The sequence below is a fragment of the Herbaspirillum rubrisubalbicans genome, from assembly GCF_003719195.1.
In the GTDB taxonomy this organism is placed as follows: domain Bacteria; phylum Pseudomonadota; class Gammaproteobacteria; order Burkholderiales; family Burkholderiaceae_D; genus Herbaspirillum; species Herbaspirillum rubrisubalbicans.
The window spans coordinates 3,447,779-3,505,449 of sequence record NZ_CP024996.1 but is presented as its reverse complement, the minus strand read 5'-3'; the positions used below and the strand labels follow the sequence as shown (position 1 = coordinate 3,505,449).

The window sequence follows — 57,671 nt, the reverse complement described above, 5'->3', positions numbered from 1 at the left end:
GCTGCAACGGCGCAGCTACGGCGTGGAAACCTCGACGGCGCAGATGCAGGTGGTCGGCAAACGTCACTATGGCAAGAAGGCCACGCCGGCCGGCGGCGGCGGTGGCCGTGCGCCGACGCGCGAACTGTTCGATACCTTGCTGCTCTGGAAGCCCAGCGTAACGCTGGACGCCGAGGGCAGGGCGCAACTGGAGGTGCCGCTCAACGATGCGCTGACTTCCTTCCGCATCGTCGCCATCGCCGAGAATGGCATCGACGACTTCGGTACCGGCAGCATCAGCATCCGTTCCACCCAGGACGTTCAGCTCATCTCCGGCCTGCCGCCCCTGGTGCGCGAGGGCGACCATTTCAACGGTACGGTCACGGTACGCAACACTACCACCCATGATATGAACATCAAGGTAACGGCACGCGCGCAAGGCAGTACCACGGCCAGCACGCTGACGCTGCCGGAACGCGAGGTGAAGATTGCTTCCGGGCAGGCGGCCGAAGTCATGTGGCCGGTGCAGACCCCCGAAGGCATCAGCCAACTGGCCTGGGACATCAGCGCCCAGGAGCAGGGCGGCCAGAAGGCCAGAGATGCGATGAAGTTCACCCAGCGCGTGGTCCCTGCGGTGCCGGTCACGGTGCAGCAGGCCACGCTGTTCCAGCTCGACAAGAGCGCCGCCATCAACGTCGCCCGTCCGGCCGACAGCCTGCCTGGGCGCGGTGGCCTGGCCGTAGCCTTGAAGCCCAGCCTGGCCGGCGGCAGCGATGCGCTCACGCGTTACTTCGTCAATTACCCCTTCGCCTGCCTGGAACAGAAGACCTCCAAGGCCATCGGCCTGCGTGACGAAGCCGCCTGGCAAAAGATCGCCGCCGACCTGCCGACCTATCTGGACGGCGACGGCCTGGCCTACTACTTCCCGCCCAGCGACAGCGGCGCGCGTCGTGGCAGCGATACGCTGACCGCCTACCTGCTGGCCGCCACCAACGAAGCCGGCTACGCCATCCCGCAGGCCAGCCGCGACAAGATGCTTGATGGCCTGGCCGCCTTCGTCGAGGGTAAGGTCATGCGCGAGTTCTGGTCGCCACAGAAAGACCTGGACGTGCGCAAGCTGGCCGCGCTGGAAGCGCTGTCGCGCTACAACCGCGTGCAGCCGGCCATGCTGGGATCGCTCCAGATCAATCCCAATAGCTGGCCCACTTCCGGCCTGCTGGACTGGATCGCCATCCTGCAACGCGTCAACACCCTCCCCGAGCGCCAGAAGAAGCTCGATGAAGCCGACCAGATCCTGCGCGCCCGCCTGAACTTCCAGGGCACGCGCATGGGCTTCTCCAACGAAGAGGGCGATTACTGGTGGTGGTTGATGAGCAGCGCCGACGCCAACGCCAACCGCCTGATCCTGCTGGAGCTGAACAACCCGGCCTGGCGCGACGACTTGCCGCGCCTGGTGGCCGGCGCCATCGGCCGCCAGCAGCGCGGCCACTGGAGCACCACCACGGCCAACGTCTGGGGCAGCCTGGCGCTGGAGAAATTCGCCCGCAAGTTCGAATCCGAACCGGTCACCGGCACCACCCGCGTTACGCTGGAACAAGGCGGCGCCACCAGCACCACCCAAAGCCTGGCCTGGAGCGGAGCGGCCAATGGCGGCAAGCTGCAATTGCCCTGGCCGCAAGACCATGCCCAGGCCGGCAGCGTGCGCTTTGCGCAAGAAGGCAACGGCAAGCCCTGGGTCACCTTGCAAAGCCTGGCCGCGGTTCCCTTGACGCAGCCTTTCGCCGCGGGCTATCGCATCACCCGCAAGGTCGAGGCCATTGAGCAGAAGCAGGCCGGTGTATATACACGCGGCGACGTGTTGCGGGTGACGCTGGACATCGATGCGCAAGCCGAGATGACCTGGGTCGTGGTGAGCGACCCGGTGCCGGGTGGCGCCACGTTGTTGGGTTCTGGTCTCGGGCGCGACTCCACCATCGCCCAAGGCAAGCAGGATGCCCCCCGCGATCGCGGCATGGGCTGGCTGGCCTATGAAGAGCGCAGCTTCGAAGCCTATCGCGCGTATTACGAAGCCATGCCCAAGGGCCGCACCAGCATCAGCTACACCGTGCGCCTGAACAATGCGGGTGAATTCAACCTGCCGCCCACGCGGGTAGAAGCCATGTATGCGCCCGAGATGTTCGGTGAAATCCCCAACGGCAAGCTCGTCGTGAAGGCGGCGCAGTGATGCGCATGACCACATGCAGTGTGCGGCCCGGTGCGCTTGTTTCGATGAGCGCGCTGGTGCTGGTCTTGCTGATACCGACTGCGGCCAGTGCCGTCCCCTCCTTCAGCGAAGTGCAGCGCGACTTCCTGCCCTCGGAGGCCAGCCTGCTGGACCGCAATGGCGAGCTGTTGCAGCGCATCCGCATCAACATGGATGAGCGCAGATTGTCCTGGGTCAAACTGGAAGATGTCTCTCCTGCCTTGCGCCACGCACTGATCGCCTCCGAGGACCGACGCTTCTACCAGCACAGCGGCATCGACTGGAGCGCCGTAGCGGCCTCGGCCTGGGGCAATCTATGGAATACCAAGACCCGCGGCGCCTCCACCATCACCATGCAGCTGGCGGGTTTGATCTATGACAATCTGCGCCGCAAGTCCGGTGCGCGCTCGCTCACGCAGAAGGTCTCGCAGGCGTGGATTGCGCAATCGCTGGAACGCTCCTGGCGCAAGGACCAGATCCTGGAAGCCTATCTGAACCTGGTGGCGTTTCGTGGTGAGTTGGTCGGCGTCCATGCGCTCTCGCGCGTGATGTTCGGCAAGCACCCCAGCGGACTCGATCAGGGCGAAGCGGCCATCGCCGTGGCATTGATCCGTGCCCCCAACGCCACGCCGCGCCGCGTGGCCGAACGCGCCTGTGCGATCCTGAAGGAAGAGGGCGCTGCCGAGCAATGCAATGGCATGGATGGTCGCACCGAACTGGCCCTGGCCCGCGTCTCCGCCAAGCGCGATCTGCCGGGTACCAGTGATGCCCCGCAACTGGCACCTCACCTGGCGCGCAAGCTGCTGAGCGCGCCGGGACAGCAAGTGCGCTCCACGCTGGACGCCCCCTTGCAGCGCTTCGCCGCGCAAGCCCTGCGCCATCAACTGGCCGCACTGGCCGACCGCAATATCGAGGATGGCTCCATCATTGTCATCGACAATACCAGCGGTGAAGTCCTGGCCTGGATCGGCTCCAGCGGCAGCCTGTCGGCCGCAGCCAATGTCGATGGCGTGGTCGCGCAACGACAGGCCGGCTCGACCCTGAAACCCTTCCTCTACGAACTGGCCATCGAAAAGAAATGGCTGACGGCAGCCTCCCTGCTGGACGATTCCCCCGTCAACCTGGCCACCTCGGCCGGGCTCTACATCCCGCAGAACTACGACAAGCAATACAAGGGCCTGGTCAGCTTGCGCACTTCATTGGGATCGTCCTTGAACATCCCCGCCGTGCGCACGCTGGTGATGGTGACGCCCGAGCGTTTCTTCCGTCGCTTGCAGGCGCTGGGTTTCAACCTGCGCGAAAGCGGCGATTATTACGGCTACAGCCTGGCGCTGGGCAGCGCCGATGTGACGCTGGCCAATCTCACCAATGCCTATCGGGTGCTGGCCAACCAGGGCCGTTATTCCCCCCTGCGTACGCGCCTGGACCAAGCGCGCACGCCAGCGCGCACCACGCCAGTGATGGATGCCGACGCCGCCTTCATCATCGGCGACATCCTCTCCGACCGCAGCGCCCGCGCCCGCACCTTCGGCCTGGAAAACGCCTTGTCCACGCGCATCTGGACAGCGGTCAAGACCGGCACCTCCAAGGACATGCGCGACAACTGGTGTGTCGGCTATTCCTCGCGTTATACCGTAGGGGTATGGGTCGGAAACGCCTCCGGCGCGCCGATGTGGGACGTCTCCGGTGTGACCGGTGCGGCACCGGTGTGGCAGGAGCTCATGCAATATCTGCATGAGCGTGGCCGCGAGGGCGGTCGTGATGCGCGCAATGCGTCTCCCGCAAAGCCTGCCGGCGTGCAGGCGCAGGCCATCCGTTACGAGCAGGATGTGGAAGCGGCGCGCACCGAATATTTCCTGCCGGGCACGGTGCAGTCGGACATCCGCATCGCCCATGCGCGCCAGATACGGCCCGCCATCACCTATCCCACCGCCGGCATGTTGGCGGCCCTGGACCCGGACATCCCACCGGCGCGCCAGCGCATCCGTTTTCGGGCGCAGGGCGCACCGGTGGGCAGCCGCTGGATGCTGAATGGCAAGCTGATACCGCAGGAAGTCATGCAGGCGGGCAGGGTGAAGGCGCAGAAGGTCAGCGCCAACACATCGGCCACGGGGGAGGAAGAACTGGGCTTTGACTGGATGCCTTGGCCGGGCAAGCATGTGCTGGTGTTGCAGGACCAGGGCGGCAAGGAACTGGATAGTGTGCGATTCGAGGTGCGGGGGGCTTTGGAATTACCTAAGTCCAAAGGAAAATCACGACATTAGATTAGCTATGTTGAAAGGAATTGAAACCGAACTTTCATCAGGGTGTGCTCTGATGAAAGTTCGCCTTCAATCTGAGGTCCAGGCCTTAATTAGCGACCACCAAATTTAGCCCAACGCGTGAGCTAGAAGACTCTCTGCAAATAATGAGCCTTTCGCGACCTGGTCTGTCCCGCCAGCCTTTTCGAATTTCCCCATAACATCATCGATAACAGTATCAAGCACTAATGAATTGACAGTTACTTGAGTTATGGAATTTAGCTTACTGGCGATGTCTGTGATGCTTCTTGTGATTCCAATTACATACATCATTGCTACGTAGTATTTAATATTTGTACTAGTCTTTCTCTCCACGGCCTTTTCTTTCAGTCTCCTCTCTACCGCCCTCATTATCTGAATGGCCTTGAGATAGACATCGATCGGCATTTCAAGGCTGAAGATCTTCTTGTATTCAGAATCTAAATTCAAAAGTGTGGACGGTCTTGCGCGTGCTTGATCGGGTTTCATTAATACTATTGCCATCATGGCTTGCGCCATATACGGAATACTGATGATCTGGGAAATTGGCATTCCCTTATTCTTATAATAATTCTTCTTTCTGTCGTAATAAAAATTATTTGCTTTGAGGAAATCCTCAATGTTGCGATGGATTTCATCCGAGCTACGCAGCGAGGCCGGAGGAATTGCTGTCTGGCTATTCGTAGCTCTAATGATGCGGTCGCGCGCCGGCTCGTCCTTTTCGCAAATTATTCGAACCAATAAAGTTCGTTTGTCTGGTGATGGGCCTTGATTAGATTCGGTAAAGTGCTGATAAATTTCGTGTGAAGTCTGTAATCCATTTACGATTTGCGGATCTTCAATGGTGAGCTGTTTTCCAGCTAATACCGCTTTGGGGGTAATGATGGTTACCCCATTATTGAGATACCAAAAATCTTCAGAATCTTGATTCTGTAACGTCTGGCGAATACCAGTGTTTACTATCACGCTACCTTGGTAATCGCGTACGTTGGATTCGAAGAGGTGGAATAGCCCCTTGAATCTCAGGACACGAAGACTCTCTTAAAATAGAGGACAGTCTTATGACCAGTTTTACGACTAGGCAAACCGTGGACCATATCGAGATTCTGACCGAGCCGGAGCGTCGCAGAAGACGCACGCCCCAAGAGAAAATAGCCATCGTCCAGGAGACCTTGGCTCCTGGAGCTTCCGTATCAGCCGTTGCCAGGCGACACGGGGTGAACGCGAACCAGGTGTTTGGTTGGCGCAAGCAGTACCAGGAAGGCAGTCTGACTGCCGTCAAGGCTGGCGAGACGGTAGTGCCGGCCTCGGAGCTGGCCGCGGCCATCAAGGAAATCAAAGAACTGCAGCGGCTGTTGGGCAAGAAGAGCATGGAGAACGAGATTCTGCGCGAGGCCGTCGAATGGGGCCGGTCAAAAAACCTGATTGCGCGCTCGCCCTTGCTGCCGGAGGACGACCAATGAAAGTGGTTTGTGACGTTCTCGGTGTGGCGCGCTCTGCAGTGGCAGTAAAACGAGCCCGGAGCCCGGAATGGCGAGATGGCCGCAGTGTTCGCAAAGTCGACGACAGCGGCTTGCTCGAAGAGATTGAACTGCATGTTGCGAGCTTGCCGAGCTATGGCTATCGCCGCATCTGGGCTTTGCTGCGACGTAGCCGGGAATCCCTGGGCCAGGCGTGCGTGAACCATAAGCGGGTCTATCGCGTCATGCGAGAGCACGAGTTGCTGCTGCGCCGCCCTGGTGTGAGACGTGACAATCGACGCCACGATGGTCGCGTAGCGGTCAAGCAAAGTAATGCGCGCTGGTGTTCGGACGGCTTCGAATTCCGTTGCGATGACGGGTCTGCATTGCGAGTGACGTTTGCGCTGGATTGTTGTGACCGTGAGGCCATCAGCTGGGCGGCCACTACCGGTGGGCATAGCGGGGATGTCGTGCGCGACGTGATGCTGGCTGCCGTAGAGCAGCGGTTTGGGAGCACGCAGACTCCAGAGGTGATTGAATGGCTCAGCGACAACGGCTCTGCCTACATCGACCATCGCACACGCAGCTTCGCGCGCGAGCTGGGACTGGAGCCCTTGACCACGCCCGTGCGCTCGCCACAGAGTAACGGCATGGCGGAGCGGTTCGTAAAAACGATGAAACATGATTACATCGCCTTCATGGACAAGCCCGATGTGCCCACGGCGCTCACACATCTGGCCTCTGCCTTCGAGCAATACAATGAGCACCATCCGCACAAGGCCCTGAAATACCGCTCGCCTCGCGAGTTCAGACGGGCTGCAGCATCACTAACTTAACGATGTCTGAGTGTCCTGAATTGCGGGGGCAACTACAAGAGGCTTCTCGCAAGAGCGCCAGAGTCCGAGATAAAGCGATAATAGCTACTCAACTCCACCAAGCAAATATAGCTGCCACCAGCTGTGCTGATAGGAGATTCTGACACTTCAAGGACACGTGAACTCGTAGGAATGTTCCTTGTTAGCTCCAAGAGCCGATTTGCGCCAATGAATTCAAAGGAGAATTCTGAACTACTGAACATAGAAGAAATGGAGTCTCGTAACTTCTCAACTTTGCCTTCCACGTTCGGATGTACTTCAACTCCCTGCGTAACGTAATAATACTTTATGTGAAGTTTAGGGAAGGTTTTGGCTAGTTGTCCGTATGCCTTACGGAATAGCTCAGCTTTTTCTCTAATATCTTTGTTGTAGCGAGCCGCGAAGTCACTTGTTGTATTGGATAAATTAAAAAGGTCTTCAGCTGACTCGCGGAATTTGGTGATCGCGTCTTCTTTGAAACTTGTAGAGGTTTTCGACTGGATGAGCACAAGCTCAATGGTGTTTTTCTTTTGAGTAGCGTTAATCGGCGTATCTTCTTTTAGTAATTCGCCATTAACAAATGTATATATCGAATCGATGCCCCCGTCGCCGCCGTTACCAACAATTCCATACTCAATATCATCGTAAGATAGATCTTGGTTTTTTAAAACTTCAGTAGCTGCGTAGATTTCAAAGTATTCAGAAATTGTCAGCCCATCCTGGCTTTCCTCACATCGATCTTTAATAATTTGCTCAAGGATGATTTGGTCGTTAGTCTTTTTTTCCATCATAAAATGCCCCCTAATTGATGTTTACCTGGATTTTGGCGGTATCGACATTATCATCTAAATTACCTTTTTATGTTAATAGTGGTTAATTTTTTGGGCTATCCGAAAAGTGCTCAGGTATCCTACTCGTGCGCCCGAAAACGCAAAAGGCCGGTTGATTTTATCAACCGGCCTTATGTCTTGGTGCTCACCGAGGAACTAGGTCGGCGACCCCGTTCGGCCTTGCAAGGCCGGACTTTCTCGCCCCTCCCGCAAAGCGCGCAGGTGCTTTGCTCGCGGACTCCAAAACACAAAAGGCCGACTGACTTGCGTCAATCGACCTTTTTTGTTTTGGTGCCCACGGAGGGACTCGAACCCCCACACCTCGCGGCACATGGACCTGAACCATGCGCGTCTACCAATTCCGCCACGTGGGCCTTCTGCAAATGCGTTCAAACTGCATTGCTTGAAAGAGGCTGCATTCTAAGGGCAAACTTTTAAGTTGTCACCTATTTTTTTTAAGTTTTTTCCTGAAAAACTAAGTAAAAAAACTGCTACTTAAGAATGAAACGAGCTACTGAAAACTAACAATTTGAAGAAGTAGTTTTCAAAGAAAACCATCAACAAGTAAAACTATTTTCCAACCCGGGAAACGCAAAAGGCCGGTTGATTTTCATCAACCGGCCAGATTGATGACAAAGCCTTGGCGAAAGCCAAGGCTTTGTTGTTTAATCGGTCATGCTCAAAAAACCGACAGCCGCCCAGCACGAGTTAGAGATGGTGACCATCGAGATGCTCGTGCCCAAGGACCACCTGCTGCGCAAGATCGACGCGGCGGTGGATTTCGAGTTCATCCGAGAGAAGGTGGCGCATCTGTATTGCGCCGACAATGGCCGCCCGGCACTGGACCCGGTGGTACTCTTCAAGCTCTTGTTCATCGGTTACCTCTTCGGTATCCGCAGCGAGCGCCAGCTCATCCGCGAGGTCCAGGTCAATGTGGCCTATCGCTGGTTTGCCGGATTCCGTCTGACCGACAAGGTACCGGACTCCTCCACCTTCTCCCAGAACCGGCGCCGCCGCTTCATTGATACCACCGTCTATCAAGAGATCTTCGACGAGATCGTGCGCCAGGCCATTGGACGCGGCATGGTCGATGGCCGTGTGCTCTACAGCGACAGCACCCACCTCAAGGCCAACGCCAACAAGAACAAGTTCGACTACGTTCAAGTTACCCAGACCCCCTCGGCCTATCTGGCCGAACTGGATGCCGCTGTGGATATCGACCGTGCCGAGCATGGCAAGAAACCGCTCAAGCGTGACGACGATGATGAGCCGCCCACCAAAGAGATCAAGGTCAGTCGCACCGATCCCGAGAGCGGCTACATGGTGCGCGACGACAAGCCCAAGGGCTTCTTCTACCTGGATCACCGCACCGTCGATGCTAAGCATTCCATCATTACCGATACCCATGTCACGCCCGCCTCAGTCCATGACAGTCAGCCTTATCTGGCGCGCCTGGATCGTCAGCGCCAGACGTTCGGATTTGATGTACAGGCCGTTGGCCTGGATGCGGGCTACTTCACACCGGCCGTCTGCCAGGGACTGGAGAATCGCGAGATCAGCGGCGTGATGGGCTACCGCACACCCAACCACAAGCCGGGGACATTCTTTAAACGGGCGTATGAGTACGATGCCTACCGTGACGAATACATCTGCCCGCAGGGTCAACCCTTGCGCTACAGCACGACCAATCGACTGGGGTATCGGGAATACAAATCCAACCCTGAGCAATGCCGAGGCTGCAAGGTACGCGAGCAATGCACCAATAGCGCCAATGCGGTCAAGGTGGTGACGCGCCATGTGTGGGAGCGTTCCAAGGAGAAGGTGGATGATCGGCGTCGTACCGAATGGGGCAAGCGCATCTATGCCCGACGCAAGGAAACGGTAGAACGCAGCTTCGCCGACGCCAAGCAATTGCACGGACATCGTTATGCCCGTATGCGGGGATTGCGCAAGGTCGCCGAGCAGTGCTTGTTGGCGGCGGCGGCCCAGAACATGAAGAAGATTGCCCTGTTGGTGGCGCGCTTGCGCGCGCTTTTACACGGCTTGAGCGCCTCTGCCAGCGTACAAAAGTGGCTACAGAGAAAAATGCGCGCCTTGCTTGGCTTCTGCGCCATCGACCATCTGCAAATTACCTGCGCCTGAAAAACAAAACCCCGTGTTCGAAAACACGGGGTTCGTCATCAACCTGGCCGGTTGATTTTCATCAACCGGCCTTTTATGTCTGGTGCCCACGGAGGGACTCGGTCACGTCCCGCGACCCCGTCCGGCCTTGCAAGGCCGGACTTTCTCGTCCCTCCCGCAAGGCGCGCAGGCGCCTTGCTCGTGGACCCCAAAATACAAAAGGCCGACTGACTTGCGTCAATCGACCTTTTCTATTTTGGTGCCCACGGAGGGACTCGAACCCCCACACCTCGCGGCACATGGACCTGAACCATGCGCGTCTACCAATTCCGCCACGTGGGCCTTCTGCAATCAGCGGTGACTTGCTGTGCTTGAAAGAGGCTGAATATTAAGGCCTATCAAGCTGATGGTCAACACCTAATTGAGAAATTTTTTATTATTTTTTCTCCAGCCTCGCCACATGCAACAGATCAAGCGGATCAGCCCCCCAGATAAGCCTCCACCACCTTCGGATTGCCCAGCAGATTCGCACCGCTATCCTCCAGCACGATCTTGCCCGTCTCCAGCACATAGCCGCGTTGCGCAATGCGCAGTGCCTGGCGCACGTTCTGTTCCACCAGCAGTACCGTCATGCCGGTCTTGTTGATCTCCTGCACGATGCGGAAGATTTCCTGGATGATCAGCGGGGCCAGCCCCATCGAGGGCTCATCCAGCAACAACACCTTGGGCTTGGCCATCAGCGCGCGGCCAATCGCCAGCATCTGCTGCTCGCCGCCCGAGAGGTTGCCGGCCAGGCCGGTGGCGCGGTTCTTCAATACCGGGAAGAGCGAATACACCCACTCCAGGTCACTTGCCACACCGTCCTTGTCACGGCGGGTGTAGGCGCCCAGGGCCAGGTTTTCTTCGACGGTCAACGTGGTCAACGTGGCGCGGCCCTCGGCCACCTGCACCACGCCGGATTCAACGATGCGGTGCGGCGACATCTGCAAGAGGTCTTGCCCGTTGAGCAGCACGCGCCCGCGCTGCGCCTTCACCAGGCCGGAGATGGCCAAGAGCGACGTGCTCTTGCCGGCGCCATTGGCGCCCACCAGCGCGGTGATCTCGCCTTCGTTCAACGACAGGCTGATGCCCTTGACCGCTTCGATGTGGCCATAGGCCACGGCCAGGTCTTCTACCTGCAGGATGGGTTGCTTGTTACCGCTGGCGCTCATGCTTCTTCCTTGCCGAGATAGGCCTCGATCACTTCCTGGTTGTTCTTGATCTGGTCCGGGCTGCCCTCGGCGATGATCTTGCCGAAGTTGAGCACGGCGATGCGCTCGCACAGGCCCATGACGAAGCGCATGTCATGCTCGATCATGAAGATGGTGAAACCGCGCTGCTTGATGTTGACGATCTCGCTCATCAGCTCGGTCTTCTCGGCCGGGTTCATGCCGGCCACCGGTTCGTCCAGTAACAGCAGCTTGGGCTTGGTCGCCAGAGCCCGGGCGAACTCCAGCTTGCGCTGCTCGCCATAGGAAAGGCTGTCGGCCAGCATGTGCGCCTTGTGGTCCAGGCGCACCCAGGACAGCAGTTCCAACGCGCGTTCGCGGGCTTGCTGTTCGGCACGGCGGAAAGCGCCGAGGTTGAACAACATGCTGGCCACGCCATAGTTCAGGTGCTCGTGCATCCCGACCACGACGTTTTCCAGCAGCGTCATTTCCTTGAACACGCGGATGTTCTGGAAGGTGCGGGCAATGCCGCGCTCGGTGATCTTGTGCGGGGCGACGGCGCCGATGTCGTCGTCATTGAAGCGGATGCTGCCGGAGGATGCGCGCAACAGGCCCGTGATGAGGTTGAAGACCGTGGTCTTGCCGGCGCCATTGGGGCCGATCAGGCCGAAGATCTCGCCTTGCTTGACGTTGAAGTTCACCCCTTGCAATACCTGCAGGCCGCCGAAGTTCTTGCTGATGTCGTTCAGTTGTAAAAGCATTACTTCACCTTCTTCTCAGCGTTGCGGCCCAGCAAGGCGCGGATGCGGCGCGGGTCCCAGATGCCCTTGGGCAGGTACAGCACCACCAGGATCAGGATCAGGCCATTGATGGCCAGGCGGAAGTCCTTGAAATGACGCAGCACTTCCGGCAGCAGCGAGAGGATGGTCGAGCCGATCATGGGGCCGATCAGGTTGCTGGTGCCGCCGAAGACGGCCATGGTCAGGATGTCGACTGCGTTCTCGAAGCCATAGTTGTTGGGGCCGATGGTGAAGGTGTAGTGGGCGTTCAGGCCGCCTGCGACGCCAGCAATGGCCGCGCCGATGACGAAGGCCAGCAGCTTGTAGCCGGCCACGTTGACGCCCATCAGGCGCGCTGCCACTTCATCTTCCTTGATGGCTTCGAAGGCACGGCCGATCTTGGAGCGACGCAGGCGCGCCAGCGCATAGATGGTCACGCCCAGCAGCAAGACGATGTGCCACCACTCGGTGATCGGCGGCACGCCGTTCAAGCCCATGGGGCCGCCGGTGATGTCCAGGTTCAGCACGATCACCCGGACCACTTCGCCAAAGCCCAGCGTGGCCATGGCCAGGTACACGCCCGACAGGCGCAGCGTGGGGATGCCGATCACCAGCGCCACCAGCGCGGGCAGCACGCCGCCCGCGGCCAGTGCGATGGGGAAGGGCAGGTCGAACTGCATCGTCAACAGCGATGCGGTATAGGCGCCGATGCCCATGAAGGCCGCATTGGCCAGCGACAGCAAGCCGCAGGACAGCGTGACGTAGATCGAGAGAGCCAGCATGGCATTGACGCCGATGCTGAAAATGACGGTGTTGTAGGTGGCCCAGAAGCTATCCCACCAATCCATGAAGCCCATCTTATGCCTTCCTTTCCAGCACTTTGCCAAACATGCCGGAGGGTTTTACCAGCAGGATCAGGAACAGGAGGCCGAACGCCACCGCATCGCGGAAGTCGCTGGAGATATAGGCCACCGTCAACACCTCGGCAAAGCCGAGGAACAGGCCACCGATCATGGCGCCACGGATATCGCCCATGCCGCCCAGGATGATGACGGCAATGCCCTTGTGCAGCATCGGCTGGCCCATGAAGGGCGAGATCGCGTTGAAGGACACGCCCACCAGCACGCCGGCCGCGCCGCCCAGGGCCGCCGCGGCAAACGAGGTCAGCAGGAACAGGCCTTCGACGTTGATGCCCAGCAGGTAAGCCGCCTTGGGCGACTCGGCAATGGCGCGCAGCGCGCGACCGAGCTGGGTTTTGCGCATCACGCCCAGCAGCACCACCATCAGCACGAAGGCGATCACGATGATGGCCACTTGTACCGCCGTGATGTGCAGGTTGCCCAGGCTTACGCTCTCTTCAGGGATGGTGCCCTGAGGGAAGCGTTTGTTCTCGGCGCCGAAGATGCCCTGCGAGATATTGGTGATCATGATGGCCACGCCAATGGTGGCGATCATCGGAATCAGGTGCGGTGCATTGCGTTTGCGCAAGGGCTTCAAGACCAGCACGTCGATGATGAGGCCCAACAGGCCCGTGGCCACCATGGCCAGCAGCAGCGCCACCCACAGGGGCAGGGCCATCTGCTCCACCAGCAGCAGGGCGGCATAGCTGCCCAGCATGAAGATGGCGCCGTGCGAAAGATTGATCACGCCCAACACGCCAAAGACCAGCGTGAATCCGAGCGCAAAGAGCGCGTACACGCTGCCCAGCGAAAGGGCATTGATGAGCTGTTGTTCTAACATGGGAACCTGCAATAGGTAATGAGATGGCCAGCGCCGCGCGCTGCGCGATCACTGGCTGGCGGTCGCTGCCGATTGTCCGGCAGTGACCGCCTTGCTGGCCTCGGGCTGCTTACTTCAGCAGGACGAACTTGCCGCCCTTGGCGATGTTGACGATGGCTTCCTGGTCGGCATCGAAGCCGACCTGCTTGCCAGCCACTGCCGGTGCGTGACGGAAGGCGAACTTGCCGGTGGCGCCGTCGATCTTCACGGCCGGCAGGGCAGCGCGCAGGGCGTCACGGTCCTTGGCCAGGTTGCCCGACAGCTTCACGGTCTTGAGCGCATCGGCCACGATGTACATGGCGTCATAGGCTTGGGCGGCGAACTGGTCGGGGTCGGAACCGAACTTGGCCTTGTAGGCGGCAATGAACGCCTTGTTGGCCGGGGTCTGGTTCTCGGCCGACCAGGGGCTGCCCATCAAGGTGTTGTCGCCGGCATCCTTGGCGATCTCGAACAGCTTGGGCGAGTTCAGGCCGTTGCCGCCGATGAAGGGCTGCTTCATGCCCAGCGCGCGGGTCTGCAGGATGATGTTGGCGGCTTCTTCAGCCAGGCAGGAGCAGACGATGGCGTCCGGGTTGCCGGCCTTGATCTTGGTCAGTTGGGCCTTGAAATCGACGTCGCCCTTGGCATAGGCCTCGGTGGTGGTGACGGGGATCTTCTGCTGTTCCAGGGTGGCCTTGAAGACGTCGTAGCCGGACTTGGTGAAGGCGTCGTCGTTACCATAGATCACGGCGACCTTCTTGATGCCGAAGTGCTTCACGGCGGCCTTCACGGTGACCGGCAGCACGTCGGCTTCCATCACGGAATTGCGGAAGGTGAAGGGGCCCATGGCAGTGATGCCGTCAGCGGTATTGCTGGTGCCGAACACCACCACCTTGGAGGCATTGGCGATCGGGTCGGCGGCGAAGGCCGAGTTGGACAGGGTGGGGCCGAACACCGCCAGTACCTTGTCCTGGAAGATCAGTTTCTTGAAGACGTTGATGGCTTCTTCCTTCTTGCCTTGTTCGTCTTCGATCACCAGGGCCAGCTTGTCGCCGTTGACGCCGCCCTTGGCATTGATTTCTTCGGAAGCCAGCGTGAAGCCGTTCTTGATGGCCACGCCATACTTGGCGGCCGGGCCGGTCAGCGCTTCGGCCACACCCAGCTTGATGTCGGCGGCAAGGGCCGCCTGCGACAGGGCGGCACCGATCAGCAGGGCCGGAATGGTCTTGAGCATGGTATTGAATTGCATCGAGTTCTCTCCTCAGTTAGATATTGTAGAAATCGTCCGCGCAAGCTCACACGGCGATTCCTTCATCGAGGATGATGCAAAAGGCGCCCGGGATGGCCGGGACTTGTGCTCCATCCTCTGAAGACCGTTTTGCGGTCTCTTTCGATACAGCCGGCACAGCCTACCTGAAATGTCAGGCCGCACCAGCAATGGCAACCCGCTGCAACACGCCCGGGTAGGGCGCGCCGCAGCGACATGCGAAGTTCGTCCGGCCAGCGGACGGGGTGGTGCAAATGCTTAGTTCAGTTCCTTGCGGATGTGCGCAATGGCTGCACGCACCTGGTTCGGTGCGGTGCCGCCGATATGGTCACGTGCGGCCACCGAGCCTTCCAGCGTCAACACTGCGAACACGTCTTCGCCGATCAGGCTGGAGAAGGCGCGCAGCTCGTCCAGCGACAGGTCAGCCAGGTCGCAACCCTTGTCCACGCAGGTACGCACGGCGTGTGCCACGGCTTCGTGGGCGTCGCGGAAGGGCAGGCCCTTCTTGACCAGGTAGTCGGCCAGGTCGGTGGCGGTGGCGTAGCCTTGCAGGGCCGCCGCGCGCATGGCGTCGGGCTTGACGCTGATGCCGCGCGCCATGTCGGCGAAGATGCGCAGGGTATCGGTGAGCGTGTCGACGGTGTCGAACAGCGGTTCCTTGTCTTCCTGGTTGTCCTTGTTGTAGGCCAGGGGCTGGCCCTTCATCAGGGTCAACAGCGAAATGAGGTGACCATTGACGCGGCCGGTCTTGCCGCGCGCCAGTTCGGGCACGTCCGGGTTCTTCTTCTGCGGCATGATGGACGAGCCGGTGCAGAAGCGGTCGGCGATGTCGATGAAGCCCACGCGCGGGCTCATCCAGATCACCAGTTCTTCGGACATGCGCGAGATGTGCGTCATCACCAGTGCGGCGGCGGCGCAGAATTCGATGGCGAAGTCACGGTCCGAGACGGCGTCCAGCGAGTTGCGGCAGACGTCGTCGAAGCCCAGGGTCTTGGCCACGCGCAGGCGGTCGATCGGGAAGGTGGTGCCGGCCAGGGCGGCGGCGCCCAGCGGCAGGCGGTTGATGCGCTTGCGGGCATCGATCATGCGCTCGGCATCGCGACCGAACATCTCGACATAGGCCAGCACGTGGTGGCCGAAGGTGATCGGTTGTGCCACCTGCATGTGGGTAAAGCCCGGCAGGATGGTGTCGGCGTGCTGTTCGGCCAGGTCCAGCAGGGCCGCGCGCAGTTCGCGCAGCAGGCCGATGATGTCGTCGACCGCGCCGCGCATGTAGAGGCGGATGTCGGTAGCGACCTGGTCATTGCGCGAGCGGCCGGTGTGCAGGCGCTTGCCGGCGTCGCCGACCAGTTCGGTCAGGCGTTTTTCGATGTTCAGGTGGACATCTTCCAGGTCCAGCAGCCATTCGAACTGGCCGGCCTCGATTTCACCCTTGATCTGGGCCATGCCGCGTTGGATCTCGGCGTAGTCGGCGGCGCTGATGATGCCCTGATGCGCCAGCATCTCGGCGTGCGCCAGCGAGCCCTGGATGTCGACCTGGGCCAGACGGTTGTCGAAGAACACCGATGCGGTATAGCGCTTGACGAGATCGGAGACGGGTTCAGAAAAGCGAGCCGACCAGGCTTCGCCCTTTTTAGCAAATTGGTCTGTCATATGAAGGAATTCCGAAGAAGGGGCGATTATAGCAAGCACAACTGCGCCCAGCCACGGCCATGCAGGCGGAAATGCGGTACGGCGCGGATTTTTCGCATTCCTGGCGGTGGGCCTCGCAGGTTTTTTTCATACCTTCCCATCTGCTGGTGAAACCCTCAGGCAACACGGCGGCAACACGGCTGAAATGGCCGCTATCTCACTTTGTTTCCATATGGCATTCATTTTGCTTGTTGTTTTTGCGCAAGTCCTCTCATGGAGCAGAAAAGTCTTGTACTACTGACAAATCCAGACGCTATACTCGGCTTGCGATGACTGATCCGGGGGAAGTTTTGTTTGCTTCCGGAGAAGAAAAGGGCTGCCAGCCAAGGCCGCACATGCCACGTGGGGATGGTCCTGGAGGTGGCCCTGTTAAGCGCTTCAATGAGCAAGATGTTCGGGGGTCGTCTTACAGGAGAGAAGCATGAATTTGGAAGCACTGTTTCAGCAGCAAACCGCCTTGCCCAGCATTCCCAAGGTGGTGCAGGAAGTCATCGAAAGCTTCAACAATGAATCGGTCTCGATCGAGGAGATCGCCAAGAAACTGGCTGCCGACCAGGTCTTGAGTGCCAAGATCCTGCGTCTGGCCAATTCATCCTATTACCACGTCTCGCGCACCGTCGGCACCGTCGAAGATGCGGTGCTGATGCTGGGTTTCATGACCGTGCGCACGCTGGTGGTGAGCACCGGCATGGCCGGCAGCTTCAAGAAACTGCCGGGCGTGGATCTCAAGCTGTTCTGGCGTTACAGCCTGGATACCGCCATCGTGGCCAAGTGGCTGGCCAAGCAGGCCAAGCTCAATTCCGATTTCGCCTTTACGGTAGGCCTGATGCACGCCATCGGGCAATTGGTGATGCACGCCGGGATGCCGGAGCAGGCGCTGCAGGTGGACAAGGTGGCCGGGCCGCTGGACGCCCGTCGCCTGGACGTGGAGCGCAAGTCCTTCGGTTACGACTTTGCCGATGTGGGCGCAGAACTGGCGCGCCGCTGGCGTTTCCCGGATGAATTCGGCCAGGTCATCAAGGCTTTCCCGCAGCCGCTGGAAGGCCAGTTCGATCCGTTCGCTGCCATCGTCCACCTGGCCGCCTGGCGCGCCCGGGCCCAGGAAAACCAGTATTCGGAGGATGAGATGGAATCGACCTTCCCGGTCGACGTGGCCGCCAAGCTGGGCTGGCGCCTGGAAACCTTCACCGTGGACATGCCGCCGCTGGCCGAATTGAGCGAGGGGATGCAGGAGTTGATCGCGTAAAGAAGGGGTGGCCGGAAAGCGCCAGCGGACGGTGGTGTCCGGCCGATGTGAAAGAAAATGACGTAGAAAACGACAATGCCGGCTCCCGCAAGGGGCCGGCATTGTCGTTGGTGAAGGGACTTGTCAAAATCAAGGAGGCGCTTGGCTAGCCCTGATCCTCAGCGCTGCCTCAGTAATTGAGCTTGGCGTCCAGGAAGTTGAGCATGGAGCGATAGGCCTGGTTGCGCGCATCCGGGTTGCCGCCGCTGGTGACGCCTTCGCCGCGCTTGCCCACGCCCTTGACGTCCATGCGTACGTGCACCGGCAGGCCGGGTGCGTCGAAGTCGTGGTAGGTGTCGGGATATAGGCGCAGGGCGATTTCGGTATCGCTGCCCTGCATCTTTTGTTCGATGGCTTCGCACGCCTGGGGCGGGGTCCAGTCATCGTTTTCACCCATCAGGATCAGCAGCGGCGCGGCTGGCTTGAAGGGTTCGCCGGCCTTGGCATAGGGGCGGCAATCCGGGTAGAAGGCCACCGCGGCACGCGGCTGGATCTTGCGCACGGCCACGTCGGTCTCGGCCAGGTTGATCGAGGCCAGCAGGGTCGAGGCGCCATGCGACCAGCCCAACAGGGCGATGCGCTTGACGTCCACGTCCGGTTGCGAAGTCACCCAGTGCATCGCCGCCTGGACATCGAAGCGGCGGTTCATGGCGCTGATCTCGCGCTGGGCGACGCTGTCCTGGCAGGTCGAGCGACGTCCGCGCGGAGTGAAGCTGTCCGGGAACAGCACGTTATAGCCGGCGTCGGTGAGCACGCGCGCCATGGCCAGGTGGCGCGGCGTGAATTCACCGCGACCATCCTTGATGATGCTGTAGAGACCGCCGCAGCCATGCAGGGCGATCACGGTCGGGTACGGTCCCTTGCTGCTGGACGACTTGCGCGCCTTGATCCACACCCCATACAGGGCCGTGGCCTTGCCGCCCTTGTCATCCACGCTGGTCAGCGAAACCCGGCGCGCTTCCAGGGGCTGCGGCGAGGCCGAATTGGCGGCAGCCTGTGCCCATGTCCCGATCGCGGCCAGCGATGCTGCAATGCAGAATGCGGCCAGCGGTTTTGCCCAATTACGCATGATGTCTGGTTCCCCGAATGGTAGCCGTATCGCCCAGTGGACACATTCCCCGGAGCCGGGAAAATGGTCGCCCAAGCAATATCCATGAGGCTGGGCGGCGATGACGTGCTTTAAATCTGTTCAGCTTCCATTTTACAAAAGTGAAGACTGCTGCGGAGAGTCGGATCGATTTTTGCGCTGCAAAAATCCGATTCAGCGCCCTGGCGCCGGTTTGCTTGTCCATCTCCCGCAACAGCTTGCTGCTTCGTCAAATGTCATTTCAACCATCTGTTATCGGCAGGTAAATGCTGAACTTGAGACGGAGCGTCTTCTGGTGCATGTCGCGCTGCCAACATTGGCTAGGGGCACGTAAAAAGGGCTGCCCGTCATCGGGGCAGCCCTGGCTGGGTAGTGCTGATGAAGCCGCGATCAGCCGGTATTGCGCAAGCCTGCCGCCACGCCGTTGATGGTGAGGTGGATGCCGCGCTGTACGCGTTCTTCCGGTGTGCGCTTGGCGGCGGCGGTGGCACGGTGGCGCTTGATCAACTCGACCTGCAGGTGGTTCAGCGGATCGAGATAGGCGAAGCGGTTCTTGATCGAGCGTGCCAGCAGCGGGTTGCCGGCCAGGCGTTCCTTGCTGCCGGTGATGGCCGAGAGCATGGTACTGGTGCGTTCATGTTCATCGGTGATGCGACCGAAGATGCTGGTGCGCAGCTTGCGGTCGGCCACCAGCCCGGCATAGCGCGAGGCAACCGCCAGGTCGGTCTTGGAGAGCACCATGTCCATGTTCGACAGCAGCGCCGCGAAGAACGGCCACTCCTTGCACATGGCACGCAAGGTGCTCATGCGCTTGGCGCTTTCCTTGGCGTTGCCGGCTTGTTCCAGCCAGCCCGAGACCGCGCTGCCAAAGCCATACCAGCCCGGCAGCAGCAGGCGGCATTGGCCCCAGGAGAAGCCCCAGGGAATGGCGCGCAGATCCTCGATACGTTGGGTGGCCTTGCGCGAGGCCGGGCGCGAACCGATGTTCAGTTGCGCGATCTCGGCAATGGGCGTGGCGGCAAAGAAGTAATCGGTGAAGCCCGGGGTCTCGTAGACCAGGTTGCGGTAGGCCTGGTAGGCGCGCTCGGACAGGTCTTCCATGACGCGCTCGAACTCGGCCAGCTTGCGGGCTTCCTTATCGTCGCTGCCGGCAGGCATGAGGCTCGCTTCCAGGGTGGCGGCCACCAGCAACTCCAGGTTGCGGCGACCGATATCCGGGTTGGAGAACTTGGAGGCGATGATTTCGCCCTGTTCGGTCAGGCGGATCTGGCCGTTCACGGTGCCCGGCGGTTGCGCCAGGATGGCCTGGTAGCTGGGGCCGCCACCGCGACCCACGGTGCCGCCGCGACCGTGGAACAGACGCAGCTTCACGCCCACTTCATTGAACAATTCCACCAGTTGGTTTTCGGCCTTGTAGAGCTCCCAGTTGGAGGTCAGGAAGCCGCCATCCTTGTTGGAGTCCGAATAGCCCAGCATCACTTCCTGCAACTTGCCATGCTTGGCGATCAAGCCCTTGACCTGCGGCAGCGTCAACCAGCCGCGCATGATCTGCGCCGCGCAACGCAGGTCGGGGATGGTTTCGAACAGCGGGATCACCATCAGCTCCAGTTCCTGCAATTGCTTGCCTTCGATGTGCAGGAGCCCGGTTTCCTTTTGCAGCAGCAAGACTTCCAGCAGGTCCGAGAGGGTCTCGGTATGCGAGATGATGTAGTTGCGGATGGCGCGCTCGCCATAGCGGCGGCGGATCTCGCGGGCCGCGCGCAGGATGGTCAGTTCGGATTCGGTTTCTTCGGCATATTGCAGGTAGGGCGAATACAGCAGACGCGGCTGCGCCAATTCGCCCAGCAGCAGGGTGATCTTGCGTTCTTCGCTCAGGCCCGCGTAGTGGCTCTCGACCTGGGCCTTGGCCAGCAGATCGGCCAGCACGCGTTCGTGGATGTCAGAGCTCTGACGCATGTCCAGCGTGGCCAGGTGGAAGCCGAAGATTTCCACCGCCCGCTTCACACCGGCTAAGCGCGGCTTGATGAGGGCGGCGCCATGGTGGGCCTGTAGCGAGCTCACCAGCACCTCCAGCTCGGCCACGCATTCGGCCGGGTTGGCATAGGGCGCGGCGCTACCGATTTCCTGGCGCAGGATATTGACCACGCCCAACGAGCGGGCGGTGGCGGCCAGGCGCGCATAGATGCCGATCAAGGCGCGTCGATAGGGTTCGTCGGCGCGGTGTTCGGAGTGGTCCGGCGAGGCATCGGCCAGGGCCAGCAGTTCCGGGCTGGCATCGACCATCAGGGTCGAGATGGAGAGCTCGGCACCCAGCGTATGCACTTCATCAAGGTAGTAGTCGAAGATGGTGGTGGACTGGCGCTTCAATGCATGTTGCATGGTGGCGGCATTGACGTTGGGATTGCCATCGCGGTCGCCACCGATCCAACTGCCCATCTGCAGGTAGGGCGGCAGCTCGGCCGCACGCGCCTTGGCGCGCGAGGGGAACTGGCTGTCGATCTCGGCTTCGATGTCGTCGTACAGCGCCGGCAGTTCGCGCAGGAAGGTGATGCGGTAGTAGGAGAGGGCGTTCTCAATCTCATCGGCCACCGTCAGCTTGGTATAGCGCAGCATACGGGTCTGCCACAGCGTGGCGATGCGCGCGCGCAGCAGCTCGGTGTTGTGGCGCAGTTCGCGCGGGGTCAGCGGCAGGTCGCGCTCGGCCACCAGGCGGGCGATCTCGCGCTCGGCGTCCAGGATCGACTTGCGCTGCACTTCGGTCGGGTGGGCGGTCAGCACCGGCGAGACCAGCGCTTCCTTGAGGAAGCTGCGCACCTGGGCGCCGGAGACGCCGGCATCATCCAGACGCGAGAGCGCATAGGCCACGCTGCCCGGCTGGGCTTGCGAGCCGGCCAGCAGGTGGGCGCGGCGGCGGCGATTGTGGTGCTGGTCCTCGGCGATATTGGCCAGGTGCGAGAAATAGGAAAACGCACGCACCACCGAATTGGTCTGGTCGCGGGTCAGTTTCTTCAATAGCTTGTCGAGCTCGGCGCCGGCCTTGGCATCGGATTCGCGGCGAAAACGCACGGCGGTCTGGCGGATGGTTTCCACCACCTCGAAGACGTCATCGCCTTCCTGCTCACGCACCACTTCGCCCAGCAGGCGGCCCAGCAGGCGGATGTCTTCCTTCAAGGGCGCATCCTTGTCGGTGGCCGGGCTGCGCTTGGCGGCAGGGGCGCGCGCAGTGGGGACGGCGGGCGATGCGGGTGCGGTGGACGGGGTGGATGGAGTGGAACGGGCACTGCGTTTAGTTGGATTTGTAGTCGCCATGATCAACGGTTGCTGCGGTTTTCGGAGGAGAAAGTCGTGCTTGTGGATCGGATTGCCGTGGGTGTGCGTGCTAGAATTTGCCTCGTTTTGGGTTTGTGTCTCGCTTCTGGTCTGTGTGATCGAACTTGCTTGCTGCTCGCTTAGGATCGCATCTTTAATCGTTTTAATCGTTTTTTTTTACAGTCTGGATTCGCCGGTCTCCTGCTTTCCCTGTCGCTTTTGCCGCGCTTGCCACGACTGAATCGGAAAGCCCGTCTTGAAAGAATTTCCTCCTTCCAACATCGTCATCGTCTCGCGTGAAAGCCGCCTTGCCATGTGGCAGGCCGAGTACGTGCGGGACCGTCTGGCCGCATTATATCCGCAGTGCAGTATCAACATTCTCGGAACCACCACCCGTGGCGACCAGATTCTCGATCGCGCATTGTCCAAGGTCGGCGGCAAGGGTTTGTTCGTCAAGGAACTCGAAGTGGCCATGGCCGAAGGCCGCGCCGACCTGGCCGTGCATTGCTTGAAGGATATGCCCATGGACCTGCCCGAAGGCTTCGAGCTGGCCGCCGTCCTGGAGCGCGAAGACCCGCGCGACGCCTTCGTCTCCAATGACTTCGCAGCCCTCGATGCGCTGCCGCCCGGCGCCATCGTCGGCACCAGCAGCCTGCGGCGCCAGGCCATGATCGCCTCGCGTTATCCGCAACTGGTGGTCAAGCCCCTGCGCGGCAACCTCGATACCCGCCTGGCCAAGCTGGACCGGGGCGACTATGCCGCCATCATCCTGGCCGTGGCCGGTCTCAATCGTCTGGGCCTGAAGGCGCGCATCCGCTCCTTCCTCGACCCCGAACAAAGCTTGCCCTCGCCCGGCCAGGGCACGCTGGCCATCGAAATCCCCGCCGGTCGCGACGATATCAAGCGCCTGCTGGCGCCGCTGCATGATGAGCCTGCCGCCGTGGTCTCGGCCGCCGAACGTTCGGTCTCGCGCATCTTCGGCGCCAGTTGCCAGATCCCGCTGGCGGCCTATGCCACGCTGCAAGGCCAGCGCCTGCATCTGCGCGCCATGATCGCCACCCCGGACGGTGCGCAAGCCGCTGCCGCCCAAGCCGAGGGCAGCGCCGACGCGCCCGAAGCCCTGGGCGCCCAAGTGGCCGACCTGCTCAAGGCCCGTGGCGCCGATGCCATCCTGGCCCTGTGCAAGGCCCAGGCCGATGCCGCTTCGGCCTGACATGTCGTCCTCCTTGCCGGTGGTCGTGACGCGGCCGCTGCAACAGGCGCAAGCCTTTGCCGCCAGCGTCGAGCAACTGGGGCGGCGCGCGGTGATATTTCCGCTGTTGACCATCGGGCCGGTAGCGGACGATGCCGAACTCAAGGCCACGCTGGCGCGCCTGCACGAGTTCGCCCTGGTGGTCTTCGTCAGCCCCAATGCCATCGATGCCGCCTTTGCGCATCTGTCCGGCTGGCCCAGCCAGGTGCCTATCGGCATCGTCGGCGAGGGCAGTCGCTTGGCCTTGCGCGCCCACGGTGTGGATAACAGCAATGCCACCCTCTACGGCCCGCAACGCGCCGACAAGATGGATTCTGAGGAATTGCTCAAATCCCTCCCTATGGAACAATTGCGCAACAAACGCGCTCTGATCGTGCGCGGCCAGACCGGTCGTGATTTCCTAAGTGAAGCTTTGCAACAACATGGCGTCACCGTCGAGCACCTGACCGCCTACCGCCGCCTGGCCCCTACGCTGGATGCGCGCAGCGGCGCGCTGCTGCTGGATTTGCTCGACGGTGGGGCCGACTGGGTCATCACCAGTTCCGAGGCCTTGCGCAATTTGCTGGACTTGGCAAGACTAGCCGGGGGCGAGGAACGTGTGGTAAAACTGCAACGGCAACGAATCGTCGTCTCCCACCACCGGATCGCCGAGACCGCACGGCAGCAGGGTTTCGTGCAGGTCATCCTGACCGGTTCGGGCGATGAACGCTTACTTGCTGCGCTTGCTCCCGCAGCTCCCTGAGCGGCCCCGTAATTTGCCGCGTTACAATCCAGCCCATGAACGAACAGCAATCCACCCCCCAATTGCCGGAGCCTCAGCCGCAAGCCAGCCACAACGCTGGTGCGGCTGCCTCGCAGGCGTCCTATACCTTCACCACGCCAGACGGCACGGCCGTACTGCGCCGCCGACAGCGCGCACAGACCGTCGTGTTGCTGCTGGTCATTGCCGGCCTGGGCGCGCAATGGTGGGTTTCGCATACTGAACTGCGCGACTTGCGCAGTGAAGTGGCACAGCGCCTGCAAAACGGCGACAACAGCAACAATGAATTGAAGGGCGTGCTCAAGTCGGTGGCCGAAAGTACCAAGGAACTGCAGGCCAAGGTCAGCGTGCTCGACAGCAAGCAGGCCGAATCCCAGAGCCAGCAACTGGCGCTGGAGCAGATGTACCAGGACTTGAACAAGAACCGCGACGACTGGGCCCTGTCCGAGATCGAGGAAGTCCTCTCCACCGCCGACCAGCAACTGGAGCTGGCCGGCAACGTGCAGGGTGCGCTGATCGCCCTGCAAAATGCCGACAAGAGCCTGTCGCGCTCGGACAAGGCACAGTTCATCGCCATTCGCCGTGCCATTGCGCGCGACATCGAACGCCTGAAGGCCTTGCCCACGGTGGACATCGCCGGCATCGCCGTGCGCCTGGACAGCGTGATCGGCCAGGTCGACAGCCTGCCGCTGCTGGTCGATGAGCGTCCGGTAGAGTCGGCCAGCGAGCCCAAGCCGCAGCCGGTGCGGGTCGCCGCCGAAAAGGAATCCAACAAGGAGTCCACCAAGGCCGGCGCCGCTCATGCCAAAACCAAGGCCGAAGCTGCGCCCGCCGAAGCCTCGGCCTGGTCGCAATGGCTGGCCGGTGCCCGCGAAACCTGGCACAGCATGAGCACCGAAATGTGGTCCGAACTGCGCCAGCTGGTGCGCATCCGCGAAGTGCAGACACCGGACGCCATCCTGCTCTCGCCGGGTCAGGCTTACTTCGTGCGCGAGAACCTCAAGCTGCGTCTGTTGAATGCGCGCCTGGCCTTGCTTTCGCGCAATGAGTTCGCCTTCCGCAATGACCTGGCCTCGGCCCAGGACACCATTGCCAAGTACTTCGACACCCGCGCCAAGCAGGTCCAGACCACCCAGGCGCTGTTGAAGCAAGTGCAGGGCAGCAATGTCTCCATCCAGTTGCCCACGCTGGCCGAAAGCCTCAATGCCGTGCGCAACTACAAGGCCCGTCCGTGAGCCGCTGACGGGAACCTGATATGAAAATTCTGCTCTGGCTACTGACCCTCTTCGCGTCCGCCATCGGCCTGGCCGTGCTGGCGCGCTTCAACCCGGGCAATGTGGTGCTGTTCTATCCGCCGTACCGCATCGACCTGTCCCTGAACTTCTTCATCTTTGCCGCACTGGCGCTGTTCGTGGCGATCTACGTGGTGATCCGCGCCATCCGCCTGACCCAGAAGCTACCGGGCCGGGTGATCGCCTATCGCCGCGCCAAGCGCGAGAACGAAAGCAACAAGGCCCTGCGGGATGCCCTGAAAGCTTACTTCGAAGGCCGCTTCGGCCAGGCCGAGAAGTCCGCCACGCGCGCCTCCGACCTGCCCGAGAACGCCGGCATCGCCGCGCTGGTGGCGGCCCGCGCCGCGCACCGTATGCGCCAGGGCGACCGCCGCGACATCTGGCTGGCCAGCACCGAGGTCGATCCCTCGCTGAAGGCTGCACGCCTGATGACGGCGCTGGAATTGCAAGTGGACGAACACCACTTCAAGCAGGCGCTGCAGACCGTGGAAGAATTGAACGCCAACGGCACACGCCACATCCAGGCCTTGCAATGGGCCTTGAAGGCCAACCAGCAAGCCAAGAACTGGCCCGAGGTGCTGCGCCTGGTGCAGACCCTGGACAAGCGCAATGCCCTGCATCCGGCGCTGTCCAACCGCCTGCGCGAGATGTCCTACGACGCCTTGCTGTCGGATCGCTCGCACGATGCCGAATCGATCCGCCTGCTATGGAATGGCGTGCCCGGCGCCGACAAGCTCAAGCCCTACATCGCCGTGCGTGCGGCCCAGGCCTTTGCCAGCCGCGGCTTGCATGATGAGGCGCGTGGCCTGCTGGAACGTGCGTTGGCGGCCGACTGGGATATCCGCTTGCTGCGCGCCTACCGCGATTCGACCGCCGAAGCCGGCTCACCGGCCTTGCTGTCGCAGATCGAGCATTGCGAATCCTGGCTGGCCAAGAATCCGACGGATGCCGAACTGGCCCTGACGCTGGGCATGTTCTGCCTGCGCCAGAAGCTGTGGGGCAAGGCCCAGCGCCATCTGGAGCAAGCCCTGTCGGACGCCATCGAGCCGCGCACCGTGCGCGAATCGCACCTGGCCCTGGCGCAGTTGCACGAAGCCCTGGACCAACCCGAACAGGCGGCCGGCCACTACAAGCAATGCGCACTGGCCACGGCCATCCGCTGAACTCGTTGCCGGCATGAATGACCAAGGCGGGAGCGGCGCGAGCCCTTCCGCCTTTTTTGTGCCCGTTACGAGGCCCTGTCATGTTGGCGTAAGTTGTACCGGCCAAGATGCCGGGCAAGCCTCGAATGCCGCTATAATTGCGACTTTCCGATGTCAGGTAATACCTTATATGAGCATTAAACACTGTCTAATGCTCATTGGAGGTAGCGTTAATGCTGATGCAATGCCGACCGGAAACCGCTTTTCGTTTCTTTCCCTAGTGAGAATCCCATGAGCCTGAACAACGTCCCCGCTGGCCGCGACCTGCCCAATGACTTCAACGTGATCATCGAAATCCCGATGAACGCCGACCCGATCAAGTACGAAGTGGACAAGGACACCGGCGCCATCTTCGTCGACCGCTTCATGGGCACCGCCATGCACTATCCGTGCAACTATGGCTACATCCCTCAGACCCTGTCGCAAGACGGCGACCCGGTCGACGTGTTGGTGATCACCCCGTTCCCGCTGATCCCGGGCGTGGTGGTGCGCTGCCGTCCCATCGGCGTGCTGAAGATGGCCGATGAATCGGGCATCGACGCCAAGCTGCTGGCCGTGCCGGTGGACAAGATCCTGCCGATCTACACCCACTGGCAAAAGCCGGAAGACCTCAACGAACTGCGCCTGAACCAGATCAAGCACTTCTTCGAACACTACAAGGACCTGGAAAAGGGCAAGTGGGTCAAGGTCGAAGGCTGGGAAGGCCCGGACGCCGCCCGCGCCGAAATCCTGGCGGGCGTGGAAGCGTTCAACAAGGCCAAGTAATTCCCCCGCGGTCGCCACAAAAAAATCGCCCGACAGGTTTGCGCCTGTCGGGCGATTTTTCTTGTCGGGCCTGTGGCCGCTCAATGCCTGTGCAGCAGGATCAGTCCAGCTTGGCCGCGTGCTCGCGGGTGGCATGGAAGGTGATTTCCGGCCAGCGTTCCTGGGTCAGGCGCAGGTTCACGCCCGAGCTGGCCAGGTAGGCCAGGTTGCCGGCGGCATCGATGGCCAGGTTGGCGCCCGCGGAGGACTTCTCGAAGTCGGCCAGCTTCTTCTTGTCGTCGCAACTGATCCAGCGCGCGCTGCTGATGCTGGTACCTTCGAAGACCGCGTCCACGCCATATTCATTCAACAGGCGGCTGGCCACCACTTCGAACTGCAGCACCCCCACCGCACCCAGGATCAGATCGCTGCCGGTCACGGGCTTGAAGACCTGCACCGCGCCTTCTTCGCCCAGTTGTTGCAAGCCCTTGTGCAATTGCTTGATCTTGAGCGGATTGCGGATGCGCGCCACGCGGAAGAAGTCCGGGGCGAAGTAGGGGATGCCGGTGAACTGCAGCATCTCGCCTTCGGAGAAACTGTCGCCGATCTGCATGTTGCCGTGGTTGGGCAGGCCGATGATGTCGCCGGCATAGGCTTCTTCGACCTGCTCGCGGCTGGAGGCCATGAAGGTCACCACCGAGGACACCTTGATCTCGCGATTCAGGCGCAAGTGTTTCAACTTCATGCCGCGCTCGAAGCGGCCCGAGCACACGCGCAGGAAGGCGATGCGGTCGCGGTGCGCCGGGTCCATGTTGGCCTGGATCTTGAAGACGAAGCCGGAGAACGGCTCCTCGGTCGGCTTGACCTCGCGCACGGTGGCATCGCGTCCGCCCGGGCCCGGTGCCCAGTCCAGCAGCGCATCGAGAATCTCGCGCACGCCGAAGTTGTTGATGGCCGAACCGAAGAACACCGGGGTCTGGATGCCGGCCAGGAAGTCGTCCAGGTTGAAGGGGTGGGAGGCGCCATGCACCAGTTCCACTTCCATCTTCAACTGCTCGATTTCCAGCGGGAACATCTCGGCCAGCTTGGGATTGTCGATGCCCTTGATGATTTCCACGCTGCCGTTGGCGCGCTCTTCGCCGGCCTTGAAGAGCATGATCTCATCGCGCAGCAGGTGATACACGCCGCGGAAATTCTTGCCCATACCGATTGGCCAGGTCACCGGCGCGCACTGGATCTTCAGCACCGACTCCAGCTCATCCAACAGCTCCAGCGAATCGCGGGTTTCGCGGTCCAGCTTGTTCATGAAGGTGATGATGGGCGTATTGCGCATCCGGCACACGTTCAACAGCTTGATGGTCTGTTCTTCCACGCCCTTGGCGGCGTCGATCACCATCAGCGCCGAGTCCACGGCGGTCAGCACGCGATAGGTATCTTCCGAGAAGTCCTGGTGGCCGGGGGTGTCGAGCAGGTTGACCACGTGGTCGCGATACTCGAACTGCATCACCGAGCTGGCCACCGAGATGCCGCGCTGCTTTTCGATTTCCATCCAGTCCGAGGTCGCATGACGGCCGCTCTTGCGCGCCTTGACGGTGCCGGCCAACTGGATCGCACCCGAAAACAGCAGCAGCTTTTCGGTCAGCGTGGTTTTACCGGCGTCGGGGTGGGAGATGATGCCGAAGGTACGGCGGCGCTTGACTTCGCGCGCGATCAGGTCGGTCGAGACCTTGCGGCTGGCGCCGGCCTCGGTAGCCTCATCGGCGGCGGCGCTGGCGAGGTCGGGATGTTCGTTGCTGGGTTCTTGCATGGCGGATCGGTCGGGTCGGAGGCCGGAGGAACGCGGCCCCTGGCGCGGCTGGACGATCCAACCCGGCATGGCCCGGCCGGCGCGCGCAAGAGGAGGCGCCGCGCAGCCTGTTCCGAAAGCTCTGGAAAACCCGTGATTATAACTGAAGCGGCCCGCCTCTCCGTATGTTTGCCGGATGGCAATGCGGGGAGGGCGGGCCGTGGCGAGGAGTGCTGCTCGCCACCGCTCAAGAACACTCAGAAAACTCAGGAATGCTCATCCCTGCGCTCATCCTTGCGCGGGTGCGCCTCCCGCTGCGGCTGAGGCGGCGGCGGCTGATGCGCCTGCGGCTCGCGATGCACGGCTTGCTCGTGCTGTTGGCGCGCCTGCTCCATCGCCACGCGCTGCGCCTGTTCGCGCTGCTGGTTCATCATCTGCTGCTGACGCATCTCCTGCTGACGCTGTTGCTGCTGCAAGTGCTGTTGCTGCATCTGTTGCTGATGCTGTTGTTGCCACTGCAGTTGCTGCTGGCGCTGCTGCCACTGACGCTCCTGGGCCTGCTGTTGCTGGGCTTGCTGGTCGCGCTGATGCTGTTGATCGCGGATCATCTGCTCGCGCTGGCGCTGCTGGTCATTGGCCTGCTGTTCGCGCTGGCGTTGCTGTTCGAAGGCCTGGCGCTGGCGTATCTGGTCCTGCTGGGCCAGGCGCTGCTGCACATTGTCGACTACCGGCAGCGCATGTGCCTGGCCAGGCTGGAAGACCGGTGCCTGCGGACCATGCTCGCGCCATTGCGGCTGGGCTGGTGGCTGCATCTGCGCCACTGGCGCAGGACGCGCAGGCGGGTTCAGCACCGGCGCCTGTTGCTGGGCAAAGCGTCCGCCGCCATAACGGGCATCGTGATGCCACACCACCGGCCGTGAATTGAACGCCACATTGCGGTTGATCGTCACGTTGTTGTTGACGATGCGATTGTTGACCACGTTGGTGTTGTTCACGTTGGTCACATTGGTGACGTTATTGGTGATGTTGTTGATGCGCGTCTGGGTCACCAACACCTGGCGCTGGCGCCAGTCGGGGCGGGCGTCTCCGAAGAAGGCACTCATGACGCCGATGCCGCTGCTAAAGCTGATGCTGGCCGAAAAACCCGAGCTATAGCTGGGCGGGCGATAGCGCGGCGGCGGCACCCATACCAAGGGCGGCGCCGACGGCCACCACCAGCTACCGTAGACCACGGTTGGGTTGTAATAGGGCACATAGACTACCTGCGGATTGACCGGCACGATCTCGATGACATCCTCTTGCACCACTACGCGCTGCTGCGGGCTGGACTCCAGGGTGCCGGCAATGCGGGCCCGTTCGCGCAGGTTCTGCACCGTATCCATCACGGCCGGTTGTTGTGCCAGGAAGGCCTGACCCAGTTGCTGCATCCAGTCCAGGCGATCATTCAACATCGCCAGCACCGAAGGAAACTGCACCAGCGCCTTCACGCTCGGGTCCCAAGGCATGGGCGCCACGGCGCGCGCCAGGCCGTCGCCCTGCAAGCCCGGTCGCGCTTCCACGAAACGCTGCGCCTGCACCACTTCCAGCGGATAGGTCGAGGCCATCAGCACCTGTGCCAACAGCGAATCGGGATACAGCGCCACCGGTGCCAGCATCTGGTCCAGTTGCTGCTGGGTATAGACGGCCGGGGCTACGGGATCGTTACTCTGCGCTTGCGCGGGCATACCCGAGACCAGCGAAAAGACCAGGCAGGCGGCCCAGGCCAGGGATGTCTTGTTCACGTCGTTCTCCTTGCCGAATTGCGTGCAGGGGAATGGGGGGAAGAAAAATGCAGTTTCCCTTGCACTAAGGTGAAGCCATGTTCGACCAGGATCACCCGGCCAGGTGTAACGGAATTGCAAGCGATGTTTCAGGCCGATGGCGAGGGTAGGAGGGGTATTGCTGGAGGGAAAGCCTTGCGCAAGACGGGGGCTGCTGTGGCATCATGAACGGCCACGGAACGAATCTCATCAATGGAATCGATCAATCCGGCAGTGAACAGATCCTGGCCAGTTCCCTGGTCACGGATATTGTCAGCTGCCCAAGAGGCCCGCCACGCCTGGGGTTAGACCAAGAGAACCGGAGCAAGAGAAACGTTCTAAACTGTTTTCGCATCATGCATCAAGGCAAATTTTTTACGACAACAAGCCATCAAGCAAGGAACGACCATGAGCCATCACCTGATCTGGCGGCGCGATGATTTCCTCATCGACACCGATCCCGACCGGCTGGACATCCCCCTCATCCACGACGTACTGACCCATTCGAGCTGGTCTCCCGGCATCGATCTCAACACCGTGCGCACGGCCCTGGCCAATAGCCTGTGCTTTGGCCTGTATCGCGGCAAGGAGCAGATCGGCTTTGCCCGCGTGGTGACCGATCACGCCACCTTCGGCTACCTGTGCGACGTCTTCGTCATCGGCGAGCTGCGCGGCCAGGGCCTGGGGCGCTGGATGATCGAATCGGTCAACCAGCACCCGACCCTGCAGAAACTGCGGCGCGTCATGCTGACCACTTCTACTGCGCCGTGGTTGTATGCCAGCTGTGGTTTCGAGGCCATCAATCGTGGCGACTTCGTCTGGCATATCTCCCGTCCAGATATCTATCGTCAGGCTGCGCAGCAGTAAGCTGGGTCTGTATCACTGCATTGTCATTGCTTATCGGCGGAGCCTGTCATGGCTCCGCTGTTCCATTTTTCCTCCTCGTTTTACTCTTCCTTCAGGTTGCGCGGTAGCGCACTGCCTCGACCGAAAAAACTTATTTTTTAGCGTAATCACGATCTTCACTGAATACAGCAAAACAGCTAGTGATTCCTGTCAGATGGGGTCAGAAGTTGGCTTGATACGCTACGGCTGTCTCCGTTTTTTCTAAGCTTATTTCTTCCCGCATTGGCTTGTTGGGTGGCGCTTGGCGCTATGCAATTAAGTTTTGGCGATGACTTGATCCAGTTCCTGCCGCAATGGCGCAAAGATGATCCGTATCAAAGAGTGGGCAGATGTGAATTTGCATCATTTTTGTCCGACTTATAATTTTTGTACATCTTTCATTGCCACCATCGCATCGCCACGCCATGCATCCAGTGCCAAGGGCAGGGCCATGCCTACCGACATCCGATCATGACCATCACCAATAAACTCCGTCTCCTGCTTCTTGCCGTCGTCCTCGGCATGGCCAGTCTGACTGGCATGAGCATCTACCAGAGCAACAAGATTGCCGACGCCGCCAGCTATACCTCGACCAACATCGTGCCCAGCCTGCTGGTGCTGGGCGATGCGGGCGAAGCGGTGTTCCGTATACGGGTGGGTATCTGGCGTTATGCCGCGTCCACCGATGCCGCCACCCGTGCCAAGCTGGAAAAATCAATGAACCTGCAAGGTGAAAAAGTCCTGGCCGCCTTCGAGCGCTACCAGAAGGAAAACCTCACCGATGCCACTGATGCCCAGTTACTGCAAGCCGACCGCGACGCCTTCGCCGACTATGAAAAAAGCCGTCAGACCGTCCTTACCCTGGGCGCCGAAGGCAAGACCGAACAAGCACTGCAAGCAGTGGAGCAACTGGTGGTGCCGCCCGGCGACAAGCTCATCAACGCCCTGGCTGCGCATCGCCGTTACAACGAGCAATTGGGCCAGCAAGCCGTGCAAACCGCGCAAGACAGCCTGCGCTCGGCGCTTTACCAGGCCGTGCTGATGAGTCTGGTCATCTGCGCCATCGTGGGCATGGTCAGTGTGGTGATTTCACGCACCATTTCCAGCGCCCTGGGCGAAGCCATCCAGGCCGCGCGCGCCATTGCTACTGGCGACCTCAGTACCCGCATCCATCGCCGCGCCAATGACGAAGTGGGCCAACTGATGCAAGCCATCCAGCAGATGACCGACAGCCTGGTGCGCATCGTCAGCAACGTGCGCAACAGCGCCAGCACCATCGACACTGCGTCGGCCGAAATCGCGGCGGGCAACCTCGACCTGTCTTCCCGCACCGAAGCCCAGGCCGGCTCCATCGAAGAGACCGCCTCGGCCATGGAACAGCTCACCTCGACCGTGCGCCAGAACGCCGACAACGCCCAAGAAGCCAATACCCTGGCCAGTTCCGCTTCCAGCGTAGCCACCGAAGGCGGGCACGCGGTACAGCAGGTGGTAGAGACCATGGCTGCCATCAATGCTTCCTCGCTCAAGATCGTGGACATCATCAGCGTCATCGATGGCATCGCCTTCCAGACCAACATCCTGGCGCTGAACGCCGCGGTGGAAGCCGCCCGCGCTGGCGAGCAGGGACGCGGCTTTGCCGTGGTGGCCTCGGAAGTGCGTTCCCTGGCCCAGCGCTCGGCGGCCGCCGCCAAGGAAATCAAGGAACTCATCGACGACTCCGTCTGTAAGGTCGAAAGCGGCAGCCGCCTGGTCGCGCAGGCGGGCAGCACGATGCAGCAGGTGGTCGAGAGTGTGCGTCGGGTCACCGACATCGTCGGCGACATCACTGCCGCCAGCGCCGAACAGAGCGACGGCATCGTCCAGGTTAACCAGGCCATCGGCATGATGGACCAGGCCACGCAGCAGAATGCGGCCTTGGTGGAGCAGGCGGCAGCGGCCTCGCAGTCGCTGCGCGAACAGGCGGTGAACCTGGCGCAGGCAGTCGGCGTGTTCCGGCTGGAGCGTCAGACGCCACTGATTGGCGAAGGGAGTGCGGGACAGGTGGCGGAGCGCGGCACAGCCATTGCGCAGCGTGAGGTATTGGCGCTGCCGGCCTGACCTCGGTGGGCCGGGGCAGGCGCCGCTGATGGTGGCGCCTGCCTTGCTTTTATATCGATTTTATAAATTATTTATATTAATTTTTTTGGATGGTCAGTTTCGGTCATGATATTTAAAACCCGGTGATCTTTAGTTGCGGTATGGTTCCTGCTCCCACGTTGGGGAAGGCATTTTGCAGCGACCATATCACGCCAGGGAGAGCCGATCATGACGCTTGCATATTCCCTGAGTTTATTTATCCGTTCACGTTACGAGAAACGTCCGGACAATAAATTTTTCAATTTCTGAGGCTCGGAGAGTCATAACGCTTTTTTGAATTTTTGGTTGGTGGCCGCTTTTTAAGCCCAGTTTTCGTTTGTGACTTACCATTCCAATCAGTTCTAGATCAAGGACCATTGAAGATCCAACCGCATGGGGAAATAAGATGGGCCTCCATGAAGCTTTTAATACAGGGCCTCCACTGAAACCATGGAGTTCGGGGTGCCCACCCCGCCGGACTCCCGATGTATCGGTAAGTTTTTTTCGATTGTGTTCAAGAGGAAGCCAGTAACTTCCGTCGGATGATCTTGCTTTTTCTTGATCGATAAAACCTGTAAGGAGAGCCCTTGTTCGTTCTATCTCGGGTCGCTTGTTACGTATCGAGAATCTGTTTTTCTTTGTTGCTGGAAATCCCAGCATGGCATACATACCTAAACGTGTCATAAACGGCTCTGCTCCAAAGTGAATGCACTGCGCACATTCAATGTGGTGCTTACGTAGCCACGTTCCAGTTAAACGGGCACAGGCCAAATCTCGTGACTTATCGGTGAAAAATGATAACTCCCGGAGGTCGAAAACCTTTTCATTCACAATGCCGAACGTGTACCCGTTTTGGGCGTCATCAAGGACATGTAGAGCCGTAATAAGAAATATATTTTCGTCTCCCACGGAAAGAAGGAAGGCGGTGCCAATGCCATCGAATCGCCCTCTTCTGCCTTCTGAAAAAATCGAAATTAGTGCCCTAGACCTAGTTGTGGCAAGGTTTTCGATGTTCTGCCTTAAAAACTGCATCGCTAGACGTTTATTCATTTTTGTCTGCTGTTCGTCGAATTGCTGTGTAGGCCGATAGGCTAGGTATGTCCTTTGTCAGGGCATTGGAAATATATCTCATCACAGCTATCTGAGTCGCACAAACAATTTTTCCGGGTCGTTGATGTGTGGAGTGAAGTTCTGATGATCCGTTGAGAAATGGGGCGACGGCCCGTAATTTGACGCCCCCTTAACGTATTCAAGGTCTTGAACTTGCATCCGTTGATGACTGTTATCGGATGTCTGTCCTATGAGCGCTTCGGAAATCGAACCCAAGCCTTTGGCTCGTAAAGCCTTTATTCGTTGGATTGACGTTTGGGGTGCGGAGTGGCCATTCCCTATATGCAACAAGGGCGCATCTCTGCGCCCTTGTTGTTTTCATCGTCAGCGTGGATCAGAACCGTCGGGTTTGCTCCACGCCAACGATCAATGCGGCATGACTTCCGGCATGGCCGAGGAGTGGTGGCTGCTGATGAGCCACTGCTTGCCATCCCATTCATAGGTGAAGGTGTAGCGGGCATGAACCACCTTGCCGGTGGTGCCGTAGGTGAAGCTGTAGAGACCGGCATCGATGGCGGTGTTGCAGCCGATCGACAGCCAGCGCATATCGATCTTGCCCACCGGTTTGTTATGCAGGAAGTGTTCGAAGTAATCGATACGTTCTTCGTTGGTAAAACGCGGTTTGTTGGACACGGTCGGCAACAGCAGCGAGCGCGGTGCATAGTTGGCGGCGACGGCTTCGGGCTTGAGTGTTTGCAGCGACTGATTCCAGCGGTCGAACAAGGCGGCGATTTCTTTTCCGGTGGTGGGCTTGCACACCTGGGTCTCGCCAGGTCCGGTCACCGAGAGTTCGGGATTGGCATTGCCCGATTGGGTCGAGGCGCAGCCGGTGAGGATCAACGCTAACGCAGATACGGAAAGTGCAATTTTCATTTTTGTTTCCCCTAGTTGTTGATGTATTCAGGCGTTACGGAGAAGACAAGCAGGCGAACATGATGTCTTCTGCGCAGGGCATTTTAAGGGGGGCGGTAGTGGTATGGCAAATGCCTGACTGAGGCGGATCGTTACTGCGTTCGGCTTCCAATGAAGTATGTCCTGCGGCAGTAACCTGTAATCGAATAGATCATGAGCCGACTGCCTGGCTGACGAAAATCGTCAGTTTCTTAGCTCTCGTCCGACAACAAACAGTCAGGGAGTCGGAGGTTGGGGGTCGCGATATTGCTTGTTGATCTTGATTCCGCGGGAAACAGCCTCTGCCTCGCGATCAGCACGCTGCTGTTGCAATTGCTTCAACGCGGCTGGGAGTACAGTTCGCCAGTTTTTTCGTTCCTTGGGTTTAACGTAAGCACGGAAACCTTCTTTATCGCCTGTCAAGGTGATGACCAGCAGATAAGCGCCAGGCTGGTTGACGTTCATTTTTTCCTGTGCGCGACGCATGGTTACGGTGAGGAAGGCGTCATCCCCATGGAAGGACCAGTGACTCATGTCTTCCAATTTCATCCACTCTTGCAGGCTAGGTTCGTAATCGATATTGAGTCCACTACTGGGTGACTGATGGATGACGTAATCGAAACGATCCTTTCCGGTCATCCGTGGGTCGTCAAGGTCGATGAGGGGCTCCCATCCCTTGGCTGCGATGTTCTGCAGGAATGCATAAATCGTTTTTCTGGCCTCGTCATGGCTGATCTGTGGCAGCGCCGAGATGTCTGCATAGATTTCCCATTCGGTGATGTTTTCTTCGGGGAACCAGCGATCATCCGCGCCTTGCAGGGATCGGACATGCGGCACTTCAATGGATTTCTTGCCCTGTTCAATGATGACCTTGCCAAGGCTGCTGGTGCTCCAGTCAATGGAATAAAAGTTGACCCCCGGTGGTCGCGTCACGACCTTCACGGCAGACGGGGCTTGCTTCAGTAGGGCTTCTGGACTTGAGTTGTTTTGGATTGTAATCACGGTAGCAGTATGTTGATCACGATTTTGAGCTTGCCCTAACATAGGCAAGACCAGCAGGAAAATGGAAACCAGAAGCTTTCGATATTTATTGTTCATCGTATGTCAACGTTGAAGCTTGGGAGGCGTAAAGATGGGAGGCTCTGGATCTTCCATGGTGCTCCAGGTAGCTATCGCCTGTAACTGTTCTTCCATGAAGTCTGCTTCCCGCTGCATCAATAAATGAAATGTTTTTGCTGCCTTTGTGATCCACGCCATCCGACTTCCTTCGTCCTCCAGTTCCGTTTCCTTTGGAGCGATAGATTTATGGTGAGCCTCTTTTGTGTCACATGCACAGGTAAAAGCTAAGCTTAATTCCGGGCTCGCCCAACTCACCCAGACTGAGCGCTGGGTCTTGACCCACCCGGAAAAGCAGGGATCTGCGTAAATGAGCGGTTGCAAAATAATGCGTTGTTCGTGATCAGCGATTGCCAATAAGTTATCCATTTGGATAGTCAGCTTTTTCTTGGCATTTTCTGTCGATTCAAATTGTCTGACGCTTTCAAATGCTTTACGAATGTGAGGCGAGATCCTCATATTATTGATTTTATTGAGGGCCTCTTTGTGCCACGGAAAATGTTCCATTTGAGCTTTGACAGCCGAAACATAAGCGGACGAATCCCGTTTTTCAAAACAGGGTGATACCGATGGATTGAACTGCGTGTAATACCAATGCCATCCCGCAATATCTTGGAAGAGCCAGAAGTTTCCTTTGCCCAGGCCATCTACTACTGGTGGCAGCAACTGTACCCGCAGCAATTCGAGCGAGCATGCGACAGTCTTGCTCGCAAAAGCCCCCAATGCCATCCAATAAAAACGTCCTTTGAATTCTTCTTTTTGTCCTTGCTCCATTTCCAGATAGAAACGCGCATATGTGGCGGCAATTCGTCGGGCTCGGACATTAAACTTTGCCAAAAGTCTTCCCTCGTTGCGCCCATGAAGTTTGCAAAGGCGCTTGGTGCATTGCTGCTGGACCAGCGACCACATCGTGTCGCAATTACATTGAACCTCTACGCAAGAATCCTTAGTAGTGTTTGTCCCTGCCTTAACCGAATCAGAGGCTTTTGTCATTTTTGGTGTCGTTGATGTCCGAATAAGCTAAGGAGTGATGGCTATCCCGTGGTCAGTTTGAAGATAGTAGTGATGGTTGAATCAACATCGAACTAACCGCGTACTTCAGCTAGGCAATTAAACTCATAACGACGAAGACCCCCTTGCCTTATCTTGGTTCCGTGGTGGCCCAATTTTTGACCGACAAGGCCTCTAGCTTGCTTGTTTCGGAACGGAGAAAACGCAAGCGCGTTTGTGCGTTTGTGTAGAGGAGCGAGGCTTGATTGTTGAGCCGTTGGCAATCCAACAGCCGCAGTGAGAAAGGTGGTCGTACGTAAAGGAACTGGCCTGCCCTGAGGGACTCGAACCCCCGACCTATGGCTTAGAAGGCCATTGCTCTATCCAGTTGAGCTAAGGGCAGTTCGGCGTGGCTGGCGGTGTGATGCTGCGCTGATGCGCTACTGCCAACGATCCAGAAAAAGAAAACGGGCTGTCCACGACAGCCCGTTTTTCATGAGTGGTCGGAGTACAAGGATTCGAACCTTGGACCCCCTGGTCCCAAACCAGGTGCGCTACCGGGCTGCGCTACACTCCGAGAAGCGAGATAATAGCAGCATTGATTGCAAACGGTCAACTGCAACCGTAATTTGCTTTCTTTTGCTCCTTTTCGCTTCATCAAGCCTGCACATCCTCCCGCTCTTCGGCCGCTGCCAATACCTTGATCTCGACCAGCAGTTTCTTGATTTCCGGCACGCATGAGCCACAATTGCCGCCCGCCTTCAGGCAAGCCGTGACCTGGCTCACTTCCTGCAAGCCTTGCTCCTTGATGGCTCGGCAGATGGTGTTGCGGCCCACGCCAAAGCAGGAGCAGACCGTCGGGCCGGTGTCGGCGCCTTTTTCGATGGGCTGGCCTACCAGCAGGCCGACACGGTCGGCATCCTCCAGCTTGTCCTTGGCGAACAGGCCGGCCAGCCAGGAGCGCGAGGGCAGGTCGGGGCGGGCGGACATGAAGAGGCACATGTCGATGCGATCCTCAACCACGTGTACGGCGCGATAGCTGCCGTCGCTCAAGTCTTCATATTCCAGCCAGTCGGCATCGGCATCCTGCACGCCCAGCAAGGCCCGCGCCCAGGCGGTGTGGTCGTTGATGTGGTTGCGTCCAGCCAGTTCATAGCGCACGAAGTCGCGCCCCTGCACCCGCGTCCAGTGCGTGATGTCGTCCAGCGCCAGCGCATGACGCGTGAGGATGAAGCCATGCCAGCCCACGCGGAATTCTTCGATGGCCACCGGGGTGTGCTTGAACTCGGGTTCGCCCGAGACCGGGTCGACCACCGGATTGACCACCGCGCCCACGCGGGCGTCCGAGGCCGATTGTCCATTCCAGTGAATCGGCACGAATAGTGCACCGCGCGGGATGCCGCCACCATGCTGGACGCGCGCCACCATCGCTCCCCAGCGGCTGCTGATGCGCGCCAGGCCGCCTTCGCGCACGCCGTAGAGCAGGGCGTCCTGTGGGTGGATGTCGATGAAGGATTCGGGGATGTGGCTGGCCAGGGTGGCCGATTTGCCGGTGCGCGTCATGGTGTGCCAGTGGTCGCGCACGCGGCCGGTGTTGAGGATCAGCGGGTAGTCTTCGCACGGGGCATGGCCGGGGCTGCGCGGCGCGGTCGGGATGAAGCGGGCGCGGCCATCGGGGTGGCTGAAGCGCAGGTCTTGTAGTACCCGTGCGGTGCCGTTGATGCTGCCATCGGACAATCGCTGCACCGGCCACTGGATCGGCGCCAGCGCATCGTAGCCGGGCCGGTCCAGGCCGGTCAGGCCGGCCAGGTTGAAGACCCGGCGCACCTGGCCGGCATCGGCCTGGCCATTGCGATAGGCCGACAGGCGCGCATGTTCGTCGAAGATCGCATGGGGGCCGTCGAAGTCGAAGCCGGTAAATCCCATGCGCTGTGCTACCTCGCAGAGGATGCGCCAGTCGCCACGCGCTTGGCCGGGGGCGCTGAGGAAGGCGCGCTGGCGCGAGATGCGGCGTTCGGAATTGGTGACCGTGCCATCCTTCTCGCCCCAGGCCAGTGCCGGCAGCAAGACGTGGGCGTAGGCATTGGTATCGGTCTGGGCGATCACATCCGAGGACACCACCAGCTCGCACTTCTGCAAGGCGCGCTGCACCAGGTCCGCGTCCGGCAGGCTGACCAGCGGATTGGTGGCGATGATCCATACCGCCTTGATGCGGCCCTCTTCGATGGCGCGGAACATGTCCACCGCCTTCAGGCCGGGCTGGTCGGCCATGCGCGGCGATTGCCAGAACTCCTGCACGATCTCGCGATGCAGCGGCTGCTCCAGGTCCATATGGGCGGCCAGCATGTTGGCCAGGCCGCCGACTTCGCGTCCGCCCATGGCATTGGGCTGGCCGGTGATGGAAAACGGCCCCATGCCGGGCTTGCCGATGCGGCCGGTGGCCAGGTGGCAGTTGATGATGCTGTTGACCTTGTCGCTGCCCACCGAGGATTGGTTCACGCCCATCGAGAATCCGGTGACCACTTTATCGGTCTCGGCGAAGGCTTGGTAGAAAGCCAGCAAGTCTTGCAGATCGACCTTGCACAGGCGCGCTACCGTGGCGGGATCGGCGCAGTCGGCGTCGGCCACCGCCAGGGCTTCGTCAAAGCCGTTGGTATGGGCGGCGATGAAGGCGTTGTCGCGCAGGCCACGATGGGCCAGGTAGCTCATCAAGCCATTGAAGAGCCAGACATCGGTGCCGGCCTTGATCGGCAGGTGCAGGTCGGCCAGTTCGCAGGTGGCGGTGCGGCGCGGGTCGATCACGATCAGGCGCAGGGCCGGGCGGGTTTCCTTCAGCTTGGCGATGCGCTGGAACAGGATGGGATGGCACCAGGCGGCGTTGGCGCCGACCAGGACGATCAGGTCGGCCAGTTCCAGGTCTTCATAGCAGACCGGGACCAGGTCTTCACCGAAGGCGCGCTTGTGGCCGGCCACCGCCGAGGACATGCACAGGCGCGAATTGGTATCGATGTTAGCGCTACCGATATAGCCCTTCATGAGCTTGTTGGCGATGTAGTAGTCCTCGGTCAGCAATTGCCCCGAGACATACAGCGCCACTGCGTTTGGGCCGTGTTCGGCGATGATGCTGGAGAACTTGCCGGCGACCTGCTCCAGCGCTACGTCCCAGGATACCTGCTGCAAGGCCCCTTGCGCATCGCGCACTTGCGGATGCAGCAGGCGGCCTTCCAGGTCGACGGTTTCACCGAGGGCCGAGCCTTTGACGCACAGGCGGCCGAAGTTGGCCGGGTGCTGCTCATCGCCCTTGATGCCCAGGCTGCCATCTTGCTGCATCGAGGCCGTGACGCCGCAACCCACGCCACAGTAGGGACAGGTGCTGCGGGTGGTCGCCACCGTCAGGGCCAGCGGGGTCTGGGAAAGATTCATTGGTATCCTCTGTTACTAATTGCCGTAAGCCGCAATGTTCAGGCCGCCTGCTGGCACATGGCCTGGCCGAACGGCAGTTCGCGGCGGAAGGCGCTGATGTCGCGTCCACTCTGGATCAGGTCGAAATACCACGGCCCATCCTTGACGTCACCATACAGTACCGCACCCACCAGGCGTGAGCCGCGCAGGACCAGGCGCTTGTAGATGCCGCGGCGCGGATCGCGCACCACCAGGTCTTCGGTATCGTCGCCGCCGATGAAGTCGCCGGCCGAATACAGGTCCACGCCGGTGACCTTCAGCTTGGTGGCCGTGGCCTGCTGTACGTAACGCCGATGACCGGCGCCGGCCAGATGCGCGCCGCATACCCGGGCCTGGTCCCAGATCGGTGCGACCAGGCCGAAGGTGGCCTGGCGATGCTGCACGCATTCGCCCACGGCATAGATGCGCGGATCGTAGGTCTGCAGGGTGTCATCGACGATGATGGCGCGTTCGCAATGCAGGCCGGCCGACTTGGCCAGGGCGATGTTGGGACGCACGCCGGCGGTCATCACCACCAGATCGGCAGGAATGCGGCTGCCATCCTTGAAGCGCACGGCGGTGACGCGATCCGGGCCGATGATTTCTTCGGTGTGGGCGTTGAGCAGGAAGCGCAGGCCCTTGGCTTCCAGTGCCTTCTTGAGCAGCTCGGCGGCGGGCTTGTCCAGTTGCTGGTTCATCAGGGTGTCGGTGACGTGTACCACGGTTACCTCCATACCCTGGCGCATCAGGCCATTGGCCGCTTCCAGCCCGAGCAGGCCGCCGCCGATGACCACTGCATGGCGGTGCGTGCGCGCGGCCTGCAGCATGGTGTCCACATCCTGGATGTCGCGAAAGGCGATCACGCCCGGCAATTGATGGCCCGGCACCGGGATGATGAAAGGCGTGGAACCGGTGGCCAGCAACAGGCGGTCATACTTCACGCTCAGGCCGGACTTGGCATGGACGCTGCGCAGGCGGCGGTCGATGTGGATCACCGGGTCGCCGGCGTGCAGGGTGATGCCGTTCTCCTGGTACCAGGCGCGCGGGTTGAGCATGATGTCATCGATGCTCTTGTCGCCGGCCAGTACCGGCGAGAGCATGATGCGGTTGTAGTTGCCGTGCGGCTCGGCGCCGAAGACGGTGATGTCATACAGGTCCGGTGCGAGCTTGAGCAATTCCTCCACCGTGCGCATGGCAGCCATGCCATTGCCGACCACCACCAGTGATGGCTTGGCTTGATCCTTGTCGGCGCTGGTCTGCATGTCAGCCACCGATCCAGACTTTGCCCTCGGCAATGCGCGCCGGCCAGGCCGGTACCGAGTTGGCGGGTTCTTCCAGGCAGTGGCCGGTGGTCAGGTCGAAGTGATGCTTGTAGATGGGTGAGGCTACCACGATGCGTTCCCCCAGGTTGCCCACCAGGCCGCGCGAGAGCACGGCCGCCTGGGCGTTGGGATCATAGTTGCCGATGGCGAACACGCGCGCCTGCGGCGTGCCGGAGGTACTGTCGATGACGTGGAACACCGCCACCTGCTGGTCGCCCACCAGGGCGGCCACGCCGGTGTTGGGGACGATCTCGGCCAGTTCGCAGATCGGGGTCCAGTGCTTGATTTGTTGGTCGCTGTGCATGATGGGTTCCTTATCGGTTCCTTATCGGTCCCTTGTACCGTCCTTGGTTCAGACCGTCTCGACGACGACCGGGATTTCCAGCAGCTTCTTCTCGGCCACGGTGGCCGGCCGGATCTGTCCGCGTTCCTCGACGAACTGGATGTTGCCATCGGCGGCCTTGCTGTTGACGAAGTGGCGGAAGCGCTTGCGGGTTTCAGGGTCGGTGACGGCCTTCTTCCATTCGCATTCGTAGGTATCGACCACGCGCTGCATTTCGGTTTCCAGTTCGGCGGCGATGCCCAGCTTGTCATCGATGACCACGCTCTTGAGGTACGCCAGCCCACCTTCGAGGTTTTCGCGCCAGGTGCTGGTGCGTTGCAGGCGGTCGGCGGTGCGCACGTAGAACATCAGGAAGCGGTCCACGTAACGGGTCAGCGTGGCTTCATCCAGGTCGGAGGCGATCAGTTCCGCATGACGGGGCTTCATGCCGCCATTGCCGCAGACGTAGAGGTTCCAGCCCTTGTCGGTGGCGATGATGCCCACGTCCTTGCCTTGCGCTTCGGCGCATTCACGGGTGCAGCCGGAGACGCCGAACTTGATCTTGTGCGGCGAGCGCAAGCCCTTGTAGCGGTTTTCCAGGCGCACTGCGAAGCCCACGCTATCACCCACGCCATAGCGGCACCAGGTCGAGCCGACGCAGGATTTGACGGTGCGCAGCGACTTGCCGTAGGCGTGGCCGGTTTCAAAGCCGGCGGCGATCAGGGCTTCCCAGATATCGGGCAACTGGTCCACGCGGGCACCGAACAGGTCCACCCGCTGGCCACCGGTGATCTTGGTGTAGAGGCCATATTTCTTGGCGATCTGGCCCACCGCGATCAGACCATCGGGGGTGACTTCGCCACCGGCCATGCGCGGCACCACCGAGTAGGTGCCATCCTTCTGGATGTTGCCGAGGAAGTAGTCGTTGGAATCCTGCAGGCCGGCATGTTCCTTCTTGAGCACGAAGTCGTTCCACAGCGATGCCAGCACATTGGCCACCATCGGCTTGCAGATGTCACAGCCTAGTCCCTTGCCATGCTTGGCCAGCAGTTCATCGAAGCTCTTGATCTGGCCCACGCGCACCAGGTGGTGGATTTCCTGGCGCGAGTAGGGGAAGTGCTCGCACACATGGTTGTTGACGGCCAAGCCCTGTTTCTTCATCTCGGCCTTCATCACCTGGGTGACCAGCGGCACGCAGCCGCCGCAGGCGGTACCGGCCTTGGTACAAGCCTTCAGATCGCCGATATTCGTGACGCCCGAGGCCACCGCCGCGCACAGCTGGCCCTTGGAGACGTTGTTGCAGGAGCAGATCTGTGCGGATTCCGGGAGCGCATCCACACCCAGACCCGGTTTGGCCTTGCCATCGGATTGCGGCAGGATCAGGAATTCCGGCGACTCCGGCAGCTCGATCTTGTTGAGCATCATCTGCAGCAGGGTGCCGTATTCAGCGGCATCGCCCACCATCACCGCGCCCAGCAGGTGCTTGCCGGATTCGGAAACCACGATCTTCTTGTAGATCTGCTTGCGTTCATCGGTGAACTGATACGAACGGCTGCCAGCCTCCTTGCCATGCGCATCGCCAATGCTGGCTACGTCCACGCCCATCAGTTTCAGCTTGGTGCTCATGTCGGCGCCGTTGAATTGCGGTACCTCGATGGCGTCGTCACGGTGCGACAGCAGGTGCTTGGCAGCGGTGCGGGCCATGTCGTAGCCGGGCGCGACCAGGCCGAAGATCTTGCCATTCCACAGTGCGCATTCACCGATGGCATAGACCGCAGCGTCCGAGGTGAGGCAGCAATTGTCGATGACGATGCCGCCACGCTCACCCACCTTCAGGCCGGCATGGCGCGCCAGTTCGTCACGCGGGCGGATGCCGGCGGAGAAGACGATCATGTCGGTTTCCAGGTGCGAGCCATCCTCGAAGTTCATGCGATGGGTGTGCTGCTTGCCATCGACGATCTCGACCGTGTTCTTTTGCGTGTGGGCGGTCACGCCCAGTTCTTCGATCTTCTGGCGCAGGATGCGGCCGCCGCTGTCATCGACCTGCACGGCCATCAGGCGCGGCGCGAATTCCACCACATGGGTTTCCAGCTTCAGGTCGCGCAAGGCCTTGGCGCATTCCAGGCCCAGCAGGCCGCCGCCGATGACCACGCCGCTCTTGGAGCGGTTGCCGCATTCCAGCATCGCTTCCAGGTCTTCGATGGTGCGGTAGACGAAGCAATCCTTGCGTTGGTTGCCGGCCACCGTCGGCACGAAGGGATAGGAACCGGTGGCCAGCACCAGTTTGTCATAGGACAAGATCTGTTCGACACCAGACAAATTGACCCGCACCTGCTTGTGTTCCAGGTCGATCTCCTGGGCCTTGGCGTTGAGCTTGAGGTCGAACTGCACCGGGCTCTGGCCGGCATCGAAGAAGCCTGGCGCCACCAGCGACAGGTCTTCGGCGCTCTTGCCGGCGAAGAATTCGGAGAGGTGCACACGGTCGTAGGCCGGGCGCGGTTCTTCGCACAGGATGGTGACATGCAGGTCGCCGGCGCCGCTCTCGGCCAGGCATTCCAGGAATTTGTGGCCCACCATGCCGTGGCCGATGACGATGATCTTCATGGTGTTCTCCTCAGGCTGCGACTTTGTTTTCTACTACGACGGCGTCACCGCTCTTGTCCGATGCGGTAAAGCGGATGGCCACCGCGCACAGGGCCGAGACCGTCACCAGCACACCCAGCGTGGACAGGGTTTGCTGGGTATTGCCCAGACCCTTCATCAGGAAGCCCGCCAGTACCGCGCCCACATTGCCGCCCGCACCGATGATGCCGGCCACGCCGCCTAAGGCTTTGCGGTCGATGAAGGGCACCAGCGCATAGGTGGCGCCGCAGGCCATGTGGGTGAACAGACCAAAGCACAGCATGGCGATGACCGCTGCCACCACGCTGCCGGCATGGGCGAACCACAGCAGGCCCAGGCCTTCGCCCAGCATCATCACGAACAGCAGGGTGGCGCGACGGTTCAGGCCGCCGGCGAGGGCCACCTTGTCGGAGATGAAGCCGCCCAGGGCACGGGCGAACAGGGCCAGCAGGCCGAAGCTGGCGGCGGCGATGCCGGCCGACTCCAGCGAGAGCTGGAAGTGTTCGACGTAATAGATGGCGGCGATGTTGTGGATGAAGATTTCCACGCCGAAGCAGGCGCCATAGGTGATGAAGAGCATCCACACGCGGTAGTTGGCAGCGGCGGCGCGGAAGCTGGCCCAGCCACCGCGCTTGCCGCTTTCGATGGTCACGCCGGCGGCGCGCAGGTCGTCATAGTTGCCTTCCGGGCAGTCCTGGGTAAAGCGCCAGTAGAGCGCGGCCATGATCAGCATCAGCAGGCCCGGCACCAGCAGCGCCGCGCGCCAGCCCCAGGCGTGCGAGACGCCCAGCATCAGCATGGCTGCCATGAGCAGCGGCATCACGCCTTGCGCCACGCCGCCGCCGGCATTGCCCCAGCCGGCCGTGGCGGCGTTGGCGGTGCCCACCACGTTGGGGGCGAACATGACCGAGGTGTGGTATTGGGTAATGACGAAGCTGGCACCGACCGCACCGATCAAGAGGCGGAAGAACAGGAAGCTCTCGTAGCTCTGGGCGAAGGCCACGCCGATGACCGGCACCGCACCCACCAGCAGCAGGCCGGTATAGGCCTTGCGCGGGCCGAAGCGGTCGCACATGGGGCCGATGATCAGGCGCACCAGGATGGTCACGGCCACCGCGGCGATGTTGATGTTGGCGATCTGACCGGGGGTGAGGTGGAATTCGCCCTTGATCACCGGCATCAACGGCGCGCAGGCGAACCAGGCGAAGAAGCAGACGAAGAAGGCCAGCCAGGTCAGGTGGAAGGTGCGCATCTGGGGCGTGCGCAGGGAGAACAGCTCGATACGATTGGATTTGCTCATCTCGGTCCTCTAGAAAACAAAAAGGCGTCCGCTTGACGCCAAGGCAGAGCCTCGGTCCAAGCGGACGCCGTTGTCCGTGTGTTGCAGATCCATCGTTAGATCGGCATTGAATAGGGGGGATCGTCCTTGATCCTGATGGACAATGAGCAAAGGTCGTGCCAGGCCGTGGGACTGCGGGAAAAGCCTTGCCTGCACTGGGTTGGCGGGCGCAAGGCTGAGGTCAGGAAGGAAGAGGCGAGGTCGCAAGGAGCCCCGCTATATATCATCGCGTGATGTATTGCAGTGCAGCTTGCGCGTTCGTGGTGCAGTGCATCGAGGCGGTGCAGGGGGCAGCGTGGAAGGAATCTTCACGCATGGTGCGGAAATCAGTCTTCTTCGCGAGCACTGATGTCAGCACGTTCATCTTCGGTCTTGCGCAGCCATTGCCGATGCAGGAAATGCTCCAGTGGCCGGCCCACCATGAACAGGACCACGATCAGGCCGCTGGCCATGAGCGCCACGCGCCACCAACCCGCGCCGCAGACGATGCCCACTGCGGCGGTGACCCAGATCGAGGCGGCTGTGGTCAGCCCGCGCACCTTTTCGCTGCGCTGCTCATGGACGATGACGCCGGCCCCGAGAAAACCGATGCCGGTGATGACGCCCTGGATGGCACGGCTGATGGCGTCGCGGCTGTGGTCGGCTGCGTCCAACGCGAAATTCATCGCCGCCAGCGTGACCAGGGCCGAGCCCAGCCCCACCAGTCCCAGGGTCTTCACGCCGGTGGGCTTGCCGCGCAGGTTGCGGTCGATGCCGATGGCGCAGCCGATGAGCATGGCCAAGAGCAGGCGGTAGAAGATGTCCAGGTAGTCGGTCATGAGGCAGCAGGGGCAGGGCAGGGAATAAGGGCCACATTGTAACCTCGCCGGGCTGCGGTTCATCATTGGCAGACCATCGCGCCACGGGGCGCGAGGGTGGCTTCAAGGCAGGGTCTGGCGCAGTTCGCTGGGACTGATCCCGTAATGCTGGCGAAAACGCATCGCAAAGCGCGAGGCTGAATCGTAGCCGCAGGTGGCGGCGATGTCGGCGATGGGCAGCGAGGACGCCTGCAATTGTTCCAGCGCCAGTCCCAGTTGCACCTTGTCCAGCAGTTCGCGAAAACCGGTCTGTTCGCGCGCCAGCCGCCGACGCAGCGTGGAGACGCTGCAATGGAAGGCATCGGCCACCCGTTCCAGGCTGCGCTCTTCGGGCGGCAGCATCAGCAGGTGCTGTTCGATGTGATGGCTGATGGCGTCGCCGCGCTCGCGCAGCAGGCCACCCATGGCGCCGGCCAGGCTCAGGGCCAGCAACAGGCCTTCGGCGGCCTGGCATTGCAAGGGCAGGGCGGCCTCATCACGGAGGCACTCCAGCAGATGGCGCCAGGCGCGCAGCAGGTCGGCTTCCTGCGTGACGCTACTGATGCTGCTGATGGCGCCGGCCTCGCGCGCCGGCACCCCCTGGCCGGGATAGTGCAGGCGGAAGCGGTCGATCAGCGTCGGCGGCAGCGACACCATGTCGGCCGCATATTCCCCTGCGCGCGGCAGGTTGGCCACATTGATCTGCGTGCCGGGCGCGATGAGCAATAGGCAATCCTGCCCGCATAGCAGGTGGCGCTTGCCCCATTGCACCCGCTTCTTGCCCTGGCGCACATGGCAGATGCTGGCCTGGCCGATGAAGACCTGGCGCAGTTGCTGTTCGTGGCGGGCGCGGATGCGGGTCAGCGTGGGGCGGGGGCCATGGGCGAAGGGCAGGATGGTGATCTCATTTTGCATGGTTCTTTTCGCGGCCGTAGTAGGCGGTGAGTTTGGCCTGGCCGAGCGCGGAGGCATTCAACAGGAAGCCGAGCATAGCACCGCTGGCTTGCGCATCCAGTGGTAACTTTTCGGTTTTCAGCGCCCATACGATGAATTGGTAGCGATGCGGCTTATCTCCTTCGGGTGGGCAGGCCCCACCAAAGCCGCTGCTGCCGAAATCGGTACGCCCCTGGATGGCGCCGGCCGGCAAGCCCTGACCCTGGGCATTGATGCCACCCGGCAGGCTGCGCACCGAGGCCGGGAGATTGAAGACGGTCCAATGCCACCAGCCGCTGCCGGTAGGAGCGTCGGGGTCATAGACGGTCACGGCGAAGCTCTTGGTACCGTCCGGCGCGCCCGACCAGGACAATTGCGGCGAGCGATTCAGTCCCATGCAGCCGAAGCCATTGAATACCTCCGAGATCGACAGCGATTGGCCTTCCTGGATGTCGCTGCTGGTGAGGGTGAACTCGGCCGCATGGGCCGACAGTGCAGAAAACGTCAGGGCCAGCGTGGTGAGGAGATGGCGGGGAAAGGACATGAGAGCGCTCCAGTAAAGGTTGAGGAGCGCTCATCTTAGGAGAGCGGGCGGCCGCCCATGGTGCAGAAAACGTCAGCCTTGGTGCAGATAGCGTCAGCCTGCTGCGCCGACCCAGGAAGGGGAAATTGACTTAGAACAGATTGAGCGAAATCAGGAAGTCCAGTCCCTTGAACAATTCCACATAACGGCTCGCTGCCGATTCGTTGATGACGATGAAGCGGGCAAAATCGAACAGCGCCGGTTCCAGTTGTCCATCGATGGCCTGCTGGGCCGCGAAGCTGGCGTAGCTCACGCCGTAGCCATAGAACTGCTGCTTGAAGGCGGGATTGAGGTTGGCGTCATCGACCGGATGGAATTTCACCACCAGTTGCGCGTGCTGGCTACTCACCAACGCCTGCATGGTTAGCATGGCGATCATGAGCCCATGCAGATTCTTCTGGGCTTGTTCGCTTTGGGCGCCGTGGCGCGCCACCATGTTGATGATATTGGGCAGGAAGCACAGCCAGTTGCGACCCGGTTCGCGCAGCGCATGAGAAGGGGACAGCGTCAGCGTGCTGACCCGCGGCAGGGTAGGAAAGGCCTGGGGCGAGACCCGATAGGCGCCGCCATACTTGGGGCTGGCGGCGTCGAACCACAGCGCCGGCACCTCATTGACGGCCAGGATGGCCTGCGGCGTCAGGCCCAGGCGGCGCATGACCAGCGGCTGGGCTTGCAGCAATTGCAGCAGTTGCGCGGCATCGACGACCTGATCCTGCGTCGGCAGGGCCAGGGCTGGATTGCAGGAGGTATTGCCTTCTTCCAGATAGCACAGCGTACTGACGGCGGTAGCCAGCTTGAGCAGCTTACCCAGCAGATAACCGGTATGGGGCAGGAACACGCGCAGGGGTTGACCATCATCGGGCAGCGCCTGTGCCAGCTTGAGCAGGAATTCAGCGGTGCGTTGCGGGCTCCAGATGCCATCATCGGTCACCTGCACGTGCGGGCCATCCCAGCTCATGCCACGTCCGCAGACCAAGAAGGGCGTAACCAGTACTCCCTCCCGCTGCAATTGCCGGGCGATGGAATAGGTGATGGGACTATGCAGGTAGACGACATCCATGTGAGGGTAACATTGTTTTTTATATAACTTATGTGCGGCATGATCGGGCCTGCGCGATGGGCTCACAATGGGAAATCCGTTTGCAGATGTAACAGCGGTCTTTACATATTGATTTGCAGCAGCATTGCGTCGTTTCCTCGCATTGCCATGCGCTTGTGGCAAACTGGCGCGCTACCGCTTTGTTTCACCCCATCACCGCCCTTGCCATGCGTCCAGCTGCGTTTGCCGCGACCGTTCCTGCACCTGCCTTGCCTGCCGGCACTGGCGATGTGCCCCGCCTGCTCGCGCAAGAGCTGACTTCGGCGGTGGTGGCGCGGGTCCTCGAAAGCCCACCATGAACCTCACCGCACTTGCTCTCCTGCTGGTCTTCCAATGCCTGGGCGAAGGTGCCACCCAGTTGCTGGGCCTGCCCATTCCCGGCCCGGTGATCGGCATGTTGCTGCTGTTGATGGCCTTCCTCGCCTCACCGCGCCTGGCGCAGATGATGGAGCCCGCTTCCTGGAGCATCCTGCAGCACCTGTCCTTGCTGTTCGTGCCGGCCGGGGTGGGGGTGATCGCCGCGGCCGGGCAGCTCAAGGGCGATCTGCCGGCCATCGTGGTGGCATTGGTGGTGAGCACCGTGCTGGCCATTGCCGTGGGGGCGCTGGTGACCAATGCGGCGATGAGGCGCTTTTCCAGCGCACGCCAGGCGCGCACCGATGAGGAGTCGCGCTGATGCACGGCCTGGCGCGTCTGACCGATGTCTGGGTCTACCTGGCCGCCTCGCCGCTGCTGGGCTTGACCACCACGCTGGTGGCCTATCTGGTAGCGCTGTGGCTGTATCGGCGCTTGGGTTTCAATCCGCTGGCCAATCCGGTGTTGATCGCCATTGCCATCGTGGTCAGCATCCTGGCCATCACGCATACCCCCTACCAGACCTATTTCGAAGGCGCACAGTTCGTCCACTTCATGCTGGGTCCGGCCACGGTGGCGCTGGCCATGCCGCTCTACAAGCAGTGGCACAACTTCCGACGCGCGGCCCTGCCGCTGATGCTGGGGCTGGCGGCCGGGTCCATCACGGCGGTGGTCTCGGCCGTGGGGATCGCCTATGCCATGGGCGCCTCGCGCACCATCGTGGTGTCGCTGGCGCCCAAGTCGGCCACCACGCCGATTGCCATGGCCATCTCGGAACGCTTCGGCGGCTTGCCTTCGCTGACCGCCGTGCTGGTGATCTGCACCGGCATCCTGGGGGCGGTGCTGGCGCGCTACGTGCTCAATGTCCTGCGCATCGACAGCCATCCGGTGCGCGGCTTTGCGTTGGGCGTGGCGTCGCACGGCATCGGTACGGCACGGGCCTTGCAGGTCAGTGCCGAGATGGGCGCGTTTGCCGGGCTGGGGATGGGGCTCAATGGCGTCTTCACTGCGGTCATGGTGCCGCTGGCCTTGCCCTGGTTCCTGCGCTGGATAGGGAGCTGACGCCAGTGCCTCACGGCCTGGGGCACCAAGGTGGCACCTTGAATTGTTCCACCAGGAAGTCGCGCATTCTTTGCACCTTGGGCGGCAGATGGGTGCGGGTCGGGTAGAGCGTGTGCACCACCAGTTGCTCACCGGTGCTCCAGCCTTCGAACAGTTCCACCAACTGGCCGGCCTGGATGGCGGCATTGACGATGAAGTCGGGCTGGATCGCAATGCCCTGGCCGGCGATGGCCATGGCGCGGCAGGTGGCGCCATTGTTGACGTAGACGGTGGAACGCACGCGCACCTGGCAGGTATCGCCATGGAGGTGCTTGAAGCTCCACTCATCGCCATTGGCGCGATAGCTATAGGAAATGAAGGGAAATTCGCGCAGCTCGGCTGGCGTGGTCGGCGTACCATGCCGCGCCAGGAACTCCGGTGAAGCGCAGGCGATCATCCTGACCGGGGCCAGCGGGCGGGCCACCATGCGGCTGTCACCCAGGGTGCTGATGCGGATGGCCATGTCGAAACCTTCTTCGAGCAGGTCGATGGTGCGATCCGAGAGGGTGATGTTGAGCGTGATCTGGGGATGTTGTTGGGTGAACTTGCCCCACAGCGGCGCCAGTTGTTCGACCCCGAAATCCTGCGGTACGCCAATGCGCAAGCGACCACAAGCCTGGTCCGAATTGAGGCCGACTTCGCTTTCCACATCCTGGATGGATTCCAGCAATTCCTTGCAGCGGGCAAAGTAGAGGCGGCCTTCATCGGTGAGCGAGAGGCGCCGCGTGGTGCGGTGGAGCAGGCGAATGCCGAGGAACTGTTCCAACTCCGACACCTGGCGCGAGACCGCAGGTTTGGACTGGCCGGTGATATCGACGGCGGCGACGAAACTGCCACTTTCGACCACGGCGACGAAGGTTTCCATCGCTTGCAACTTGTCCATGAGGTTCCCGTCTGCGCTCGGCAAGAAAAATACCGCCCAGCCTGCCACAGCGCGACGCCCCTGCCCATGCTACGTTCGGATAATGGCGCGCGGGCGCAAATCGTTTATCTGACCGTAGCGACCCAGGCCACCACCTCGTTGGCCAGCCGCTGGCTGGCGCTGCCGAAGGCCGTGACCACTTCCGGCACCTGGCTGCCAGCCACCGGCTGCACCACGACAAAACGCCGCGCCGCCAGTTGCTGGCGGCTGATGGTGTCGACCAGGCGGGCTTCATAGATGATGACCACGGTCGGCACGCCCTGGCGATATTCAGTCTGGAACGCGTTCAATGCGCCATTGAGTTCGACCTCGGCGGCGATGTTGGCATTGTCGCCGGACAGGCGCGGGAAGCGGCCATCGGCCTGGAAGGCATCCAGCAGGCGGTCGCGCAGCAGTTGCGGGGCGGGGTCGCTCCAGCGCACCCCGGCGTAGGATTTCACCACGTCGCCTTCGGGCAGCACCAGGATGCGTTCGCTGTCGATGCTGCGATTGGCCGTGGGCGCGACAATGCGCAGCGAACGGTAGGCGCTGCCGGCCGCGGCGACGGCAGCGCTGGTGGTGGCCGGTGTCGGCAGACGATATACCGCCAGCGGATCGGCCTTGGGCAGGATCGAGCAGGCCGTCAGCGCCAGGCTGCTGGCCAAGAGCGCGGTACGGAGAAGGGGGCGCAAGAACGGGCTAGTCATGGTTTGAATTCCTGGAGATTGTCTTGACCCAGCAGGTAGGCGCCGGGATCGTTTTCCAGCTTGCGGGTGATGGCCCGAACCGAGGCCAGCGTACCGCGCAGTTCGCTAATGGCGGGGCCGATCTCGGCCACGCCCTGGGCGCCGTTGTTGAGGGCAGCCTGGTTTTGCTTGATCAGCGTTTCGATCTGCTGGCTGCTGGCGGCCAGCGAACTCATGGCTTTTTGCAGATTGCCCATGGCTTCATTGCCGCGCGTGCCCAGCAACTGGTTAGCCGATTGCATGGCCAGGTTGGCCTGGTGGGCGGCCGCAGCCAGCTCCTGCATGGTGGCACCGACATTGCCGCGCTGGGCGGCCAGGGTATCGGTCAACTGCTCCAGGTGTGCCAGCGTCTGGTTCAGGCGCCGCGCATTCTCCGGGGCCAGGAACAGCTTGGCATTGATCAACACTTCATTGACGTTGGTCAGCAAGTCCTCGCCATTGGTGAGCAGCGCGGTCAGCGGCGAGGGCGAGGCAATGATGATGGGGTCGCTGCCATCCTTGGAGACCAGACGCGGGCTCTGCGGCGAACCATTGGTGAGCTGGATCAGCGCCGTGCCGGTGATGCCGGCCAAGGCCAGCTTGGCGCCGGTATCTTCCTTGATCGGTGCGCGACCGACCACGCGGATGCGTGCGCGCACCTTGCGCGGATCGGCCGGGTCCAGGCTCAAACCGACCACGTCGCCTACCTTGATGCCGCTGTACTGTACCGGGCTGCCGCGCGAGAGGCCGCTGACGGCTTCGTTGAAGATCACCGTGTAGTAATCGACATCGCGGTCCTGGCCGACCTTGGTCAGCCACAGGCAGAACGCCAGGGCCGCCCCGGCGACCAGGATGGTGAACAGTCCAATGAGGACATGATGGGCACGTGTTTCCATTAGGGTTTTCCTTGCTGCGTTGTGCTGGCCGCCGCGCGCAGTGCGGCCATGCTGGCGGCCCGTCCACGCGGGCCCTGGAAATATTGCTGGATCCACGCATCATCGTAGGCGGCGACCGCTTCGATGTGGTCGGCCACCAGCACGCGCTTGGCCGAGAGCACCGCGACGCGGTCGCAGATGGCGTAGAGGGTATCGAGGTCGTGCGTGACCAGGAATACGGTCAGCCCCAGCGCATCGCGCAGGGTCAGGATCAGGCGGTCGAAGGCGGCGGCGCTGATGGGGTCCAGGCCGGCCGTGGGTTCGTCCAGGAACAGGATGTCCGGGTCCAGCGCCAGGGCGCGGGCCAGCGCGGCGCGTTTGATCATGCCGCCCGAGAGCGCGGCCGGATACTTGTCGCCAGCAGCAATGGGCAGGCCCGCCAAGGCCAGCTTCATGGCCGACACGCCACGCGCTTCCTCGGCATTGAGGCCGCCGTATTCGGTCAGGGGCAGGGCGATGTTTTCCAGTACGGTCAAGGAAGAGAACAGCGCGCCCTGCTGGAACAGCACGCCGAAGCGTCGCTCATAACGCGAGCGCACTTCGTTGGACAAGGCCGAGAGGTCTTGCCCGAACACTTTCACCTGCCCGGCAGCCGGGCGCTGCAAGCCGACGATACTGCGCAGCAGGACCGACTTGCCGGTGCCGGAGCCGCCCACCACGCCCAGGATTTCACCGCGTCGCACCTGCAACGCCAACTGGTCGTGCACCACCTGTGCGCCGAACTGGTTACGCAGGCCGCGCACGTCAATGATGTTGTCGACGGTGCTGTCGGTGTTGTTGGTGTTGTTGGTGTGATTGGTGGCGTTTGCGTTCACCATCCCATCTCCATGAAGAACAGGGCCGCCAGCGCATCGAGCAGGATCACCACGAAGATCGACTGCACCACGCTGGAGGTGGTGTGTTCGCCCACCGACTGGGCGCTGCCGCTGACCTTGAAGCCTTCGTTGCAACCGATGAGGGCGATCACGAAGGCAAACAGCGGTGCCTTGACCATGCCCAGCACGAAGTGGCGTATCCCCACGTCCTGCTGCACCAGCGACAGGAACATGGTCGGGCTGATGTCCAGCGATAGCGCACACACCATGGCCCCGCCCAGCAGACCCGACATCATGCCGATGAAGGTCAGCAGCGGCATCGACACCAGCAGGGCCAGGAGGCGCGGCAGCACCAGCAGGTTGACCGGGTCCAGACCGAGGGCGCGGATGGCATCGATTTCTTCATTGGCCTTCATCGAGCCGATCTGCGCCGTAAAGGAACTGGCGGTGCGCCCGGCCATCAGGATCGCGGTCAGCAGCACGGCGAATTCGCGCAGGAAGGAGAAGGCCACCAGGTCCACCGTATAGAGGCTGGCGCCGAAGTCGGCCAGCACGGTGGCCCCCAGGAAGGCTACCACCGCCCCCACCATGAAGGTGAGCAGCGAAACGATGGGTACCGCATCCAGCCCGGTCTGTTCCACCTGTGCCACCACGGCCGTGAAGCGCCAGCGCGAGGGGCGCCAGAACGAACTGGCCAGGGTTTGCAGGCATAGTCCGGTAAAGCCCAGCAGGTCGCGCGTACATCCGCGCAGGTTGAGGGTGGCTATGCCGGCGCGCTCGAGCATGTCGGTGATCCAGGCCTGGCGTGGTGCGGCGGCCTTGGGCATGGCGATGGCCTTGGCGTCGGCCACGGTGGCCAGCAGGCCGCGCCAGGCGCGTGGCAGATTGCTGTCTTCGCCGGTCTGGCGCAGGGCCATCGGCACCCCCAGCAAATCCACCAGCAGCTTGGCACCCACGGTATCGAAAGCGCTCAGTGCAGAAAACGTCAACACCAGATCGTCGCCGATGGCTGGCCGCTGCTGCGCGATCTGGCGCGACAGGCTACGGAAGTTGGACAGGGTCCAGTCGCCTTCCACGTGCAGCACCGGTGGGCTGGACGGGGCGAGGCGGAAGGTGGCGGTGGTAGTCAAGGCAAGCAGGAATTGACGTGGTGACAGCAACAGAGTTTACCCAACTTGCCTGCTCTGGCGCAAAAGCCATCGGCAGGCCGGCACAAGTATGGCACGCGGCCAGTGCATTGCGCCACTCGCAGTCGTCTCGGTAGTCGCCGACGCGGCACTATCCCAAGAGGTAATTGCAGGTCGGCAGCCTGGCTTCTACCATGCCCTCTCCCTGGATCGGGCAATTGCGATCCCTCTCCATCACCGGCAGAAAGCGCGCACGACGATTTGACGTTTTCTGCACCATGCCATCCTTGACCACATTCTCCATGAAAAAACTCGCTTTCACCCTTACCGCGCTCGGCCTGACCCAATTGACCGGTCTGGCCTATGCACAGAGTTCCAGCGTCACCGTCTACGGTGTCATCGACATGAGCCTGGTCTATACCAACAAGGTCGGCCCCAATAACAGCAGCCGCATGAGCCTCGATTCGGGCGATGCCATGGCCTCGCGCATCGGCGTGCGCGGCAAGGAAGAGCTGGGTGGCGGCCTGGCTGCCGTGTTCCAACTGGAAAATGGTTTTGCCGCCGACGATGGCGCCATGAGTACGCCCGGTACGCTGTTCGACCGCAAGTCGGTGGTGGGCTTGAGCGGGCGCTACGGCACGCTCACCCTCGGTCGCCAGACCGACTACCTGGAAGAGATCGGCCTGCAATACAGCTCCTTCCAGATCTTCGGTGGCGGCGGCGTACGTGCCGGCCACTTCAATAGCCTGGATCGCCTCACCGGCGCGCGCACCAGCAATTCGTTGCGCTTCGATACGGCCGAGGTGAATGGCTTCATGGGCAGTCTGTTCTATGGTTTCGGTGAAGTGGCCGGTCAGACTTCTGCCGGTCAAGCCTTCGGTGTCGGCGCCAACTACCGCAACGGCAACGCCGGCATCGGTGCCGCCTACTACCAGAGCAAGCTGGCTGCCGACGCCTTGCCGGCGCACGCCGGGGATAGCGATCTGAAGACCTTCACTCTCGGTGCCAGCTACCAGGCCGGTCCGGCCAAGCTGTTTGCGGCCTGGTCGCAGGTACGTCGCCCGACCCAGCAGCCCTTGGCTGCCACCGGCCTGGTCGCCATCACCAGCGCTACCCGCGCCAAT

The 57,671-nt window shown here is 61.2% G+C and carries 45 protein-coding genes and 4 tRNA genes (2 of these 49 running past the window's edge); 15 read left to right on the top strand and 34 right to left on the bottom strand.

All coding sequences use genetic code 11. The features are described from left to right. Both RC54_RS15645 and pbpC read left to right on the top strand, forming a co-directional pair. On the top strand, nucleotides 1-2,203 hold the 3' end of the coding sequence (locus RC54_RS15645) for an alpha-2-macroglobulin family protein (protein WP_061790694.1). 3,656 nt of this gene lie to the left of the window's left edge; only the last 2,203 of its 5,859 coding nucleotides appear in the window; the start codon falls outside the window, past its left edge; its stop codon occupies nucleotides 2,201-2,203. Then, the gene (gene pbpC, locus RC54_RS15640) at nucleotides 2,203-4,485 is read left to right on the top strand and encodes a penicillin-binding protein 1C (RefSeq protein WP_061790693.1); all 2,283 of its coding nucleotides are present in this window, start codon (nucleotides 2,203-2,205) and stop codon (nucleotides 4,483-4,485) included. Before RC54_RS15645 ends, pbpC begins: the two co-directional genes overlap by 1 nt. Before the next feature lie 105 nt (nucleotides 4,486-4,590). Here the strand turns inward: pbpC and RC54_RS15635 are convergent, their stop codons facing one another. After that, nucleotides 4,591-5,526: an AIPR family protein gene (locus RC54_RS15635; protein ID WP_123020460.1), complete on the bottom strand. Its 936-nt coding sequence runs from the start codon at nucleotides 5,524-5,526 to the stop codon at nucleotides 4,591-4,593. Nucleotides 5,527-5,561: 35 nt separating this feature from the next. On the opposite strand from RC54_RS15635, the gene RC54_RS15630 reads away from it, so the two are divergent. Next, nucleotides 5,562-6,796 (top strand): IS3 family transposase gene (locus RC54_RS15630; RefSeq protein ID WP_123020402.1). Its coding sequence is split into 2 segments (ribosomal slippage): nucleotides 5,562-5,922 and nucleotides 5,922-6,796, totalling 1,236 coding nucleotides; the frame shifts between segments, so codons are not numbered across the junction. Nucleotides 6,797-6,828: 32 nt separating this feature from the next. Here the strand turns inward: RC54_RS15630 and RC54_RS15625 are convergent. Beyond that, a complete protein-coding gene (locus RC54_RS15625) occupies nucleotides 6,829-7,605 on the bottom strand; it encodes a hypothetical protein (protein ID WP_208652663.1) in 777 nt (258 codons plus the stop codon). A 328-nt stretch (nucleotides 7,606-7,933) separates the two neighbouring features. Next, nucleotides 7,934-8,018, bottom strand: a tRNA-Leu gene (locus tag RC54_RS15620). A 301-nt stretch (nucleotides 8,019-8,319) separates the two neighbouring features. Here RC54_RS15620 and RC54_RS15615 point away from each other — a divergent pair. Continuing rightward, complete coding sequence (locus RC54_RS15615) at nucleotides 8,320-9,786, top strand: IS1182 family transposase (RefSeq protein ID WP_244216356.1); 1,467 nt, start codon at nucleotides 8,320-8,322, stop codon at nucleotides 9,784-9,786. 236 nt (nucleotides 9,787-10,022) lie between these two features. On the opposite strand, the gene RC54_RS15610 is transcribed toward RC54_RS15615, so the two are convergent. The 7 genes from RC54_RS15610 to argH all read right to left on the bottom strand — a co-directional run bounded on the left by RC54_RS15610 (nucleotide 10,023) and on the right by argH (nucleotide 16,430). Then, nucleotides 10,023-10,107 (bottom strand) — tRNA-Leu (locus tag RC54_RS15610). A gap of 137 nt (nucleotides 10,108-10,244) precedes the next feature. Then, a complete protein-coding gene (locus RC54_RS15605) occupies nucleotides 10,245-10,976 on the bottom strand; it encodes an ABC transporter ATP-binding protein (RefSeq protein ID WP_061789690.1) in 732 nt (243 codons plus the stop codon). After that, entirely contained in the window at nucleotides 10,973-11,734 is a 762-nt protein-coding gene (locus tag RC54_RS15600) for an ABC transporter ATP-binding protein (protein ID WP_061789691.1), read from the bottom strand. The genes RC54_RS15605 and RC54_RS15600 overlap by 4 nt, the downstream gene beginning before the upstream one ends. Further along, nucleotides 11,734-12,609, bottom strand: coding sequence for a branched-chain amino acid ABC transporter permease (locus RC54_RS15595; protein ID WP_058896018.1), 876 nt, complete (start codon nucleotides 12,607-12,609; stop codon nucleotides 11,734-11,736). The genes RC54_RS15600 and RC54_RS15595 overlap by 1 nt, the downstream gene beginning before the upstream one ends. A gap of 1 nt (nucleotide 12,610) precedes the next feature. Beyond that, the gene (locus tag RC54_RS15590; protein WP_017450136.1) at nucleotides 12,611-13,492 is read right to left on the bottom strand and encodes a branched-chain amino acid ABC transporter permease; all 882 of its coding nucleotides are present in this window, start codon (nucleotides 13,490-13,492) and stop codon (nucleotides 12,611-12,613) included. Between the two features lie 109 nt (nucleotides 13,493-13,601). Then, nucleotides 13,602-14,759, bottom strand: coding sequence for an ABC transporter substrate-binding protein (locus RC54_RS15585; RefSeq protein WP_061789692.1), 1,158 nt, complete (start codon nucleotides 14,757-14,759; stop codon nucleotides 13,602-13,604). Between the two features lie 276 nt (nucleotides 14,760-15,035). Beyond that, nucleotides 15,036-16,430 carry an argininosuccinate lyase gene (argH, locus tag RC54_RS15580; protein ID WP_058896016.1) on the bottom strand — a complete coding sequence of 465 codons (1,395 nt, stop codon included), beginning with the start codon at nucleotides 16,428-16,430 and terminating at the stop codon, nucleotides 15,036-15,038. Between the two features lie 460 nt (nucleotides 16,431-16,890). On the opposite strand from argH, the gene RC54_RS15575 reads away from it, so the two are divergent. Further along, nucleotides 16,891-17,715: an HDOD domain-containing protein gene (locus RC54_RS15575; protein WP_058896015.1), complete on the top strand. Its 825-nt coding sequence runs from the start codon at nucleotides 16,891-16,893 to the stop codon at nucleotides 17,713-17,715. Between the two features lie 169 nt (nucleotides 17,716-17,884). Here RC54_RS15575 and RC54_RS15570 read toward each other — a convergent pair whose 3' ends face one another. Both RC54_RS15570 and ppc read right to left on the bottom strand, forming a co-directional pair. Continuing rightward, nucleotides 17,885-18,823, bottom strand: coding sequence for a dienelactone hydrolase family protein (locus tag RC54_RS15570; protein ID WP_017450140.1), 939 nt, complete (start codon nucleotides 18,821-18,823; stop codon nucleotides 17,885-17,887). A gap of 408 nt (nucleotides 18,824-19,231) precedes the next feature. Then, nucleotides 19,232-22,150: a phosphoenolpyruvate carboxylase gene (gene ppc, locus RC54_RS15560; protein WP_061789693.1), complete on the bottom strand. Its 2,919-nt coding sequence runs from the start codon at nucleotides 22,148-22,150 to the stop codon at nucleotides 19,232-19,234. Between the two features lie 256 nt (nucleotides 22,151-22,406). On the opposite strand from ppc, the gene hemC reads away from it, so the two are divergent. The 5 genes from hemC to ppa all read left to right on the top strand — a co-directional run bounded on the left by hemC (nucleotide 22,407) and on the right by ppa (nucleotide 27,421). Then, nucleotides 22,407-23,363, top strand: a complete 957-nt coding sequence (hemC, locus tag RC54_RS15555) for a hydroxymethylbilane synthase (protein ID WP_058896012.1) — start codon at nucleotides 22,407-22,409, stop codon at nucleotides 23,361-23,363. Beyond that, on the top strand, nucleotides 23,347-24,144 hold the full coding sequence (locus RC54_RS15550) for a uroporphyrinogen-III synthase (protein WP_061789694.1): 798 nt from the start codon (nucleotides 23,347-23,349) through the stop codon (nucleotides 24,142-24,144). Before hemC ends, RC54_RS15550 begins: the two co-directional genes overlap by 17 nt. Nucleotides 24,145-24,179: 35 nt before the next feature. Continuing rightward, nucleotides 24,180-25,397 (top strand): uroporphyrinogen-III C-methyltransferase, encoded by a 1,218-nt coding sequence (locus RC54_RS15545; RefSeq protein ID WP_017450145.1) that lies wholly within the window; start codon nucleotides 24,180-24,182, stop codon nucleotides 25,395-25,397. A 20-nt stretch (nucleotides 25,398-25,417) separates the two neighbouring features. After that, nucleotides 25,418-26,617: a heme biosynthesis protein HemY gene (locus tag RC54_RS15540; protein ID WP_061789695.1), complete on the top strand. Its 1,200-nt coding sequence runs from the start codon at nucleotides 25,418-25,420 to the stop codon at nucleotides 26,615-26,617. A gap of 270 nt (nucleotides 26,618-26,887) precedes the next feature. Further along, nucleotides 26,888-27,421, top strand: a complete 534-nt coding sequence (ppa, locus tag RC54_RS15535; protein WP_017450147.1) for an inorganic diphosphatase — start codon at nucleotides 26,888-26,890, stop codon at nucleotides 27,419-27,421. Between the two features lie 100 nt (nucleotides 27,422-27,521). On the opposite strand, the gene RC54_RS15530 is transcribed toward ppa, so the two are convergent. Both RC54_RS15530 and RC54_RS15525 read right to left on the bottom strand, forming a co-directional pair. Next, a complete protein-coding gene (locus tag RC54_RS15530; RefSeq protein ID WP_058896009.1) occupies nucleotides 27,522-29,207 on the bottom strand; it encodes a peptide chain release factor 3 in 1,686 nt (561 codons plus the stop codon). 245 nt (nucleotides 29,208-29,452) lie between these two features. Further along, entirely contained in the window at nucleotides 29,453-30,967 is a 1,515-nt protein-coding gene (locus RC54_RS15525) for a DUF3300 domain-containing protein (RefSeq protein WP_061789696.1), read from the bottom strand. A 426-nt stretch (nucleotides 30,968-31,393) separates the two neighbouring features. Here RC54_RS15525 and RC54_RS15520 point away from each other — a divergent pair, with 426 nt between their 5' ends. Together RC54_RS15520 and RC54_RS15515 are read left to right on the top strand one after the other, a co-directional pair. Beyond that, nucleotides 31,394-31,852 (top strand): GNAT family N-acetyltransferase, encoded by a 459-nt coding sequence (locus RC54_RS15520; protein WP_058896008.1) that lies wholly within the window; start codon nucleotides 31,394-31,396, stop codon nucleotides 31,850-31,852. A gap of 540 nt (nucleotides 31,853-32,392) precedes the next feature. Further along, nucleotides 32,393-33,967 carry a methyl-accepting chemotaxis protein gene (locus RC54_RS15515; RefSeq protein WP_244216355.1) on the top strand — a complete coding sequence of 525 codons (1,575 nt, stop codon included), beginning with the start codon at nucleotides 32,393-32,395 and terminating at the stop codon, nucleotides 33,965-33,967. A gap of 243 nt (nucleotides 33,968-34,210) precedes the next feature. On the opposite strand, the gene RC54_RS25330 is transcribed toward RC54_RS15515, so the two are convergent. From RC54_RS25330 to RC54_RS15445, 15 genes are all read right to left on the bottom strand, one after another. Next, the gene (locus tag RC54_RS25330) at nucleotides 34,211-35,035 is read right to left on the bottom strand and encodes a hypothetical protein (RefSeq protein WP_156481305.1); all 825 of its coding nucleotides are present in this window, start codon (nucleotides 35,033-35,035) and stop codon (nucleotides 34,211-34,213) included. Nucleotides 35,036-35,461: 426 nt separating this feature from the next. Then, nucleotides 35,462-35,968 (bottom strand): DUF4440 domain-containing protein, encoded by a 507-nt coding sequence (locus RC54_RS15510; protein WP_061789698.1) that lies wholly within the window; start codon nucleotides 35,966-35,968, stop codon nucleotides 35,462-35,464. Between the two features lie 255 nt (nucleotides 35,969-36,223). After that, entirely contained in the window at nucleotides 36,224-37,084 is an 861-nt protein-coding gene (locus tag RC54_RS15505) for a hypothetical protein (protein WP_061789699.1), read from the bottom strand. Nucleotides 37,085-37,090: 6 nt separating this feature from the next. Beyond that, nucleotides 37,091-38,095, bottom strand: coding sequence for a DUF2515 family protein (locus RC54_RS15500; RefSeq protein WP_061789700.1), 1,005 nt, complete (start codon nucleotides 38,093-38,095; stop codon nucleotides 37,091-37,093). A 323-nt stretch (nucleotides 38,096-38,418) separates the two neighbouring features. Next, nucleotides 38,419-38,495, bottom strand: a tRNA-Arg gene (locus tag RC54_RS15495). A gap of 97 nt (nucleotides 38,496-38,592) precedes the next feature. After that, nucleotides 38,593-38,669, bottom strand: a tRNA-Pro gene (locus RC54_RS15490). An 80-nt stretch (nucleotides 38,670-38,749) separates the two neighbouring features. Then, the gene (locus tag RC54_RS15485) at nucleotides 38,750-41,515 is read right to left on the bottom strand and encodes a nitrate reductase (RefSeq protein WP_061789701.1); all 2,766 of its coding nucleotides are present in this window, start codon (nucleotides 41,513-41,515) and stop codon (nucleotides 38,750-38,752) included. A gap of 38 nt (nucleotides 41,516-41,553) precedes the next feature. Then, on the bottom strand, nucleotides 41,554-42,795 hold the full coding sequence (locus RC54_RS15480) for an NAD(P)/FAD-dependent oxidoreductase (RefSeq protein WP_061789702.1): 1,242 nt from the start codon (nucleotides 42,793-42,795) through the stop codon (nucleotides 41,554-41,556). 1 nt (nucleotide 42,796) lies between these two features. After that, nucleotides 42,797-43,159 (bottom strand): nitrite reductase small subunit NirD, encoded by a 363-nt coding sequence (gene nirD, locus RC54_RS15475; protein WP_058896001.1) that lies wholly within the window; start codon nucleotides 43,157-43,159, stop codon nucleotides 42,797-42,799. A gap of 48 nt (nucleotides 43,160-43,207) precedes the next feature. Further along, nucleotides 43,208-45,781, bottom strand: coding sequence for a nitrite reductase large subunit NirB (nirB, locus tag RC54_RS15470; protein ID WP_061789703.1), 2,574 nt, complete (start codon nucleotides 45,779-45,781; stop codon nucleotides 43,208-43,210). 10 nt (nucleotides 45,782-45,791) lie between these two features. Then, on the bottom strand, nucleotides 45,792-47,099 hold the full coding sequence (locus RC54_RS15465) for an MFS transporter (RefSeq protein ID WP_058895999.1): 1,308 nt from the start codon (nucleotides 47,097-47,099) through the stop codon (nucleotides 45,792-45,794). A 365-nt stretch (nucleotides 47,100-47,464) separates the two neighbouring features. Next, nucleotides 47,465-47,956: an MgtC/SapB family protein gene (locus tag RC54_RS15460; protein WP_026051886.1), complete on the bottom strand. Its 492-nt coding sequence runs from the start codon at nucleotides 47,954-47,956 to the stop codon at nucleotides 47,465-47,467. Nucleotides 47,957-48,058: 102 nt separating this feature from the next. Beyond that, nucleotides 48,059-48,889 (bottom strand): helix-turn-helix transcriptional regulator, encoded by an 831-nt coding sequence (locus RC54_RS15455; RefSeq protein ID WP_061789704.1) that lies wholly within the window; start codon nucleotides 48,887-48,889, stop codon nucleotides 48,059-48,061. Further along, on the bottom strand, nucleotides 48,879-49,451 hold the full coding sequence (locus RC54_RS15450; RefSeq protein WP_061789705.1) for a kinase inhibitor: 573 nt from the start codon (nucleotides 49,449-49,451) through the stop codon (nucleotides 48,879-48,881). The genes RC54_RS15455 and RC54_RS15450 overlap by 11 nt, the downstream gene beginning before the upstream one ends. Nucleotides 49,452-49,581: 130 nt before the next feature. Continuing rightward, nucleotides 49,582-50,550: a hypothetical protein gene (locus RC54_RS15445; protein WP_244216354.1), complete on the bottom strand. Its 969-nt coding sequence runs from the start codon at nucleotides 50,548-50,550 to the stop codon at nucleotides 49,582-49,584. A 334-nt stretch (nucleotides 50,551-50,884) separates the two neighbouring features. On the opposite strand from RC54_RS15445, the gene RC54_RS15440 reads away from it, so the two are divergent. Both RC54_RS15440 and RC54_RS15435 read left to right on the top strand, forming a co-directional pair. Further along, a complete protein-coding gene (locus tag RC54_RS15440; protein ID WP_061789706.1) occupies nucleotides 50,885-51,265 on the top strand; it encodes a CidA/LrgA family protein in 381 nt (126 codons plus the stop codon). Then, the gene (locus RC54_RS15435) at nucleotides 51,265-52,005 is read left to right on the top strand and encodes an LrgB family protein (RefSeq protein ID WP_017450168.1); all 741 of its coding nucleotides are present in this window, start codon (nucleotides 51,265-51,267) and stop codon (nucleotides 52,003-52,005) included. Before RC54_RS15440 ends, RC54_RS15435 begins: the two co-directional genes overlap by 1 nt. Nucleotides 52,006-52,015: 10 nt before the next feature. Here RC54_RS15435 and RC54_RS15430 read toward each other — a convergent pair whose 3' ends face one another. From RC54_RS15430 to RC54_RS15410, 5 genes are all read right to left on the bottom strand, one after another. Beyond that, nucleotides 52,016-52,927 carry a LysR family transcriptional regulator gene (locus RC54_RS15430; protein ID WP_058895994.1) on the bottom strand — a complete coding sequence of 304 codons (912 nt, stop codon included), beginning with the start codon at nucleotides 52,925-52,927 and terminating at the stop codon, nucleotides 52,016-52,018. 104 nt (nucleotides 52,928-53,031) lie between these two features. After that, complete coding sequence (locus RC54_RS15425) at nucleotides 53,032-53,652, bottom strand: ABC-type transport auxiliary lipoprotein family protein (protein ID WP_058895993.1); 621 nt, start codon at nucleotides 53,650-53,652, stop codon at nucleotides 53,032-53,034. Further along, complete coding sequence (locus RC54_RS15420; protein ID WP_061789707.1) at nucleotides 53,649-54,566, bottom strand: MlaD family protein; 918 nt, start codon at nucleotides 54,564-54,566, stop codon at nucleotides 53,649-53,651. Before RC54_RS15420 ends, RC54_RS15425 begins: the two co-directional genes overlap by 4 nt. Continuing rightward, nucleotides 54,566-55,423: an ABC transporter ATP-binding protein gene (locus RC54_RS15415; RefSeq protein WP_061789708.1), complete on the bottom strand. Its 858-nt coding sequence runs from the start codon at nucleotides 55,421-55,423 to the stop codon at nucleotides 54,566-54,568. Before RC54_RS15415 ends, RC54_RS15420 begins: the two co-directional genes overlap by 1 nt. After that, nucleotides 55,417-56,550: an MlaE family ABC transporter permease gene (locus RC54_RS15410; RefSeq protein ID WP_058897595.1), complete on the bottom strand. Its 1,134-nt coding sequence runs from the start codon at nucleotides 56,548-56,550 to the stop codon at nucleotides 55,417-55,419. The genes RC54_RS15415 and RC54_RS15410 overlap by 7 nt, the downstream gene beginning before the upstream one ends. 299 nt (nucleotides 56,551-56,849) lie before the next feature. Here RC54_RS15410 and RC54_RS15405 point away from each other — a divergent pair, with 299 nt between their 5' ends. Further along, a protein-coding gene (locus RC54_RS15405) for a porin (RefSeq protein ID WP_058895990.1) crosses the window boundary here: on the top strand, nucleotides 56,850-57,671 show its 5' portion. It continues 300 nt past the right edge of the window; only the first 822 of its 1,122 coding nucleotides appear in the window; its start codon is at nucleotides 56,850-56,852; the stop codon falls past the right edge of the window.

Excerpts from the sequence above, each read along its gene's own strand:
- RC54_RS15460 (WP_026051886.1), bottom strand. The coding sequence starts at position 47,956 with ATGACCGACTACCTGGACATCTTCTACCGCCTGCTCTTGGCCATGCTC.
- RC54_RS15520 (WP_058896008.1), top strand. The coding sequence starts at position 31,394 with ATGAGCCATCACCTGATCTGGCGGCGCGATGATTTCCTCATCGACACC.
- RC54_RS15485 (WP_061789701.1), bottom strand. The coding sequence starts at position 41,515 with ATGAATCTTTCCCAGACCCCGCTGGCCCTGACGGTGGCGACCACCCGC.
- RC54_RS15430 (WP_058895994.1), bottom strand. The coding sequence starts at position 52,927 with ATGGACAAGTTGCAAGCGATGGAAACCTTCGTCGCCGTGGTCGAAAGT.
- RC54_RS15590 (WP_017450136.1), bottom strand. The coding sequence starts at position 13,492 with ATGTTAGAACAACAGCTCATCAATGCCCTTTCGCTGGGCAGCGTGTAC.
- RC54_RS15420 (WP_061789707.1), bottom strand. The coding sequence starts at position 54,566 with ATGGAAACACGTGCCCATCATGTCCTCATTGGACTGTTCACCATCCTG.
- RC54_RS15445 (WP_244216354.1), bottom strand. The coding sequence starts at position 50,550 with ATGGATGTCGTCTACCTGCATAGTCCCATCACCTATTCCATCGCCCGG.
- RC54_RS15465 (WP_058895999.1), bottom strand. The coding sequence starts at position 47,099 with ATGAGCAAATCCAATCGTATCGAGCTGTTCTCCCTGCGCACGCCCCAG.
- RC54_RS15505 (WP_061789699.1), bottom strand. The coding sequence starts at position 37,084 with ATGAACAATAAATATCGAAAGCTTCTGGTTTCCATTTTCCTGCTGGTC.
- RC54_RS15600 (WP_061789691.1), bottom strand. The coding sequence starts at position 11,734 with ATGCTTTTACAACTGAACGACATCAGCAAGAACTTCGGCGGCCTGCAG.
- RC54_RS25330 (WP_156481305.1), bottom strand. The coding sequence starts at position 35,035 with ATGAATAAACGTCTAGCGATGCAGTTTTTAAGGCAGAACATCGAAAAC.
- RC54_RS15415 (WP_061789708.1), bottom strand. The coding sequence starts at position 55,423 with ATGGTGAACGCAAACGCCACCAATCACACCAACAACACCAACAACACC.
- RC54_RS15455 (WP_061789704.1), bottom strand. The coding sequence starts at position 48,889 with ATGCAAAATGAGATCACCATCCTGCCCTTCGCCCATGGCCCCCGCCCC.
- RC54_RS15440 (WP_061789706.1), top strand. The coding sequence starts at position 50,885 with ATGAACCTCACCGCACTTGCTCTCCTGCTGGTCTTCCAATGCCTGGGC.
- RC54_RS15545 (WP_017450145.1), top strand. The coding sequence starts at position 24,180 with ATGAACGAACAGCAATCCACCCCCCAATTGCCGGAGCCTCAGCCGCAA.
- nirB (WP_061789703.1), bottom strand. The coding sequence starts at position 45,781 with ATGAAGATCATCGTCATCGGCCACGGCATGGTGGGCCACAAATTCCTG.
- RC54_RS15540 (WP_061789695.1), top strand. The coding sequence starts at position 25,418 with ATGAAAATTCTGCTCTGGCTACTGACCCTCTTCGCGTCCGCCATCGGC.
- RC54_RS15510 (WP_061789698.1), bottom strand. The coding sequence starts at position 35,968 with ATGAAAATTGCACTTTCCGTATCTGCGTTAGCGTTGATCCTCACCGGC.
- RC54_RS15585 (WP_061789692.1), bottom strand. The coding sequence starts at position 14,759 with ATGCAATTCAATACCATGCTCAAGACCATTCCGGCCCTGCTGATCGGT.
- RC54_RS15425 (WP_058895993.1), bottom strand. The coding sequence starts at position 53,652 with ATGACTAGCCCGTTCTTGCGCCCCCTTCTCCGTACCGCGCTCTTGGCC.
- ppa (WP_017450147.1), top strand. The coding sequence starts at position 26,888 with ATGAGCCTGAACAACGTCCCCGCTGGCCGCGACCTGCCCAATGACTTC.
- RC54_RS15530 (WP_058896009.1), bottom strand. The coding sequence starts at position 29,207 with ATGCAAGAACCCAGCAACGAACATCCCGACCTCGCCAGCGCCGCCGCC.
- RC54_RS15435 (WP_017450168.1), top strand. The coding sequence starts at position 51,265 with ATGCACGGCCTGGCGCGTCTGACCGATGTCTGGGTCTACCTGGCCGCC.
- RC54_RS15605 (WP_061789690.1), bottom strand. The coding sequence starts at position 10,976 with ATGAGCGCCAGCGGTAACAAGCAACCCATCCTGCAGGTAGAAGACCTG.
- argH (WP_058896016.1), bottom strand. The coding sequence starts at position 16,430 with ATGACAGACCAATTTGCTAAAAAGGGCGAAGCCTGGTCGGCTCGCTTT.
- RC54_RS15570 (WP_017450140.1), bottom strand. The coding sequence starts at position 18,823 with ATGCGTAATTGGGCAAAACCGCTGGCCGCATTCTGCATTGCAGCATCG.
- RC54_RS15575 (WP_058896015.1), top strand. The coding sequence starts at position 16,891 with ATGAATTTGGAAGCACTGTTTCAGCAGCAAACCGCCTTGCCCAGCATT.
- pbpC (WP_061790693.1), top strand. The coding sequence starts at position 2,203 with ATGCGCATGACCACATGCAGTGTGCGGCCCGGTGCGCTTGTTTCGATG.
- RC54_RS15450 (WP_061789705.1), bottom strand. The coding sequence starts at position 49,451 with ATGTCCTTTCCCCGCCATCTCCTCACCACGCTGGCCCTGACGTTTTCT.
- RC54_RS15480 (WP_061789702.1), bottom strand. The coding sequence starts at position 42,795 with ATGCAGACCAGCGCCGACAAGGATCAAGCCAAGCCATCACTGGTGGTG.
- RC54_RS15550 (WP_061789694.1), top strand. The coding sequence starts at position 23,347 with ATGCCGCTTCGGCCTGACATGTCGTCCTCCTTGCCGGTGGTCGTGACG.
- RC54_RS15615 (WP_244216356.1), top strand. The coding sequence starts at position 8,320 with ATGCTCAAAAAACCGACAGCCGCCCAGCACGAGTTAGAGATGGTGACC.
- RC54_RS15500 (WP_061789700.1), bottom strand. The coding sequence starts at position 38,095 with ATGACAAAAGCCTCTGATTCGGTTAAGGCAGGGACAAACACTACTAAG.
- ppc (WP_061789693.1), bottom strand. The coding sequence starts at position 22,150 with ATGGCGACTACAAATCCAACTAAACGCAGTGCCCGTTCCACTCCATCC.
- RC54_RS15595 (WP_058896018.1), bottom strand. The coding sequence starts at position 12,609 with ATGGGCTTCATGGATTGGTGGGATAGCTTCTGGGCCACCTACAACACC.
- RC54_RS15625 (WP_208652663.1), bottom strand. The coding sequence starts at position 7,605 with ATGATGGAAAAAAAGACTAACGACCAAATCATCCTTGAGCAAATTATT.
- RC54_RS15515 (WP_244216355.1), top strand. The coding sequence starts at position 32,393 with ATGGCCAGTCTGACTGGCATGAGCATCTACCAGAGCAACAAGATTGCC.
- nirD (WP_058896001.1), bottom strand. The coding sequence starts at position 43,159 with ATGCACAGCGACCAACAAATCAAGCACTGGACCCCGATCTGCGAACTG.